Below are 57,671 nucleotides of genomic sequence, written 5' to 3'. Positions count from 1 at the left end.
TCGCCAGGTTTCGTCCATGGTGCGGAACGTACCGGATACATACACTTCATCGGGGATGATGTTTGTGGCTCCTTCAGCAATTACTCTTCCGAAAGAAAGCACCGATGGGATATCGGCCGGAGCGTTACGGCTCACTACTTGCTGCAGCGCAGTAATGATGTGTGCGGTTGTTAAAACGGTATCCGTCAGTTTGTGTGGCAAAGCTCCGTGTCCGCCTTTTCCCCTAACGGTGAAAAAGATTTCGTCGCCGGAAGCCATATACATCCCGGGTCGGAAACCAACATGGCCGGCTTCCATTTCCGGTAGCACATGTTGAGCCAGAATCAGTTCCGGTTTCGGATCGTTCAATGCTCCCGATTCCAATAACAGTTTTCCGCCTCCGGGGAATTGTTCTTCTCCCGGCTGGAAGATAAACAGGAACGTACCGCGAAGTTTGTGTTCCAGTTTCTTCAAGATTCGAATAACTCCCAATAAAGAGGCGGAGTGTGCATCGTGTCCGCAGGCATGCATCACGCCCCGGTTGAGGGAGCAGTAACTATCGTTTGAGTTTTCGACAATCGGAAGGGCATCGATGTCAGCGCGCAACGCAATCGTTCGTCCTCCCGGCAGTTTTCCGTCAAGCCGGGCAATGATGCCGGTTTTGACAATTCCCGTCCGATAGGAAACACCTATTTCGTCCAATTGCTTTTGGATAAAATCGGAGGTTTCAAACTCTTCGAATGACAACTCGGGGTATTGGTGTAAGTGGCGACGGATGGCGACCGTGTCGTTGAAATATTGTTGTGCCAGTTGTTGTATCTCTTTCTTCAATTCCATCATTTTCCAAAAAACATTTTAGCTCCGACAATTAACAGGAATAACGCAAAGATTCGTCGCATCAACTTCTCGGGAACGGCGATGGAAAACTGTGCTCCAACCCAGGCACCCAAAACGAAGATTAAGGTAATGATAATAGCATATTTCCAGTTGATGAAACCCTGTTTCTGGTAAGCCATGGCTGCCAGAATCCCGGTAGGCGGTAAGAGGATAGCCAAACTGGTTCCCTGCGCGGTGTGTTGTTCCATTCCGAAGAGATAGACCAAAGCCGGAATCAGGACAATACCGCCGCCCACACCGAGTGCTCCACTAACGATCCCGGCGGTAAATCCGACCAGAACCAGCAACAAAACCTGCGATAGTTCCATAGATCATAGTTTTTGTCGAAGATACGAAATTCCCAAAGTACAACGTTATTAGAACGTAAAGAGCCGGACGCTGCCTAATTCCTAAATAGAATTAAAGAATGTTAAAACTGGTGCTTTTACAGGCCATTATCTGAAGTTGGTCTCAATAAGCGAATCATAATTTTATTAGTTTTGTTCAGATAAAATGTTGTATTATGAAGAGAACTGTTTCTGTTTTAGTATTATTTCTGTTCATGGCGGGTTTGAATTCGGCGGTCGCACAAAACCGGGCCACCATAAAATTCGATAACCTGGAACATAACTTTGGTACATTCAAGGAAGAACAAGGGAATGTATCGTATGATTTCAAATTTAAAAATACGGGTAATGCGCCTTTGATTGTTTCCTATGTGCGTTCTTCGTGTGGTTGTACAACCCCGGAGTGGACCCGGAAACCTGTGTCACCCGGTGACGAGGGCCATATCAGGGTAACTTACAATCCGCGTAACCGTCCGGGAAATTTTACCAAGACGATTAGTATCTCCTCAAATGCAACGAATCCGATGGTGGTTCTGAAGATTCGCGGTAAGGTGATTCCCCGCGTGAAAACACCTGAAGAGCTTTACCCGCGCGAGGTAGGTTTGATCAGGATGCGTACCAATCATCTGGCTTTTGTGAAAATTAAAGATGATGAGGTCAGAACCGACAGCCTTCAATTCGTTAACCTGGGCGACAAGCCGGTGACGATTGGTGTGAAGCAGGCACCGTCATATCTGAAAGTGGACATTGTTCCGAAGACGGTAGAGCCGGGTAAGAAAGGCCATTTCGTGGTAACCTACGATGCCTCGAAAAAGAAAGAATACGGATTTGTGATCGACCGGGTGTATTTGACCGAAAACGGTGAATCGAACTATAATTACTCCATTGGTGTTAGCGCTACGATTGTGGAAGACTTTTCGAAACTCACTCCGCAACAGTTGGCCAATTCGCCTAAAGTTGGTTTTGACGAGCGCGTGTTTAATTTCGGCGAAATCAGTGAAGGACAGAAAGTGAATCACGTTTTCCAGATTAAGAATACCGGTAAGAGCGATTTGGTTATCCGTCGCATCCGGGCATCGTGCGGATGTACTGCCGTTACTCCGGCTACAACCGTTATTAAGCCGGGCCAAAGCACCGATTTGAAAGTGGTCTTTAATTCGCATGGCAAGCGTGGTCGTCAGAATAAATCGATTACGGTTATCACGAACGATCCCGATCAGCCAACCACGATTTTACGGATTACCGGAAATGTGAAGTCATAACCCGATTCAAAGATATTCATCAGGAGAACCTCCATTTTTATGGAGGTTTTTTTATGTCCGAATACGCTGATTATTCCGTGTAAACGGGGTAAAAAATTGTAATTTCGCAGGAAAGTGAACAATAAAATGAGCAAGGATAATCATCATAACGACCACCCTGAAAATGATCCGAACTACCTCGGATTGAACGTAAATAAAGGAATTGAGCAGCCCGATTCGGTGAATGAAGATTCTGTGAAGCGGTTTCTGAGCAAACGAAAACGCAAATTGCTTCCGGCGGACGAGTATGTGAAAGGAATTCTGGATGGAAACCGTACGCTGCTTAGTCAGGCGGTAACGCTGGTGGAAAGTAGCAATCCCGAACATCAGCAGCTGGCGCAGGACATTATTATTAAATGCCTGCCGTTTGCCGGGAACTCAACCCGGTTGGGAATTACCGGTGTGCCCGGAGCGGGAAAAAGTACATTTATCGAGGCGTTGGGCAAGCACATCACCGGAAATGGTGGAAAGCTGGCCGTTCTTGCCATTGACCCAAGTTCCGAGCGGACGAAAGGTTCAATTCTTGGTGACAAAACCCGGATGGAAAGCTTGTCTGGTGATCCCAACGCTTACATCCGTCCCAGTCCTTCGGCAGGTTCGCTGGGCGGCGTGGCCCGGAAGACAAGAGAAACTATTGTTCTATGCGAAGCCGCTGGATTTGATACCATTTTTATCGAAACCGTAGGAGTTGGACAATCCGAAACAGCAGTGCACTCGATGGTCGATTTCTTCCTGTTAATTCAAATAGCGGGAGCTGGCGACGAGTTGCAGGGAATCAAACGCGGCATCATCGAGATGTCCGATGCCATAGCCATCAACAAGGCTGATGGCAGTAACATCGAGAAAGCCAACATGGCCGCTTCGCAATTCCGCAATGCACTGCATCTTTTCCCGCCCACGGAATCGGGATGGATTCCGAAGGTGCTCACCTGTTCATCGCTGGTAGGCACAGGCATCACCGAAGTTTGGGATACGGTGAATGACTACGTTAATCGGACCCGGAAGAATGGATTTTTCAATTACCGTCGTCGGGAACAAGCAAAATACTGGATGTACGAATCGGTAAACGAAACGCTGAGAAACAATTTTTATGGTAATCCGGAGATAAAAAAGCAGTTGGATGGAATGGAAAAAGCAGTTCTGAGTGACGAGATCAGTTCGTTTGTGGCTGCCCGAAGGTTGCTCGATATCTACTTCAAAACGTTCGAAAGCAAAGATGAAAAGCCGGAATAACTTTGCCTGAACGGCTAATGACAACTCCTGAAACTCAGAAAAATATTGCGGTGTACGTTATGTAATCCAGGAATTTGAGATTCGTTTTACTGATTCAGATCTTTTGATAACTTTGTTTATCACATTGAAATATGTTCAATTATTGTTTTGTTAGAGTAAGAAAATATCTGATAGAAGGATAGTATAAGCAACTATGAAAAAACTAAATCGAATGAAAAAATTCCTGTTTTTGCTGCTTGCCTTGTCGGCTTTTGCAGCTTGTTCATCACCTGATGGATTTATTATTAAAGGAAATATCCAGGGCCAGAATACTGGTGAAGTGGCTTTGTTAAAATACGACGGAACCAAGTGGAATGTGGAAGACACAGCCAAGCTTGAGGACGGCAATTTTGTGCTGAAAGGCAAGACGGATTTACCTGAATTGCGCGTTATTCGTTTAGGTCAGAAGAAACTGGTTTCCCAGTTCTTTGCTGAAAACGGAAAGATTAATGTGAAAGCTTACGCCGATAGTTTGGACAAAACGGTGGTTACCGGTTCCGAGTCTAACGAAATTTTCACGCAGTTTACTGATGAAATGAAGCGTCTTTCCAGCGAGGCTAAAGATATTCAGCAACGATATGCCAAAGCCCGCATGAGTGGAGATGAAGACGGCATGAAGAAAGCCCAGATTGACATCGAGGCAATGGTTGACAACCAGAAAGTTTTTGCCAAGAATTTTATTCGTGAGCACAAAAACAGCACAGTTGCTCCTTTCGTTGCTTTGTGGCAGTTTGGACAGACTGCAACATACAATGATCTGGATACATTAATTGCATCCTTCGATCCTTCTATCAAGGAATCGATTTATGTAAAAGAGCTGCAGAAGATGGCCGATCAGCGTCGTGTAACCGGAATTGGTGCCGTGGCTCCCGATTTTACCATGAACGATCCGGACGGAAATCCATTTACATTGTCTTCACTTCGCGGAAAATATGTACTGCTCGATTTCTGGGCATCGTGGTGTGCTCCCTGTCGTCAGGAAAATCCGAACGTGGTAAAAGTGTACAACGAGTACAAGGATAAAGGCTTCACGGTTCTGGGAGTATCACTCGATCGTGATCATGACGCGTGGGTGAAAGCCATTAAGGATGATCACCTGACCTGGCACCAGGTTTCCGACCTGCAATACTGGAACAATAAAGTGGCCCGCGAATATGGCGTGACCAGTATTCCGCACTCACTGTTGTTGGATAAAGATGGAAAGATCATCGCTAAAAACCTTCGTGGTCCGGCGTTGGAGCAAAAGCTGAAAGAAGTATTTGGCGAATAAAATATTTGTACTACCAAAAAGCCGTTCCGCAAGGGGCGGCTTTTTTTGCTTACGGCTTCCCCGAACATAACGAACTTTTCTTTGTTGGAAGAAGTGAAAAATTTTTTTCCGGAAAACGATTGATAAAAAAATGAACTACGATCTTTTAGTTATAGGAAGTGGTCCGGGCGGATATGTTGCCGCTATCAGGGCCTCGCAGCTCGGTTTAAAAGTAGCTGTAGTTGAGAAAGAAAACGTGGGTGGAATCTGCCTGAACTGGGGATGTATTCCGACCAAATCGTTGCTGAAAAGCGCGCAGGTTTTCGAATATACCAAACACGCAGCCGATTACGGTGTAGCCATCGACGGCGATATCAAGGCCGATTTTACCAGCATGGTAAAACGAAGTCGTGACGTAGCCGGTGGCATGAGCAACGGCGTTCAGTTTCTTTTCAAGAAGAATAAAGTTGAAAAGATTGAAGGTTTTGGAAAGCTCGTTGCCAAAAACACCGTTGAAGTAACCGACAGCAAAGGGAAAAAAGAAAAGTATACAGCCAAGCACATTCTGTTGGCCACAGGTGCTCACTCGAAGCAGCTGCCCAACCTGCCGCAGGATGGTAAAAAAATTATCGGTTACCGCGAGGCTCTTTCACTCGATAAACAACCCGAAAGCATGGTGGTTGTCGGGTCCGGAGCCATCGGAAGCGAGTTTGCCTATTTCTATTCAGCTATCGGAACCAAAGTAACGTTGGTCGAATTCATGCCGACCCTGGTTCCGAACGAAGACGCCGATGTAGCTGCTCAGCTTGGACGCTCGTTCAAGAAAATGGGTATGAAAGTAATGGTGAATTCTTCGGTCGAAAAGGTTGACACTTCAGGCAAGAAATGCAAGGTAACCGTGAAAACCAAGAAAGGCGAAGAGCAGATTGAAGCCGACATCGTACTTTCAGCGGTTGGTATCGAGCCGAACCTCGAGGGCATTGGCCTGGAAGAGATGAAGATTGCTACCGAGAAAGGTAAAATCAAGGTAGACGATTATTACCGCACCAACGTGGAAGGTGTTTATGCCATCGGTGATATCGTTCACGGACCGGCACTGGCACACGTGGCTTCCGCCGAAGGTATTATCTGTGTTGAGAAGATTGCCGGTGAAAATCCGCAGCCGCTCGATTATGGAAATATTCCGGCCAACACGTACACCACCCCTGAGATTGCTTCAGTCGGTATGACCGAGAAAGCTGCGAAGGAAGCTGGTTACGAACTGAAAGTCGGTAAATTCCCGTTCACGGCATCCGGTAAAGCAAAATCGGCCGGTGCTGCCGACGGTTTTGTGAAACTGATTTTCGATGCCAAATACGGCGAATTGCTCGGCGCCCACCTGATTGGTGCCAATGTAACCGAAATGATTGCCGAGCTGGTAGTAGCCCGCAAGCTGGAAATTACCGGTCACGAGCTCATCAAATCGGTTCACCCGCACCCAACCATGAGCGAAGCAGTGATGGAAGCTGCTGCTGCCGCTTTCGACGAGGTGATCCACATTTAAACAGAGATTTAATTCTATCGGGATACGAACCCTCCGGTTACTGCCATACCGGAGGGTTTTTTTATGCTTGCCTGAACCTTGTCTCTTTCCCGTTAGGTGCAAAGGAGCGCCTCCACGCATTGTAACGGGTATTCTCCCGGAAACTGAGACGCTTCATTCGGATCGGATTTAATACTTCCGGAAACGGAGGGACTAAATCAGAATGTGATTTCGTACTTCCTCAAACCGGGGAAGCACATCGGCAATTAAATGCAGCTCCTCCCGAAACTGAGGCGCTTCACTTCAGCGTGATGAATACCCTCCGGGAACTGAGGCACCTCCTTTCGGTGTGAAAAGCGTCCTCCCGAAACTGGGGCGCTTCATTGCAGCGTGCACGAACATCTCCCCGAAACTGAGGGAAAAAATTCAAATCTGATTTAGTACCTCCCGAAACTGAGGCACTTCACTTCAGCGTGATGAATACCCTCCGGGAACTGAGGCACCTCTTTTCGGTGTGAAAAGCGTCCTCCCGAAACTGAGACGTTTCGTTTCAGTGCGATGGACGCCTTCCCGAAACTGAGGCACTTCATTTCAGTGTGATGAGTGTCCTGCCACAACTGAGGAGCTTCTTTTCAGGGTGACGAGTCTCCTATCGCAACTCAGGCACTTCATCTCAGTGAGGTGAACACCCTCCGGAAACTGAGGCACCTCTTTCAGTGTGACGAATGCCTTCCGGGAAACCGGGATACTTCAATTCAATGAGAATAGTACTTCGGCAAAACGGGAGTAACTCAAAATCCGGGCATTTGGGGGTTGAATGCGCCACATTAAGTTAAAAACTGACGAAAGTTTCCCGACAGGTTTCTTCATATAATTATATTTACCGTTCAACTTTAAACAAAACGATAAGTGAATATGATGAAAAAACTGACATTGCTGTTGTTGCTGGGAGTGTGGAGTGCCACAGCGGCCTGGGCTCAATCGGGGGCACTGACAGCAGACCAACTACAGAAAATCAGACAATCGTACAAGGAAGATTCGTACACCAAAGCGATGGAAAATGCGCTTTCGAACAACGATATCAACAAGCTGGCGCTGAACCGCGACAATGTGGACAAAGTTGACCAGCATTTCAAATACAAAGTAGATGATATTTCCGGCATCACCGACCAAAAAGGCTCGGGCCGTTGCTGGATGTTTACCTCGCTGAATATCTTCCGACCGGTGGCCATGCGGCATTTCAACGTCGATGAGTTTGAGTTCTCGGAGAATTACCTCTATTTCTACGATATTTTCGAGAAGGCTAATCTCTTTCTGAACAACGTGGTTGCCAGTGCTGACCTTCCGTTTACGAGCCGGAAGGTGAACTGGTATTTCAAATCGCCGGTAGACGACGGTGGCGTTTGGAACTCGTTTGTCAACCTGGTGAACAAGTACGGGATGGTTCCCAAGAGTGCCATGCCCGAAACTCATTCGAGTGAGAACACCCGGAAGATGGTGAAGTTTATCGTGACCAAGTTGCGTCAGGATGGATTGGAACTCCGCCAGATGGTAGCCGACAAAAAATCGAAGACTGATATAGAGAACCGCCGGGTAGAAATGCTGGAAGGCGTTTACCGGATGCTGGCCCTGAACCTGGGAAATCCGCCGGAACAGTTCCGTTGGAGATACAAGGATAAAGACGGTAATCTCTCGGAATACAAAAACTACACACCGCAGCAATTCCGCGATGAAGTTTTGGGTGATATCAAACTGTCGGAATACGTGATGCTGATGAACGACCCGACGCGCCCGTATTACAAACACTACGAAATCGAGAATTACCGCAATACCGAGGAAGGCATCAACTGGAACTATGTGAACCTCCCGAACGATGTCATCAAGCAGTTTGCCATCGAGTCGATTAAAAACAACGAACCGATGTATGCTTCCTGCGATGTTGGTGCTTTCTACGTAAAAGGTTCAGGCGTATTGTCTACCGAGAATTACGACTATGGAGCGGTTTACGGTGTGAAATTCGGCATGGATAAGAAGCAGCGTATCCTAACGGGAGAAAGCGGTTCGTCGCACGGAATGGCACTGATTGCCGTTGATGTGAATGACCAGGGAAAACCCACCAAGTGGCAGTTTGAAAACAGCTGGGGCCCGGATTCTGATTACCACGGTTACCTGACGTTTACCGACAACTGGTTCAATCAATACATGTTCCGGTTTGTCATCAACAAAAAATATCTCGATAGCAAAACATTGAAAGCCTGGAGCGAAAAAGCAGAAATGCTGCCGCCGTGGGACCCGATGTTCTGATAGGAAATAAAAAAATGAAGGGACGACTCATTGGGGCCGTCCCTTTTTTGTGCCTAAAAACACAGAGGTATGAATAAAAAATCTGGTTAGTTGCCGGGCCTGGTGTGATCCCTCTCAACTTTCTGTCTCCGGGTCCGACAGTTGCCCCATAAACAAAATAGCCCCGGTATCTTCTTCCGTAATGAAGAAAAGGAAAGGATGGTCGGCATGAAACTCCACAGCCGAAGGCCCAATGGAATTAAGACTAATTCCCACTGATGTGGAAGCAGCCGCCTCCGTTCCTTCCTCGTTTACTTCAATAAATGTCTTATGTTTCACTTTGCTGATGTATAATCTTCCGTCGCTGTTGATATTTGTGAAGTCTGCCTCGGATTGCGAAAAGGCTTTGGGCATTCCCAAGGAGGCCAGCACGTCTTTCAGTCCGGTTTCCCACGAAAAGGTGAATTTGGGCAGCCAAACATCCAGTTCCACCGGTTGGCTCATTCCTTTCAAATAAGTCTGCCATGAATCGGCGTCCAGCGATTGCAATATCTCGGTATTTGATACCCCTTCGTTGGGCAGCATTACGAGCATCCTGAATTTCCCCCGTCCGTAAGGAAAAGCCGCCATCCGAAATTTGTTGGTCGCCAGGTACGACAGCTTCAGATTTTTCCGCATCATCGGAACGTTGACCGTGTTGTTATCGGTCAGTGTGAATGGCTTATTCTGCGTAGTATTCGAATCGAATTTCTCTGCCCAGCTTCCTTTGAAATAAATGGCATTCAACAGGTACATCACATCATTCGGATCGATGTTGGTCACCATTTTCTGAATCCGGTCGTGCGTTTTCCGGCTGACCCAATCATTGATTTGATTCACGGCAGTGTTATCGAAGGGAAGTCGGGTAACTTCCGCGTCGTAATAATCGTTATTGACTTTGATGAACTTTTCCAGTACATCAAAATTTTTCCGAATCCAGATGGAATTGGCAATATCGAGGTCAACGCTGGTGTCGCAATTCCGCAAAGCGGGAATTAATTTCTGGTAGGCAGAGTTAATATCATCGGTCGTAAATCCGCTGGATGATAGTACCTGCTCCATTTCGGTGCGGGTGTCGCCGTTTGCTCCGTTGAGGGCCATGCTCAGAGCACTCGATATACTGAGCGGTGATATCATCAGGTTGGTGCCGGCTTCACTGTTTTCAATCAATGTGCCGAACAGGTTAAAGCCAAACTGATTATCTGAATTGACTATTTCAGTCGACTTCTCATCGAGTTTGATGTCGGTTCCGGGTGTATTATCATTCGCCCCGGAAGAACAACCGGTCATCGAAACCGGCAATAGAATCAGGGTAACTAGTTTTGTTAACTTCATGGCCTGGCATTTTGGAATTAGATGGGAGGAAAGCATAATTGGTTGCGTAGATAAAATTCTGACTAGTGACGCAACCATTTGCGACGGGCTTCGCGTCTAATCATTGAGTTTAGAAAAATACCGGTTAATCTAAATGAAATGAGAATGAATATTCATCCCCAAATACAGAGAGTTTATCAACATTTTTTAACAGAAATAGCTCGTGCATTGCGTTCTTATATTGGTGGAATTTATTTAGGTTGCAGTTTAATTTGATTCGGGCCTGATTTTTGATCGAGAATTCGAACTAAAGTATACTGCGTGACCGACCTGGATGATATCATAAAAAAATGCTCCGCTGGCGACCGAAAGTCGCAGTCCCTGTTATATCAACGCTTCGCAGGCAAGATGTACGGGGTCTGTCTGCGGTATTCCAAAGATGCCACCGAAGCGGAGGATAATCTTCAGGAGGGGTTTATCCGGGTCTTTACCAAGATTGACCAGTTTCAGTTTAAAGGTTCGTTTGAGGGGTGGATGAGACGAATCATGGTAAACACGTCACTTGAAAAATTCCGCAAGCAAAATAATCTGTATCCGGTAGAGGATATTACCTTATATGAGGGGAAACAACTGAGTGAAGATTTGTTGGCGCAGATTAATGCCAATGAATTGCTCAAGCTGGTGCAGGAACTGCCGGCCCGTTATCGTATGGTGTTCAACCTGTATGCGATTGAAGGATTTTCTCACAAGGAAATCGGGGAAATGATGGGGATTTCAGAAGGAACTTCCAAGTCGAACCTGTCGAGGGCACGGGTGATATTACAGAAGAAAGTATATGAAAAATTTGGTGTTGAAAGGAGCAAAGTCAACAATACAATATGTTAGCTGAAAAACACGATATTGACCAGCTTTTCCGGGACAGGCTGGAGGGATTTGAAGAAACTCCTCCTATGTATGTCTGGAAAAATATCGAAGATTCGCTGGACAAGCGGAAGAAAGCGTATAGGCTGGCTTTGATAAAGGGATTGTCGATTGCAGCTGCGGTGGTTTTGGCGTTTATCGCCGGATGGGTTGTAACCCAACCACACCAGGAGCAAGCGGCAAACGAAGTGGCTGTAGTGCCGCAAAAAACGGTTACGCCCCAACCGACCAACGTTGCCGGTGAAAAAACTACAACTGGTACAACCCAAACGGTAGTACCGGTCAAAATGTCTACACTTTCGGCTTCTGTGATGCCGGTGAAAATGATCGGAGGTCCCGGTAACGGAAGCAATCATACTGTACAGATAAACGAAGCGGCTGTTTTGGCTATGGCCGAAAGAAAGCAGGATGAGACCATGTCGGAAATCAACGCCCGCATACCGTCTGTTCCTTCTGGTAGTAACTCCGCATTGTCAGGTCGAAATGAAAGCTGGATTCAATTCCTGTCAAAGCATTTGGGGCTGGACAATGATAACGATTCGCAACTGGCAGTTTTAAAGCAGAAGTTGAATGATCAGAGCATCATTGCTGACAACATTCAGAAGTACCAGGACGAAAAAGAGAATAAACCGATCAATCGATGGAGATTGGCAGCAGAAGCATCTCCTCTTTTTTCAGGACAGTCGTCATCAGGAGGTCATGGCGATTTGTATGCAGCAGCCAATGCGTTTTCAAGTGTCTCTCAGTCCTCTACTTCCACAGAACCCACATTTTCAGGCGGAGTGATGTTTGGTTATAAACTCAACAAGCGGTTATCAGTCAGATCGGGTATCGTGTACTCAAAGATCAGGCATAACACCAGCCGGGTTCCCGTTTTTGGCGACAATAATCCGGAATTTGCGAACGTCAGAACTGACTACGGAGTTAATTCCAACTCGACAGCCTATGCAGCTAATACCGAAGTTGGGATGGTTAACTTCCGGAAACCGCCGTCGTCAATAAAGGACGGAGCATATTTAGCTGTGAGTTCGTCTAATGGTATGAGCACTAGTACTACTGCCTATGCCAGCAATGCCGATTTGAAGCAGAACCTGGAGTATATCGAGGTTCCGGTTTTGGTAGCCTACCATCTCATCGACCGCAAAGTGAATGTCGATTTAACCGGAGGAATGAGCACCAACATTTTGGTCGGCAACAAAGCTTCTCTTTACGAAAGCGGAGTGAAGACGCAAAGCGGTGAAACCAGTCAACTGCGCGATCTGGTTTATGCCGGAACCGTTGGCCTCGGGTTGGGATATGAGTTGAGTAAGCGGGTGACCGTGACACTGGAACCAAGGATAAAATATTATCTCAATTCCATTAGTACCAGCAGTGAAATCAATTACCGTCCGTACCAGTTGGGTATTTACACGGGATTGACCTATGCGTTTAATTAAAATTCTGCCTGCTTTTGGGGTTTGAATCGGTTTTCAAAAAGGTTATCTTTGAAACTCGAATTTAAAACCCTGGAAAATTGAAGGAGAGGAATTTATCACGCGAGAGGGGGAGTCTGAACAGCATTTCCATTTTTTTATCGGTAATTGCCATTGGAGTTATCATCGGAGGATTGTTTTTCAACAGTACCAGTGATGACAATACCAAATCGCCATATTCATTGAATGACAATACAGGAAAGGTTTATTTCAGTCCGCCTGAGTTACCCGATACGCTTAACTTTGCCGGCGAACCGGTTCCTTTACAGGATTTTGATGTGAAGGAAGCACTCGATCGGGAGATGTTGGTGAATACCTATTTTCATTCTCAAACATTACTTTTTATCAAGAAGGCACCACGCTATTTTCACGTGATTGAGCCCATTCTGAAGGAACAGGGCGTTCCCGATGACTTTAAATATCTGGCTTTGGCCGAAAGCAGTTTTTTCGACCGGGCAGTGAGTCCGGCGGGTGCTGTGGGCATTTGGCAGTTTATGAAACCGACCGCCCGCGATTATGGTTTGGAGGTGAATAATGAGGTGGACGAACGGTACAATCTGGTGAAAGCCACGCAGGCCGCTTGCAAATACCTGAAGCACAATTACGAGAAATATGGTAGTTGGACCATGGTGGCAGCGGCTTACAATGCTGGCCGTACCGGTGTGGCGCGGCAAATTGTTCGTCAGAAGAACCACAATTATTACGATTTGTTATTAGGTGAAGAAACCGGGCGGTATGTTTATCGCATACTGGCGTTGAAATTGATTCTGAGCGATCCGGAGAACTATGGATTTAAAGTCCCGAAGGACGAAATCTATCCGATCATTCCGACCTATAACATAACAATCGACGGGCCGGTAGATGATTTTGCCGATTTTGCCCGGGAGCATGGTGTGAATTATAAAATATTGAAATATTTCAATCCCTGGTTGAGGGAAACAACTTTGTCCAATCCGTCAGGAAAGACTTACGTCATCAGGTTACCTGAAGAAGGTTACCGCACTTTTCATTGGGACAAGGAAGTGAATAAGGCAGAGCAGGATTCTATTTCCGACCAGGACGAATAAGTAGATTGAATGAACAAAGAAGATAAAATTGTTGTGAGAGGCGCACGTGTGCACAACCTCCGCAACATTGATGTTGAGATACCACGCAACAAACTGACGGTGATTTCCGGCCTATCGGGAAGTGGAAAATCGTCACTGGCATTCGATACCATTTACGCAGAAGGACAACGACGCTACATCGAGACTTTCTCGGCGTATGCCCGTTCATTTCTGGGCAACATGGAACGCCCCGATGTGGACGAAATCAGTGGCTTAAGCCCGGTGATTTCCATCGAACAGAAAACAACGAATAAAAATCCGCGGTCTACAGTAGGAACGGTCACTGAAATTTATGACTTTCTCCGGTTGCTGTATGCCCGTGCCGGTATCGCTTATTCCTACAACACCGGCGAGAAAATGGTGAAGTACACCGACGAGCAGATCATCAATTTGATTCTGGAGCGTTTCGACGGCAAACCAACCATTATTCTGGCTCCGGTAGTAAAAGGGCGTAAGGGGCACTACCGTGAATTGTTCGAGCAAATTCGCCGCAAGGGATTTCTGTACGCCCGAGTCGATGGTGAGGTGCGCGAAATGACGCATGGTCTGAAAGTCGATCGTTACAAGAATCACCACATTGAAATTGTCATCGACAAGCTGGTGGTGGATTCGGCTGACAGAAAGCGCTTGCGCGATTCGGTGGAAACAGCCATGAAACACGGAAGCGGAATCATCATGATTCAGGAAAAAGGAAGTGATGAAGCCAAGTATTATTCCCGTCACCTGATGTGTCCGACGACCGGAATTTCGTACAACGAACCGGCGCCGCACAGCTTCTCATTTAACTCGCCGCAGGGAGCTTGTCCGAAGTGCAACGGACTGGGAGAAGTGACCGAAATCGATATTGACAAGATTATTCCCGATCCGTCAATAAGTATTGCCAAAGGCGGAATTGCTCCGTTGGGCTCCTATAAAAACTCGCTGATATTTTGGCAAATCGAAGCGTTGGCTGAGAAATACGGAGTGACGTTAAAAACTCCCTTGAGTAAGTACCCGGAAGAAGCTATCGATGCCATTCTTTTTGGCACAAGTGAACGGATTCAGTTAAAAAATACGCCGTTGGGAAGCTCCGTCAATTACATGATGAGCTACGAAGGAGTGGTGAAATATATCGTCAATCAGAAAAGCGACAATCCGTCGAAAAAGGCGCAAAAGTGGGCGGACCAGTTCCATAAAACCAATGTTTGTCCGGTTTGTAACGGACAACGGTTGAATAAAGAAGCGCTCCACTTCAAGATTGACGAAAAAAATATTGCCGAACTATCGAAGATGGACATTGGCGAACTCTCGATGTTCCTCGAAAATATCGAGTCGCGGTTAACCGAACGACAGCGACTGATTGGCTCGGAAGTATTGAAAGAAATTCGGGATCGCTTACGATTCCTCTTGGACGTTGGGTTGGAATACCTTTCGCTCGATCGTTCGGCGCGGAGTCTTTCCGGTGGAGAATCGCAGCGCATCCGGTTGGCTACGCAAATTGGTTCACAGCTGGTGAATGTACTGTATATCCTCGATGAGCCGAGCATCGGCTTGCACCATCGCGATAACCTGCGTCTTATTAATTCATTGCAGCAACTTCGGGATACCGGAAATTCGGTGGTCGTGGTAGAGCACGACCGCGACATGATTATGGAGTCTGATTACCTGGTAGACATGGGCCCGTTTGCCGGTCGGCATGGTGGTGAAGTCGTTGCTGCCGGAAATCCGAAAGAGCTGTTAAAGCTGGATACGCTGACATCAGCTTACCTGACCGGAGTGAAAAAGATCGCCATCCCGGAAAAGAGGAGAGAAGGAAACGGTGAGGTGCTTCGCATCAAAGGAGCGAGCGGTAACAACCTGAAAAAGGTTGATGTCGAATTCCCGTTAGGAAAATTCATCTGCGTTACAGGCGTTTCCGGAAGTGGAAAATCAACGCTCATTAACGAAACTCTGCAGCCGATTCTGAGTCAGCATTTCTATAAATCGGTGAAAGATCCGCTTCCTTACGAAAAAATTGAAGGTCTTGAACATATCGATAAAGTAGTCCAGGTCGACCAGTCACCGCTGGGACGGACGCCACGTTCCAATCCGGCAACCTACACCGGCGTATTTTCCGATATCCGTAATCTCTTTGCGATGTTGCCGGAATCGAAAGTTCGTGGCTATAAACCCGGCCGTTTCTCGTTTAACGTGAAAGGCGGGCGCTGCGAAGAGTGCCAGGGAGCTGGTATGAAGGTTATCGAGATGAATTTCCTGCCGGATGTGTACGTGCATTGTGATAAATGTAACGGGCGGCGCTACAATCGCGAAACGCTGGAAGTGCGGCACAAGGGAAAATCTATCAGCGATGTGCTGGATATGACCATCAATCAGGGTGTTGAATTCTTCGAGAATATCCCGTCGATTTTAATCAAGTTGAAAAGTCTTCAGGAAGTCGGCCTTGGTTACATTACGTTGGGGCAGTCATCAACGACTTTATCGGGAGGTGAATCGCAGCGGGTGAAACTGGCATCAGAGCTCAGCAAACGCGATACCGGCAAAACAATTTATATCCTGGATGAGCCCACTACCGGTCTTCATTTTGAAGATATCAGGGTATTGCTCGATGTCTTAAACAAGCTGGTCGACCGGGGAAATACGGTGATCGTTATCGAGCACAACATGGATGTAATTAAGGTGGCCGATCATATCATTGATATTGGGCCGGAAGGCGGACGAACTGGTGGAAAAGTCGTTTGTGCCGGGACACCGGAGCAAGTCGTTAAACACAAGAATTCTTACACCGCTCGTTTCCTGAAGGAAGAGCTGAAAAGAAAATAAGCACAGGCAGGATGACCTCCAAAAAGTGCATGGAACATTTTGAATGCAATTGAACAAAATGCGTTAACTTGATGCACCCATTCATTAGAAAACAGCCTTTTTTATGGTAAGAGATATTGAATTGCAATGCGAAAACAGTGGAAAGCTATGCAACTTCCCACTGGGAACCACACTCGGCGAAATAGCCGGTAGTATGGAAGTCTCATTACCGTCTCCTATTTTGGGAGCTTACGTGAACCACCGTGTAAAACCACTCGATTTTGAGTTGGTCAAGCCGAAGAAGATAGAATTCTTCGATTACAGCAACACTGATGGGCAGCGAATGTATCTTCGGTCGCTATCGTTTGTTTTGTACGTGGCAATGCGGAATATCTGGCCTGAGGCGCAATTGAAAATCGACCACGCTATTTCGAAAGGCTATTACTGTGAAATAGAGAATTTAGGAAGGCCGCTGACCGACCAGGATGTGTGGACACTTCGGGAGGAAATGCATGAGTTGATCGACAAAGATTTACCGATATCCCGAAAAAGGGTACTGACCGAAGAGGCTGTCAAAATCTTTGAGCAAGAAGGTTTGCACCGCAAAGCGGAACTCTTCAAAGAGTACGGCCGTATCTATGCGCCACTTTTGTGCCTGGCCGAAAGGCGTGACTTTTTCTATGGTCACGTATTGCCTTCTACAGGTTATTTGAAGCATTTTGGGTTAGAGAAATATTATGAAGGACTTTTGTTGCGGGTTCCCAATCCGGATTCCCCGGGTGAGTTGGAACCGGTAATCCGCCAGGAAAAACTTTTCGAAATATTTCGCGAGCACAAGGAGTGGGCCGGAATTCTTAGGATAGAAGATATTGCCGGTTTGAATGAGAAAGTTCGGCAAAAACGAGCCGGCGAAATCATCAAGATATCGGAGGCGCTTCATGAAAAGAAAATTGTAGAGATTGCGAACCAGATTTATGCCCGCCGCAATAAGGTGAATCTGGTACTGATTGCCGGGCCGTCGAGTTCGGGTAAGACAACCTTCAGCAAGCGCTTAGGAATTCAACTGGCTGTTGTTGGAATGCGCCCGATTTCTATCTCCCTGGATGACTTCTTTGTGGACAGGGAACACACTCCCAGAGACGAGTCAGGCGATTATGATTTCGAAGCGTTGGAAGCCATCGATATTGCGTATTTCAATGAGTTTCTAACCAAATTGATGAACGGCGAAACCGTTGAACGTCCGGTGTTCGATTTCCATAGCGGGGAGCGGGTATTCAAAGGGGAGATGCTGAAACTGGAGGAGAACAGCATTCTCATCATCGAAGGCATCCATGGCTTGAATCCGGGGCTGGTTCCCGGAATCGACAGCGGGCGAACCTTTAAAATTTTCATCTCGGCGCTGACCCAGATATCGATTGATGAGCACACCTATATTCCCACGACGGACAACCGGTTGTTGAGGCGCATTATTCGCGACAGTAAATACCGCGGCTACGATGCCCGGACGACTATTCAACGCTGGCCGAGTGTTCGAAGGGGAGAGGATACACATATTTTTCCTTACCAGGAAAATGCCGATGTGATGTTTAATTCGGCCCTGATTTATGAATTGGGTGTTTTGAAACGGTATGCAGAACATCTGCTCGAGCTTGTACCAGAGAACGCACCAGAATATGCCGAAGCCGTTCGGTTGCTGGTATTCATTTCCTACTTTTATCCAATCTCATCGCAGGAAATACCACCTACTTCGGTATTGCGCGAATTTCTGGGAGGAAGTAGTTTCAATTATTGAAAATCAGAAATTGCAGATAAAACAAAAGCTCGCCGGTTGGCGGGCTTTTTTATGTTATGCGGTTGAAAATTGCCCTTTTTGCCAGGATGGTTTGGAATAACCCGCGTCCAAAGACAAAAAGAATCATCGCCAGCCACAGGGCGTCGTTTCTCATGGAATCTTTGAACAACAGGAAGCCAGGAACGAACAGCAGAAAGGTTGCTGCCAACATACTATTGCGCATTCCTTTCGAAGCGGTAGCCCCAATGTAAATGCCGTCCCAGATAAAGGCGGCAAATCCGCTGATGGGAACCAATGCTGTCCACCAGATAAAAGGTCTGGCTGCTTCTCTGAGCGAAGCCTGGTCGGTCAACAGGGCAACAATCTGGTTGCCGGCAAAGAGGTAGATAAGAGAGAACACAATCGCCAAGGAAGTACCCCAAAGAAACAGCAGCTGAGTCACCTTTTTGAGTTTGGCTTTACTTCCGGCTCCAAAGTATTTCCCTGCCAGAGCTTCACCGGCATAAGCAAATCCATCCATGAAAAAGGAGAAGAACATGAAAAACTGAAGTAACAGCGAATTGACAGCCAGAACCGTGTTGTTCATTCCGGCCGATTTCGAGGTGAAGAAGGTGAAAACACCGATGATGCAAAGCGTCCGGATGAAAATATCGCTGTTCACCAGCATGAAAATCCGTAATGCTTTTATATCGAGAACCTGCTTCTTCGAAAGGCGCGATAGCGGGGCACCGAATTTTTTCCGGGCAAACCAAAGCGAAAGAAACAGGCCCATGTATTGCGAAAGAACGGTTCCAAGGGCTACTCCGTCGGACTTCATTCCGAAAGCAAACACAAACAAGACACTGAAGATGATGTTGGCTACATTAATAATAATAGCTACCGTCATGGGTACTTTGGCATTCTGCATCCCGATGAACCAGCCGTTCAGGCTATAGAGGCCAATGGTAGCGGGTGCAGCCCAGATTCGGATATAAAAATACTGACTGGCCAATTGCTTGACTTCTTCGCTTCCTCCCAGGATACGGAAGCTAACCCATTCGATTGGGACTTGAAGAATGATTAGCATAACGCCGAAAAACAACGCCAGAGCAAAAGATCGTCCCAGGATCAGTTCACTCTCTTTCCAGTCTTTCCGCCCGGTTGCCTGAGCCGTGAATCCGCTGGTTCCCATTCTCAGGAAGGCAAACATCCAGTACAAAAAGTTGAAAATAACGCCGCCAAGCGAGATGGCGCCGATATAAACCGCCGATCCGAGGTGTCCCATCAGGGTCATATCAACCAGTCCCAACAGAGGAACGGTGATGTTGCTAACAATGTTGGGGAGGGCGAGGTGAAGAATTTTACGGTTCAAGGTGTTGCGGTTTTAATGCTTAATGGTTCATATTCAGCCCTCAAAAATAATTTGAAGAAAAAGGACAAAAAAGTTTTTATTTTAATTTGGAACAAATCCAAATAAAGATTACTTTTGAAAAACATTGAACTACTAAAAACCATAAGTGATATGAGTTTTATTCAACCAGAACTTAAATACGATTATACGGCTCTTGAGCCATACATTGATGCCCGCACCATGGAAATTCACTACACGAAGCACCATGCAGGGTATACCAGTAAGTTGAATAACGCCATTGAAGGTACCGAATTGGACGGTAAAACCATTGAAGAAGTTTTATCGGTAGTATCAAAATTTCCGGCGGCTGTGCGTAACAACGCAGGTGGGTTCTACAACCACAACCTGTATTGGGATGTAATGCAACCGGGTGGAAGTTCAGAGCCTAAAGGTGAATTGGCAGAAGCAATTAACGCTGCTTTCGGTTCACTCGAAGCATTCAAGGATGTATTTTCAAAATCAGCAGCCGGACGTTTCGGTTCGGGCTGGGCATGGCTACTGAAGGATGGAAACGAACTAAAGGTGGAATCCACACCGAATCAGGACAATCCGCTCATGGATGTTTCTGATGTGAAAGGAACTCCCATTTTAGGTATAGATGTATGGGAACACGCTTATTATCTGAAGTATCAGAACAAGCGTCCCGAATACATCGAAGCTTTTTGGAAAGTTATCAACTGGGACGAGGTTGATAGACGTTTTAAAGGTTAATTGATTTTTTGGTTTGAGAAGCCGGAGGTGATGCTCCGGCTTTTTTTTGCTTTTAGGGGTAGTTTACCATGAAAAGAGCGAACAAATTTCGATCTTCGTTCGTTCTTGCAGTAAAAATCATCATTAACCTTTAAAATAAATTTATCATGGCATTCGAATTACCCAAATTGCCGTACGCACTCGATGCGCTTGAACCACACATTAGTAAGAAAACCCTTGAATTTCATTACGGAAAACATCACCAGGGGTATGTAAACAAACTGAACGGATTAGTTCCCGGAAGCCCTTTTGAAAATGCCGATCTCGAAGAGATTATTAAGAAGAGCGAGGGCGGTATTTTTAACAACGGAGCACAGGTTTGGAATCATACTTTCTACTTTTTCCAGCTTTCGGGCTCACCCAAAACAGCACCGGAAGGAGCACTGAAATCGGCTATCGAGCGTGATTTTGGTTCATTGGAAGACTTCAAGGAAAAATTTAGCAACGCTGCCGCTACACTTTTCGGATCGGGTTGGGCCTGGTTAGTAAAAAATGCTGATGGCAAGCTGGAAATTGTCCAGACTGCCAATGCTGGCAACCCGCTGCGCGATGGCAAAACACCGTTGTTAACTTGCGATGTGTGGGAACATGCTTACTATCTTGATAAGCAAAACCTTCGTCCCGCGTACATCGAAGAATTTTGGAAAGTTCTGGATTGGGACGTTGTAGAATCGCGTTTCTAATCAGAAGAAATTAATGATCATAAAAAAGCCGGCGCTACGATAAGTAGACCGGCTTTTTCTGATTAAAGTCGTTGATTATTATAAATCGGTATGGCACGATGAATCGGTACTGACACCGCAGCTTCCGCCACCACAACCGCAACCGGTACCTGTTCTCAGGTCGGCCAGAGTCGGGTCGGTGACTTCCTTTTTTGTTTTGAGAAAACGCAATCCCAAAGCAAAAAATACGAAGCTGATCATGCCCAAAACAAGTAAAAACAATTTCAACATAGCATTAACGTTTTGTGCTTCAAAAGTAATAATAAAAGAGATAAAAAGGTCTTAAATGAAGTCAAAAATAATCACCCGATTCCTCCGGTGTGATTATTTCAAAGCTATATACCGTTTACTTCGCGAGCTTCAGGTTTTTAAGCTTCTGTTCCTTCTTTACTTTTGCCTGCTCTATCCGGTCGAATGTTTTAGCACAAACAATACCACGCTTTTTCATTTCGCGGTTATGTCCGACATGCGTGTCCGGAAATTTCCCATTCTTTTTAAGAACAATTTGTAAGGCTAACCCGAAGAAAGCCAGGGAAACAAGAGCAACGGCCAGTAAAATTACCTTTACTAAAACCATAACATCTCTTTTCTCTGGTGCAAAGATAGTTCAAATATGATTTGAGTAATCTATATTTCTGAAAATATGAAGAAGTGTAGAATAATCGGAGGATGCTGCGCTTTCGATGCCCTTTGCCTGCAACAGTTGCCGGGCGGCTTTCAGCAACAATTCCGGTTTGTAATCCTCTTCGTGCACAAAGTTCAGATACTTCAGTATCCAGAAGGCGTTAAACCGATGAAAAAAACGTCTGGCAAAAATGCTATCACCGGAGCAGTTGGACTGCAATTCAAGTATCACATCGGTAGCTCCGGACTGCATCAAAAACCGTCGAAGCGGAGCTGGAAGACTATCGATTGTTCCAGCAAGTTGCTGCTGATCCAGGTGGTAGAGTTCATTTACTTTTCGGAAGAAAGGCTGCAGCTCTTCAAAAGCCCGAAAGGAATAAGTCGTTTCCATGGAATCTTCCCCGGAAAGGAATTGAGCCAATTTTGGTCCGGTTCCAAACGGTACCCGGTCGGAGGTTCGGATTCCTGGAAAAACCAGCGCTTCACTGATTTCCCCGAACGTTCCCAGCTGAACGACTTTGTGCAGGAAGTAAAAGTCTTCTCCTGCTTTTTTGCGGTTCATGCCGCCTTGTTTTACGCAGGCTCCGGCCCGTACAGCGAACGCTGAACCTACCGTATAAATGGCATTTGGATAACCGGTTAGTTGCATGGCATGCCGGTAGTAACGCATGTACAATTCGTACCGGGTAATTCCGTCTCGGAGGCCGGAATCCAGACCGGGTTCTTGCAGGTCGTGTTCGAATCCGACAGTGAAGAGCTGGCATTTGGAACAACTCTGAAAAGCTTCTTCAATCGCCGTAAAATAGTTGGGCGATACGCGACAATCTGCATCCAGCGAAACGATGATTCCATTTTCATTCCCCGCAAGGTTAAATCGATGAATAGCTTCATCCATGCCAATTTTGCGTGCCCAACCTGCTCCGGCCCATTTTTTCCTGAGTTCCGGGATGTGAATAAGTTTGAAGCTAATCTTCCCGGAAGGAGTTCTCTGTTTCCAGGATTGAAATTGAGCGATAGTTTGTTGGTTAATTTCAAGGGCATCAGAAGGAGCCGCTTCGGGTGAGTTAACCACCACAATGACTTCGGTTGGGAGAGAGGGCGGTGTCGCCGACAACAACGATTCCAGGGTTTTGAACAATTCCGGTTCGCGGTAGCAAGGAATTACCACGCAACACGAGAGTTGGTCTTCCGGCTTTTCGGTAATGAACGGCGGAAAACCGGCATTTTTTTTCAGATAGGAATCGAAGCTATGCATAATGCTAAAAAAAGCCCTGATTTTGCAGGGCTTTCAAGTTATATCGTATAATCGGGTCTTACTTTTTCGAACTGTGGTAACGCTTGTTCAGCGCAGTAATCACTTCGCGGGTGATGTTGTGCTGATCGGAACCTTCCAGAAGATTGGCATTGCTGAAAATCAAATCGTATTTCTTATCAGCATTGTAAATTTTCACATAGTTGGAAATACTATCAATTATTTGCTGATTGATTTCCTGTTGCATGGATTGTAATTTGCTGGAAAGATCGTTGTCCAGTTTTTGAATATCCTGCTGCATACCTATAAGGCGGTTGCGTTCCTGCATGGCGCGTTCCTGAGTGAGGAAACCACCGCGCTTCAGTTTTTCCTGGAAAGCGTTGGCCTGTTTCTCAAAGTTGATTCGTTTTTGGCCATACTCATTTGTGTAGGCATCCTGCTTACTCTTGAAGTTATCGTTTAATTCTTTTGCCAAATCGTAGTTGACCAACACAGAGTCGAGTTTTACAAATGCCACCTTAACTGGTTCATTTCCCGTTTGTGTTTCAGTGGTTGCCTGGTCTGACTGGCCTTTTTTATTTCCTGTAAAGTATAATACATAGAGGCCAATAACAGCCAGTGCCAAAATAACATGAATGAGTGTAGAGTTATTTTTCATATGAATCGTAAAATGATTGTTTGTATGGAATTAGGAATGACAAATATAACCGAATTGCTGAATGCACAAAGGATGCGCCTTAAATTTTGTTGGCTGCGAAAACCAATTTCTGATAATTCATGAAATAAATTAGCCCTTACTCTTGATAAACGTCATAAATCGGGCCTTTTGCGTTTACTACTTTTACCTCTTGATGAAAAAGAGTAAAAATTTCTAACTAGTACTATTACGACTATGTTCAATAAAATGATAGCAGGAATCCTGCCTTACATGCCTAAAAAGTTGGTCTGGATTTTCTCCAAACGTTACATTGCTGGTGAAAATATTGAAGATGCACTTCGGGAATCGAGAAAACTGAATGCTGAACAGACCATGGTGACTGTTGATATTTTGGGTGAGTATATCAAAGAATTATCAGAAGCCACTGAGAACAAGAAACAGTATATCGAGCTTATCAAGCGGTTTACCGACGAGAAGATTGATGGTAATTTCTCGGTAAAACCGTCGATGTTCGGCTTGTTGCTCGACAAGGAGAGTTGTTACCAGAATATCCGTGAAATTGTTGCCGCAGCGGATGAGTGTGATTCCTTTATCCGGGTAGACATGGAAGATTCCACCTGCACAGACGCTGAAGTTGAGATTTTCCGTCGGTTGAAAGCTGAATTTCCTACCCGTGTAGGATTGGTTGTTCAGTCGTATATGCGTCGCACGCTGAGTGATGTTCGCGACCTGATGGATATGCATTCCGAAGAAGCTCCGCTGAATTTCCGGTTGTGCAAAGGTATTTATGTCGAGCCGGTTGAAGTTGCCTACAAGAAATACCAGGAAGTTCGCGATCACTATTTAGAGGATTTGGAGTACATGTTGCAAAACGGGATTTATGTTGGTATTGCTACGCATGACAAATATCTCGTTGATAAAGCATTCGAATTACTCGAGAAATACAATACACCTAAGGACAAATACGAATTCCAGATGTTGTATGGAGTAACGCCTGATTTGCGCAGCCGCATCATGAGTGCCGGTCATCGCATGAGGGTTTACGTACCTTATGGAGTGGAGTGGTTTGGTTATTCAACCCGCCGTTTGAAAGAAAATCCGAACATGGCATGGTTGATCATCAAGGCTCTGTTTGTCCGCGGTTGACAAAATAGGTTCCCAAAAACAAGAAAGACCGTTCAATTCACTGAGCGGTCTTTTTTTGTGTATCGATAATATGACGAATGATTAATTCGGATTCACCTCTTTTTGTTTTTCCTTCTTTATCTCATCATATTTTTTCCACTTTTTGGCAAGATATGCCTGGTACCGTCCAATAACTACGTCTTGTTCGTTGTTCGAAATGACCTGTTTTTTCAGTTTTCCCTTGTGAAGAATCGGTTTTCCGTAAAGAAAGTTCGACGGAGTAATGGTTCCGGTTGAGATGCCCACACTGTTTGCCGGACTTACTTTCAATCCTTTATATTCCGCCTGCATCTGGTATTTTCGCATGGTATTCCGGGTATTCATGTCAGCATCATACGTTTTTGGCGATCGGGTCAATCCCTGAACCGTTCCCAAGTCAACATTCTGTTGAGCATTCATCAGATTTTTCTCATCCACCGGCAATTGCTTCATTTCACTCATCAGGTTGTAGTTTCTTGGGAAAATAATAACCTCTTTAATCTGCACGGTATCGGGTGACATGAAAACTCCCATCAGGTATTCCGAAGCGGATAAGGTATCCGGAACAACCATGTTTACCTCTTTGTATCCTACATACCTGGCGGTGATAGTGTCGCCCGGCGAGCCCCAGAACGAAAACTTCCCATCGTCGTCGGTGATCGAACTATTTTGATGGTTCACCATGAATACCGTTTCCGGAAGAGGCTTCATCTCTTTCCTGTCAAATACAATGCCGGTAACAAACACCGGTTTTTTCCCATCGGTCTCATTTTCCTGCGCTTTTGCAGTCAGGTGAATGCCTGCTGATATCAAAATCGTCAGAATGATTGCTTTCGTTTTCATGATTGAAGGTTTTTAGTAGGACATGATGGTTAAAGTAGGGACGTCTTTATGTGAAAACGACTGAAACCGACCGTTTGTTTACATATAATTATACTGGTGCTGAGGTTTTAACATTTCTTATCTATTCAGGTAAATAAAGGCGGTTGAGCCAATTTTACCACATTCCGTTTTCGATATATGCTGTAAAAAATGTTTTGATCTGTGCTTTCGAAAGAAAATTTGATCTAATTTAGCAGAACACAACAGAACAGAATGGATGTTGTGAAATTTCAACCTATGAATGAATTTTCGTTTACACCGAATCCTGATTCGACTGTGCTGAAATTTCAGCAGTTAGTTGATGCTGTGATTGATGCCATTAACCGCAAAGCTTTACAGGAAGGAGATGCCCTGCCGTCGGTGAATCAGTTGATTAAGGAGTCGTCGATGTCGCGGGATACGGTATTTAAAGCATATGCTGAGCTCAAAAAGCGGGGGATTGTCGAAGCCATTCCTAATAAGGGATATTTCGTGGCCAGCAATCAACAGCGTGTGTTTCTGTTTCTCGATACATTCAAGGCTTATAAGGAGGTTTTGTATTCATCTTTCAAAGAGTCGCTTCCGGAAGATATCGTGGTCGATGTGAATTTTCATCACTACAACATCAATGTTTTTGAGAGTATTATCCAAAACAGTGTAGGTAAGTACAATACCTACATTGTCATGAATTTCGACCATCCTGATGTATCCCGCATTATTAAGAAAATACCAGCTGACAGGCTGCTGGTTATCGACTGGAAGATAAATGCCGGATCGGAACACTCTCGTGTTTACCAGGATTTTGGCGATTCAGTCACTCAGTGTCTGGAAGAAGGCCAACATCTTCTGCAGAAGTACGAAGAAATTGTGTGTGTATATCCGGAATATACGTATCACCCTTACGATTCAGTGGAGGCGATTGAGCGATTTTGTAGGGAGAAAGGTCTACGATTTTCGGTTGTAAAAGAGGTTAAGAAATTGGAGATGACCGTCGGAAGGGCCTATCTGGTATTTGAGGATATTGACCTGGGGAGCTTGTTAAAGCAGGTGCGCAGCAAGAAGTTCCAGTTGGGAAGAGATATTGGAATCTTGTCCTATAACGATACCCCGATGAAAGAGTTTGTGATGGGAGGCATTACGGTTATTTCAACCGATTTTGTAAAGATGGGAGAAGCGGCTGCGGGTTTTGTAACCGGCGATGAAAAGCTCGATAGGGTGATTCCAACCCACCTGGTCATTCGGGAATCATTGTAGGTAAACATAACAGAACAGAATAGTAATGACAAACCAAGAAAACAATCATAACAAATGTATCTACTGGGATTTGATGTAGGAAGCTCGTCTGTAAAAGCTTCCATTTTAAACGGAGAAACCGGCGAAATCGTCAGTTCGGCTTTTTATCCGAAAAAGGAAATGGCTATTACCGCTAAGCAGGCGGGATGGGCCGAACAAGAGCCATCGGGTTGGTGGGAGAATCTGAAACTGGCAACACAGGAAGCGATGCAAGTTGGTAATGTGTCTGCCAACGCCATTGGTGCTATCGGGATTTCCTACCAGATGCACGGCCTGGTATTGGTAGATAAGCATCAGGAAGTATTACGGCCTTCTATTATTTGGTGCGACAGCCGGGCTTCGGAAATTGGGCAGAATGCGTTTGAGAAGCTCGGTGAAGAGCGTTGCTTGGCCGATTTGCTGAACTCCCCCGGAAACTTTACGGCTGCCAAGCTAAAGTGGGTGAAGGAGAACGAACCGGAACTGTTCGGTCGCATCGATAAGTTTATGCTGCCCGGTGATTACATTGGTATGAAAATGACCGGGGAAGTAAGAACAACGATTTCCGGCCTGTCGGAAGGAATTTTCTGGAACTTCCGTGAAAACGGGCTTTCGGAAATGCTGATGAAGGAATTTGGTTTTCAGGATAATCTGGCAGCTGAATTGGTTCCCACATTCGGTATTCAGGGATTGGTGACCGATAAAGCCGCAAAAGAGTTGGGCATCAAGGCCGGTATTCCCGTAGCATATCGTGCCGGCGATCAGCCTAACAATGCGCTTTCGCTAAATGTGTTGCAGCCTGGGGAAATCGCTACGACAGCCGGAACATCGGGGGTTGTGTACGGCGTGAGCGATACGGTGAAATATGATCCGCTTTCGCGTGTGAATAGCTTTGCACACGTGAACCATTCGGAAACAGCTAACCGCCTGGGAGTACTCCTTTGCATCAACGGTACCGGTATCCTTAATTCTTGGTTGAACCGCCATGTGGGGAATGAAACCTTATCGTATCCTGAAATGAATGATTTGGCGGCGCAGGTTCCGGTTGGTTCCGACGGTGTTTCTGTTCTTCCTTTTGGAAACGGAGCTGAACGCGTGCTGGAAAACAAAGAAATCGGAGCACAAATCAGCGGACTGAATTTCAATATCCACGATCGCAGGCACCTGTTCCGTGCAGCGCAGGAAGGCATCGTATTCTCTTTCCGATACGGAATGGACATCATGAAAGAGATGGGCATTGATGCGAAAGTCATTCGGGCCGGTAAAGCCAACATGTTCCTCAGTCCGGTCTTCCGTGAAACACTGGCCAATATCTCCGGTGCTACCATCGAGTTGTACAATACCGATGGCTCAGTTGGGGCTGCGCGTGGAGCGGGCATCGGGGCCGGTTACTATTCCGGTTTTGAAGAAGCTTTCAGCGGGTTGAAAAGGTTGGAAGTAGTTGAGCCGGACCAGAGCAAAGTCGAAGCAACGGAAGCGGCCTATCAAAAATGGTTAGATACACTGAATCGATTTATTTAAAGCAATTCAATTATATAACGTTTACAGACCTTTAATCAAATAATCATGGAAATTTTAAAAGGAAAGAAAGCTTATTTTCCCGAAATCGGGCAGGTTAAATTTGAAGGACCGGATTCACGTAATCCGCTGGCATTTAAATGGTATGATGAGAATCGTGTCGTAGCCGGAAAAACACTGAAAGAGCACTTGCGTTTTGCTGTTGCTTACTGGCACACGTTCTGCGGCGAAGGTGGTGATCCATTCGGTCCCGGAACGAAAGTTTTCCCATGGGCAACCGCGCAGAACCCAATGGATGTGGCCCGCGAAAAACTGGATGCAGCATTTGAGTTTATTACCAAAATAAATGCCCCGTTTTACTGCTTTCACGATACCGACCTGGTAGGGGACGGTTCTGTTTTCGAAATTGAAAAACGACTGGCGCAGCTGCTTCCGGAAATGAAAGCCAAGCAGGAAGCTTCTGGTGTTAAGCTGCTTTGGGGTACTGCCAACGTATTCAGCAACCCACGTTACATGAATGGTGCAGCCACAAACCCGGATTTCAATGTATTGACAAATGTGGCAACACAGATTAAGAATGCAATTGATGCGACCATCGAATTGGGTGGAACCAACTATGTATTCTGGGGCGGACGCGAAGGTTATATGAGTCTCCACAATACGGATACCCGCCGCGAACTGGATCATTTAGGACAATTTCTCACGATGGCTCGTGATTATGCCCGCAAGAATGGCTTTGAAGGTACCTTCCTGATTGAGCCCAAGCCGATGGAACCGACCAAGCATCAGTACGACTACGATTCGCAAACGGTTATCGGATTCCTGCGTCAGCACAATCTTGATAAAGACTTCAAACTTAATATCGAGGTAAACCATGCTACGCTGGCTGGTCATTCATTTACACACGAGTTAAGAATGGCTGCCGATGCCAACATGCTGGGATCTATCGATGCTAACAAAGGTGATTACCAGAACGGCTGGGATACCGATGAATTTCCAACCAACATTTACGAGGTAACCGAAGCCATGATGGAAATTATTCAGGCAGGTGGATTTACCAACGGTGGTATCAACTTCGATGCAAAACTGCGTCGTAATTCTACCGACCTGGAAGACATCTTCATTGCTCACGTTTCCGGTATGGACACTTTTGCCCGTGGTCTGATTATCGCGGATAAAATTCTGAACGAAAGCGATTATCTGGAGCGTCGTAAACAACGTTATGCTTCATTCGATAGCGGTAAAGGAGCCGAATTCGAGGCTGGTAAACTAACCCTCGAACAGTTGCGTGAAGTCGCCAGTGAAGTGGGCGAACCCGAGCAAATCAGCGGCAAGCAAGAGCTATTTGAGCAGATGATCAACTGGTACATTTAATCAGCATATAATTTGGACTGTTCCTGTTTTCCAAAGTATTGAGATTCTCTTCTTCCTTTCCCGGACAGGAGGAGAGGAATGAAGAGGTCTCATTGGAAACAGGTTTTCAGGTTTAATACTGCCAACACTTTCGGTGTAAACAGAAATGTCGGGTTGAAGCAGAGTTGTGGCACCAACCGCCGGAATCTCTGTAGACTGAGACATTAGAGAGAATCTAAACCAATAATTATTCAACGTATGAAAAGTAATAAAGGAAGTGCGACATATATTTTTGCACTCACCCTGGTTGCCACACTTGGAGGGCTGTTATTTGGATATGACACGGCTGTTATTTCCGGGGCAACCGGAGCACTCAAGAGCTTTTTTATCACTCCTTTATATTCAGATCCGGCTCTTGCCGCACAAGTGATTCTGGAATACAAATTTATCGTTTCGCTATGTCTGGTTATCGTTGCGGTGCTACTGGGCAGTTTCCTGGTGAAGCTTTACGGAAGCAAAAAGGGAGGAATTTACATGGCTGTATTAGCCATTGTTGCTATCCTGATTTGGTATTTCCGTTTTTGGGCACAACCCAACGAGCTGACGGAGGGAATGGCAAACGCTATTAACGGCTTTACGATTTCCAGTGCGCTGGTGGGCTGTATCATAGGTGGATCGCTGGGAGGCTACATCAGTCAAACGCTTGGCCGTCGCAACGGAATGATGCTGGCAGCTTTCCTGTTTACTTTGTCTGCTATCGGCTCTGCGATTCCTGATAAGATGAACTTCCTGGGTTTTGAACTGGTGAGTTCGTTTATCTTCTATCGCGTCGTGGGCGGTATCGGCGTTGGTCTGGCATCGATGATTGTGCCGATGTACATTGCCGAGATTGCTCCGGCTGGCATTCGCGGAAAGTTAGTATCATGGAACCAGTTTGCTATCATTTTCGGAATGTTGGTAGTTTATTTTGTGAATTACGCCATTGCCAGTCAGGGAAACGATACCTGGCTCGATACCATCGGGTGGCGATGGATGTTTGCTTCTGAAACCATCCCGGCAGGATTATTCTTCTTCCTTTTGTTTATCGTTCCGGAATCGCCACGCTACCTGGTGATGGCGGACAAGGATGCTCAGGCGGAAAAGGTATTGAATCGACTGGTGGGAGTGAGTCAGTCAAAGTCTGTTTTGCAAGATATTAAGAAGACACTGGTTGAACGAAAAGCACCCTGGCTCTCTTTTGGAGGCTTGGTGATTATCATCGGTGTGTTTATCTCCATTTTCCAGCAGTTCGTCGGCATCAACGTGGTTCTTTACTATGCACCGGAGATTTTCCGGAACATGGGCTCGGGAACCGATACATCGCTGTTGCAAACCATTATTGTTGGGGCCGTTAATTTGACTTTTACGGTAGTAGCAATTTTAACGGTTGACAAACTGGGACGTAAACCGTTGATGATTATCGGTGCCGTTGGAATGGCCTTCTCGATGCTCGCATTAGGTTTGATGTTTTATATCGGTAACGTGGGAATTGCAGCGCTGATATTCATGTTGCTCTACACCGCATCATTTGCCGTTTCGTGGGGACCAGTTGCCTGGGTAATGTTGGCAGAGATTTTTCCCAACTCCATTCGTGGTGCGATGTCCATAGCAGTAGCGGCACAATGGGTGGCAAACCTCATTGTATCGTGGACTTTTCCGATTATGAATGATTCGACTGCACTAACCAATACGTTCCACCACGGATTCGCCTATTGGATTTACGGAATCATGGGAATTTTGGCCGCAGTGTTTATGTGGAAAGTCGTTCCGGAAACCAAAGGAAGAACACTGGAGGAAATGGAAGGACTGTGGGGAAGGAAACATCATTCTCAATCCAGCGGTGAGTAAGATATCCTGACTAGAAAAATAAACCCCGGATTACGTAGGTGCAGCAATCCGGGGTTTTTAATGCGGTGTCTAATCCGCGATTGTTACTGTAGTTAAGTAGGCATTAAAAGGTAAAACCGATTTCGAAATAGAGTTGATTCATCTCTAATTCGATTGTCTGCTGACCCGGAACTTCCATAGGGTTCGGACCAGAAACTTTATTATTCAATGCGTAATTGAAGGCGAAATTCAGAGCATTACCTTTCTCGTTGATTTTCTTGGAAAATCCAAGTGCAATATGACTTTCGTTAACAGCCGGGGCCAGGATGTTGAACATGACTTCGCTGGCAGGAATCGGTTGTTTTCCGTATGAATAACCTGCACGCAAAGTCCAGGTGTCAATACCTGTGTAATTGAAACCAACTTTGTAGATGGTCATATCTTTCCAGCCAAAGCCGGCACCGTTGTCTGATCCCAGTGGATTCATTCCAGTAGCGGTCATCATCGGGTTGGAAACTGATTTTGAGCTGGTGTAATTGATTTGTTTTACATCAGCCAATACAGTAAAATCACTGCAAAGATGGTAGGCAACACCTACGCTCCAGTTCGAGGGAATTTCAAATTTTCCCTGCTCAGCAAACAGGCCAGCATAATCTTTGAATGCTCCCATATAGATTTTTGACTGGTACTTGGCGCCCAACCAGAAACCGTTGAACAACTCACCCATATAACCAACTTTGAAACCAACGCCGGCCGAATAGTCTGTTCCGTTTCCACTCAGTTTAGCAGCATCTGTTGAGAAGGGGGCGAAAGAAGCCAAACCTTTAGCTTCAAATGATTGCGCTCCCAGCAAAGCCGAAATACCCAAACTGTGTTTTTCACCCAGTTTGAATGAATAAGCCAGATCCACATACATCTGCATCAGGTTGACGCCTGTGTGATCAGAGTTCTGGTCGTAGAATGTCTGCGTCGGATAGTTGGTGTTCATACCACCGTTTCCGTAAATCGACAGCGTTAAAGCGTTGTTTTCATTCAGCTTCCAGTTTTTACCGATGTTCGGCATAATAAAAAGCTTCGAATCACTTTTTACGGTACCCGGAGTAAGACCAAAAGTACCCTGATAGCCTGAAGGACTACCAGTGATGGTATATTGACGGTTCGGATTAAACAAACCAATACCAAAACTCAATTCACTTGAGTTAAATACGTTCCCAGCAGGGTTACCTCCAATTAATGATGTTTCGTAAAATGCTGTTCCAGCGCCGGCAAAGCCGCTACTGATGGTTCCATATCCAGGGCTAAAATAACCATCCGTGGCAAATGCCGCTCCGCTTCCCAACAAAAAAACAAGTCCTAATAAAAGACTTTTTGATAGGCGATTTTTCATATTTAAATGATTTTGTGGTTCAGAGTGCTGAAAAATACAAACTTATACTTACATCAAGATGTATAAATACTAAAACATCCAAATGTTTAGAAGCATATATAGACAAAGCTATATATACTGAAATTTCGTTCGGTTTGATAAGCTTTTGTATCCCTTTATAAATCAGGCTTGCTTAAAATGTGTATTTCAGAAATATAAAGACTTGGGTGTCCGAATTTGATATTCAAAGATTGGAATCAATCTAAAATAAAGTTGGGTGTATAATTCTCTTTTATTTTTCGTGAAAATAGCCTATTGACAAGAGGCCGGGGGTGCTTGATAATTTCTGCTTACGTAATATTTAGCACATTAATTCTCTAAGGAAAAGAGTACATTCGTTTTTCAGTAATTTGAAGTTGCATGCCATTACTAAATCAGAATTTATAATGATTTTATTAGAAGGACCTTACGTTTCAGATTTTCTCAAACAAACCATTAAAGAGTGCCGGATACCCGTAATTCGTAATTCTTTTTCAGCAGGAGTTTTCGCTGAGGAAGAACAACCTACCATTTCAGTAGAAGAGGCCGTTCAACGGATGAAGCGAAATCCGGAGCAACTGATTTATACCAATTCCGAAAATTCAATTCACTGGATCGAAGAACATCTTTCATTTACCAGTTTGCCCGGCAAGATAAATCTTTTCAAAAATAAAGTTCGATTTCGCGAATTACTTCGTCCCCTGTTTCCCGATTACTTTTTCCAAAGCATTCCTTTCGGGGAATTGGCTACAACTGATGTGTCGGGCTTTTCTTTTCCATTCATCATTAAACCCGCGGTGGGCTTCTTTAGCATGGGAGTTTATAAAGTCGATAAAACGGATGAGTGGCCCGGCATTGTTGAAAAGATAACTGAAGAGGTAAAGCTTGTACAGCATCTTTATCCAAAGGAGGTATTCGATTCGACAGATTTTATCGCGGAGGCAAGTATCGAGGGAACAGAGTACGCCATCGATTGCTATTATAATGCCCAAGGAGAACCGGTTATTTTGAACATTATGAAGCACCTTTTTTCATCGGATAAGGACATGAGTGACCGGGTTTACATCACTTCCAAAGAGGTTACCTCGTCTAATCTCAAACCAATGAAGCGTTTCCTGAAAGAGATGGGAACGATTGCCGGTGTTCAGAATTTTGCAGCGCACGTCGAAGTTCGGGTTGATGAAGTGGGCTGTATCGTTCCGATTGAGGTAAACCCGATGCGCTTTGGTGGGTGGTGTACCACGCCGGACCTGGCCTGGCATGCACACGGTTTTAATATTTACGATTATTTCCTTTCAAAGAAAGAGCCGGATTGGGATAGACTGCTGGCGGAGAAAGATGGCGAGGTTTTCAGCGTCGTAGTCCTCGATAACAGTACCGGCAAAGAAGGCGCAGATATTCGGTCTTTCGATTATGAGAAGTTGTTGACAAACTTTGGAAATCCATTGGAAGTAAGAAAAGTTGATTACCGGAATTATCCATTGTTCGGCTTTGTATTTGCGCAAACCAAGAGTGAGCAGATGGATGAGCTTTTCCGGATTCTAACATCCGATTTGACGGAGTACATCCGGATTTGAGAACTGGATCGGGGAGACGGAAGAAGGAAATGTTTTACATGCATATTTGATTTGGGAAGAAAACCGGAAAGCCGTTTTGTTGTTTGGGATAGAGTGTGATGCTATGATTCCCACCATTTCATAGGCATCGATTACATGAGATCTGTAATGATTTACGACTACCAATGTCTAATAACCCAAATAATAAAGATATGAGAATATTCACGTTTATTGGCACTGTGCTGTTTCTTTGCATCACAGTGTTGCAATCAAGTGCGCAGGTAAATGCGCGAATGTTTCGGTTTCCCGATGTCTCGGCAAAAAACATCGTTTTCTCCTATGCAGGCGACTTATGGGTCGTTGCTAAAGAAGGTGGAGTTGCTCACCGGTTGAGTTCTCCCAAAGGAGAAGAGTTGTTTGCCAAATTCTCGCCCGATGGCAGCAAAATAGCTTATTCGGCAAGTTATGACGACAACAAAGATGTTTACGTGATTCCGACAATGGGAGGAGTCCCGAAACGGTTGACTTTCGACAGTGGCACCGACAGAACGGTTGGGTGGACGCCCGACGGGAAAAGTGTCCTGTTTGCATCTTCCCGTGAAAGCGAAAGACAACGCTTTAACCAGCTATACACGATTGCAGCCACCGGTGGCGAAGCAACGAAATTGCCGTTGCCTTACGGCGATTTTGCTTCCTATTCTCCCGATGGAACGAAGCTCGCATTGAACTACAAGTCGCGTGTTTTTCGTACCTGGAAGCGGTATCGCGGTGGCTGGGCTCCGGATATCTATATTTTCGATTTGAAAGACTTCAGTTCGAAAAACATTACCCGCGATGATGCCAGTGACGAATTTCCGATGTGGCACGGCAACAAGGTTTATTACCTGTCGGACCGCGGCGAAGCAGAACGATACAACATCTGGGTGTATGATATTGCTACCGATAAATCGACTCAGTTGACTCACTTCACCGATTACGATGTCCATTTTCCGTCTCTCGGGCCTGACGATATCGTTTTTGAAGCAGACGGGAAGCTTTACCTGATGGATCTGAAAGATGACCAATACCACGAAGTGAATGTCAAGGTCGTGACGGATGAATTGGAAGTAATGCCGAAGCAGGAGAAAGTGAAAGACCTGATGCAATCGGCAGATATTGCACCGGATGGAAAACGGGCGTTGGTGATGGCACGCGGCGATTTGTTTTCTGTTCCTGCCGAGCATGGCGTGGTTTCCGATTTAACACAATCTTCCGGTTCGGCAGAGCGCTTTGGTGCCTGGTCACCCGATGGAAAGACCATTGCTTACTGGAGCGACGTTTCGGGCGAATACAATTTGATGCTGAAGAACGTGGACACCGGTGAGGCGAAGAAGGTAACAGACTTTACTTCCGGATATCGCTATCACTTGTACTGGTCACCTGATAGCAAGAAAATTGCTTTCATCGATCAGGCAATGAATATTTCTTATTTCGATATCCCATCCAATAAGGTAGTTTCAGTTGACAAAGGACTTTGGATGTACCAGGGAGCACTGCAAAGTTTCTCGTGCAGTTGGTCGCCCGATAGTCGTTGGCTGACTTACGACAGAGGACTTGACAATCGCAACGATGCTATCTTCATCTACGATACCCAGAATAAAACTAAACATCAGGTAACGAGTGGTTATTATGACGACCACAACCCGGTCTTTGGTGCCGATGGAAAATACCTGTTCCTGTTGACTGGGCGTTCTTTCAAACCGCAATACAGCGATTTGGATAATACGTTTATCTACCCGAAAACAACAGAAATTGCCGCTATTCCGCTGCGGAAAGATGTTCCTTCGGCCGTAGCTCCACGCAACGATGTGGTCGATTTATCGAAAAAGGAAGACGGTGATGATGAAGAAAAGGATAAGAAGGAAGATGCCGGGAAAGAGGTCAAATCGGTCAGTATCGATTTCGATAATTTCGAAGAACGACTGGCAATTCTTCCTCCGGATGCCAACGATTACAGAAGTTTGAGTGCTGAAAAAGGAAAAATCTTTTATCAGACAGAAGTTGATGCAGGCAAGGAGACAGAGCATCCGGTGAAATACTACGATCTGAAAAAACGGGAAGAAAAAACGGTTGTCAGCAATGCCAGTGGTTACCGTTTATCGGCCAACGGCAAAAAAATGTTGGTACGAAAAGGGGACAACCTGTACATCATCAAACCGGAGTCCGAACAGAAGCTTGAAAAAGCCTTACCATTGGATGAAATGGTGATGACCGTAAATCCTCGCGCTGAATGGCGACAAATATTTAATGATGTATGGCGTTTCGAACGCGATTTCTTCTACGACAAGAACATGCACGGAGTTGACTGGAACGCCCAGAAAGTGAAGTACGGCAAATTACTTGATGATGCCGTTACCCGTTGGGATGTGAATTATGTGCTGGGCGAATTAATTGGCGAGTTGAGTTCATCGCATACTTACCGTGGTGGTGGCGATCTGGCTAATGCTAAGAAGACCAATACCGGTTACCTGGGTGTTAACTGGGAAGCAGATGGTAAGTATTACCGGATCAAAAATATCATTAATGGAGCTCCATGGGATTCGGAAGTTCGTTCTCCGCTGTTGGCTTCGGATTTGAACGTCCATGCGGGCGATTATATCCTGAGCGTGAATGGACGTCCTATTACCACCGACAAAGAGCCTTATGAAGCCTTCCAGGGGCTGGCTGATAAAACTGTCGAGTTGATGGTCAACAGTAAACCGGATATGCAAACGGCTCGTAAAGTTGTTGTGAAGACATTAAGCAGTGAGAGCCGGTTGCGCAACCTTGCCTGGATAGAAGCCAAACGCGAAAAAGTGGATAAAGCCACCGATGGAAAAGTCGGATACATTTATGTTCGCAGTACCGGAATTGATGGTCAGAATGATCTGGTTCGTCAATATATGGCTCAGTGGAATAAAGAGGGGCTGATTATCGACGAGCGCTTCAACAGTGGCGGACAAATTCCGGATCGCTTCATCGAATTACTTAACAGGAAGAATCTGGCTTACTGGGCTGTTCGCGACGGAAAAGACTGGTCATGGCCACCCAAAGGCAATTTCGGACCGAAGGCTATGTTGATTAACGGCTGGAGTGGTTCCGGTGGCGATGCATTCCCCGACTTCTTCCGCAAGGCAGGACTCGGTCCGCTCATCGGTACCCGTACCTGGGGTGGTTTGATTGGAATTACCGGTGCCCCTGAATTGATTGACGGAGGTTATGTAACTATACCAACCTTCCGGATGTACAACCCGGATGGTTCCTGGTTCAAGGAAGGTCATGGTGTAGACCCGGACATTGTTGTGAAAGAAAACCTGACCGAAGAAGCGAAGGGAGACGATCCGCAGCTCGACCGGGCCATTGAATGGGTAAATAACAAATTGAAAGATTACAAAGGGAAACCAGAGCACGCTCCCTACGAGAAAAGATAACTGAAAGAGTTATTTCAAAAGAGAAAGGCGCCGGTTTGTATGGCGCCTTTTTTATGCTTTAATCAAAAACCGGAGTTTTTACTGGAGTCCCATCAAATGTTTGATGACTACCAGAACAATGATGAGTCCGGCAATAACAGCCACCATTAAAATGATGTCTTTGCTGAAATGTTTTTTGCCGTTTTCTGCACTGTTTTCCTTTTGTACTTCTTGTTTTTCCATCTCTTTATTTTTTTCAATTAACGATACATCAATATTCTTCCCGGAAAGGTCATCTCCGGGACTTTTTCTCCATTCGTATGATGTGATCACGCTAATTTCGAAGGCACTTCACCATGATGTATATCGGCCTTTTCCGGGTGATGAAAGGCTGGCGGAGTGCATTCGGGAAAGTTTGAAAGTTAAAAGTCGATTTGGTGTTCCCGGCAAGGCGGACCATTACCGGCAGTGATTGACTTTCCGTTCCGGGAAAATCAGTAACACCGCTTTCAAAAATAATGGATGGTGAGAGGATGTGAGAGATTGTTCCGGAATGCGAACTTGTTTCCGGACGAACCGTGTGATTTTCATTACCCCAACTGGTGTCAATGCCCAATACAGTGAGTAAAATGCCTACGGTCAATAACGCAATAAGGTTGCGATACATCTTTCTCTTCGATACAAAATACGGCGTAATTTAAACAAAGAATCCATAATTCGCTCTCATTTCCGGGGATAATAAATTGAAATTTGAGGGCAAAGGACAGATTGTCAGCTTTCTGAATGTAGAGTAGATGAGTGTTTTTTGTACATGAAAAAGTCAATAAGTGAGATTCTTGCCAACTTCAATGAGTTAAATTTATATTTTCGTGACGCAAACAAACTGTTGTGCTTTGGTTGATTTGTCCATAATTATAGTCAATTACCGGGGGTGGAAACATTTGGAGAATTGCTTGGAAGCCCTAAAAAACTTTAGTGGAGAGGAATTCTCTTTCGAGGTGAATGTGGTCGATAACTGCTCGAATGATGGCAAGTTGGAGGCTTTTCAACAACGATTTCCGGAGTTCCGTTTTCATCTGAATAGTGGTAACAATGGTTTTTCAAGCGGATGCAACCTGGGAGCCAACGTTTCAACCGGTGAGTATTTCCTCTTTCTGAATCCCGACACAGTTGCGTCAGAAGAAGCAGTAAAGGAATTGCTGGCAACTATTCGGCGTGAAGCTCCAATAACCATTCTTTCCTGCGGACAGAAAAACAGCGACGGTCGCGAAGAACGCCCTTTTGGATTTTTTCCCACGTTATTCACGCTAAGCGGAATATTGCGTGCGGTCTACCGGAAAGTGAAAAAAACCGAGTTGGCAGCGCGTTTTTCGTCTGAAAAGAAGATTATTTATCCGGATTGGGTTTCCGGTTCGGTGGTGATGATTTCGAAGCAGCAGTTCGAAGAGTTGGGCGGCTGGAATGACGATTACTGGTTGTACTATGAAGATGTCGACTTGTGCAAACGAGCAACCGATGCCGGGGGGAAAGTGGCTTTGCATAACCACGTTTCAATTATTCACAACCACGGAGGAGCCACGCGCATCAATCCGAGGGTTACGGCGCTAACCAAATCGGAAGTCATTATTTCCAGGCACGTTTATCTCTCGCGGCACTACCGCGGTTTATCTGCTGCCGGTCTGCATTTCGTGGTCATGACAGGTGTCCTTCTGGGAAAATTAGTACCCGCCATTTTCGGACTTCCGTTTTTCTTCGTTCGGCGGTTAAACCAGTACACCCATTTGTATCGCCGCTTGCTGGCCTACTATTTCCTGGCACCTTTCCGGGGAACTTGGCTCAGTCCGCGCTCCGTGAACTACAAGAAATAAAAAGAGGGGAAACATGTGTTCTCCCTCCATTCGTTTTTATTCGTTGTCTACAACCGGCAACCAGCCTTTACGGGTTATTAAACCGTGCCACAGGTTGTCCGGAATCACCAATTCTTCCTGGTCGTGAACCGAAAGCGTTGTTCGTATTTTGTCTGCCGAACCATTCTGAGCTTTCTGTACCCATTCCGGTTCCATTAGTAATTCACGTCCCAACGCTACCAGCGGTACGTTCCCTTCTTCTACGACTTTCAGTACATCATCCGGGGTGTGAAGAGAACCTACTCCGATAACCGGAATTTTGTTGCCAACGCGTTCCTGTATTAACGTGGTGCGCGAGCATTCATCTGATTCATCACGCATGGAACCACCCCAGAAATTGAGTGTCGAAATATGCAGGTAGTCCAACGGCTTTTCAGCCAAGGCATCAACTAGTTGAAATGTGTCTTCGATGGTAATTCCCGGTTCTTCCACCTCTTCGGGCGAAAGCCTGTAACCAACCGCAAAAGGAGATGTAGCGTATTGCTTGACATTTTTCAAAACATCGTCGACTACTGCCAGCGGAAATTTCATCCGTTTTTCCAGTGTACCGCCCCATTCGTCGGTCCGTCGATTAGAGTGCGGTGAAAAGAACTGCTGAATCAAATACGTGTTGGCTCCATGAATTTCCACCCCGTCGAAGCCAGCGAGAATCGCCAGTCGCGTGGCATTCCCATAAGCTTTGATGGCGGCCAGAATTTCTTCTTCGGTCATGGCCCGCGGAACGACAGCTCCTTCGCGTTCGGCCGCAACAGCGCTCGCACTCACGGGTTGACCGTCCGGCACTTCACCGGGAGGACACATTCTTCCTCCGTGATGGATTTGCAGAATTGCTTTGGCACCTTCCTTCTGGATGGTCTGGGTAATCCGTTTCAGGCTGGGAAGCATGTCATCAGAATGTACCCCGATTTGGCCTGAAAATGCCTTGCCTTGGGGCTGGACGTAGGCGCAGGCAGTAGCGACTACGCCAACACCGCCTGAGCGTTTTTTGTAGTATTCAATTTCGGCGTCCGAAACGGTGCCGTCGGAGTTGCCGGACCAGGTTGTCATGGGGGCCATCATGATTCGGTTTTTCAAATCAATTCCGGAAACCGGTAAACGGAACGGTTCCCAAAGGGAAGCATATTTAGGATTCATATTCTTATTTCCTGGGGGTTTTATTTTGTTTCGACAATTAATTTTCCGGTATTCACTCCGTCGAATAGTCCGATGAAAGCTTCCGGCAATTTCTCAAATCCTTTGACAACGGTTTCGCGATGTTTCAGTTTCCCTTCTTTCACCCATTCGGTGAGTTTGGTTATTCCTTCCGGGAAACGGTCAAGGTAGTTGCTGATGATAAATCCTTGCATCAACGCGCTTTTCTTGAGAATGGTGGGTTGTATGCGAGGGCCGGTCGGAACACTGGTAGCATTGTAGAGTGAAATCTGTCCACAGACTGGGATACGTGCAAATTTGTTGATGTTCGCCATCACTGCATCTGAAATTTCGCCACCCACATTGTCGAAGTATACGTCAACTCCGTCGGGACACGCATCGGCAATTGCTTTTTCCATCTCCTTCTCTTCATGGTAATTGATAACCTCATCAAAATGGAGTTCGTCCTTCAGGTAACGAAGTTTTTCATCACTTCCGGCGATTCCGACCACACGGCTACCCTTAATTTGAGCAATCTGTCCCACGGCAGTTCCAACTGCTCCGGCCGCACCTGACACTACAACAGTTTCACCTTTTTTCGGTTTGCCAATATCGAGTAATCCAAAATAAGCGGTCATTCCTGTCATACCGAGTATTCCCAGGTAGTAGCTTAGCGGTGCCGCATTTTTGTCAATTTTGTTAACGTTTCCGGCTGGGACAACCTGCAACTCCTGCCAGGCCAGCGGGCGTCCAACAACGACGTCTCCTTTGGAGAACCCAGCATGACGACTTTCTACAACTTCAGCTACGGCACCGCCGTTAATCGGTTCTCCTACCTTGAACGGTTCGACATACGACTTGGCGTCGCTCATTCGGCCACGCATGTATGGATCGACTGAAATGTAGAGTGATTTCACCAAAAGTTCTCCTTCGGCTGGAGTTGGTATTTCGATTTCTTTCAATTCAAAATTATCTCCGGTTGGCCGTCCAACAGGCCTTGACTTTAATATAATCTGTCTGTTCTGCATTATCTTCTGGTTTTTGTTTGTTCAGTGTTTGAACAGACAGTGCTTCCTTACGGTTCATTGCTTTTTTTATTCGGCATGAACAATGAATACTACGGGAGAAATGTAACAAGTTAGATGCTAACGAAATTGTGGTTGGGGAAGGTTAGAAAGCCCGGAACATAATAGAAACAGTCTTTCGCGATTTGACGGGATAACCTGCCAGGAACCCCGGCTGCCATCGTGGCATGTGGCTGACCATACGAATTGCTTCCTGTGAAAGAAGCTGACTGGGAGATTTTTCAACCTCCGGGTCGATAATTCGTCCGTTTTCGTCGACCACAAACGCAACGACAACTTCGCCGACGATCCCCTTTTTCAAAGCTTCTTCGGGGTAGTTGATATGTTGGTTGATGTACAGACGTAGTGCTGTTTCACCTTTCGGGAATTGGGGTTCCCGGTCTACTTTGCTATAAATTTTGTTGTCGAGGTATTTATTCACATTTACCTCTTTGCCTGTTCGGGTATATGAATGAAGCTCGGAGATGAACCCCGGTGGATCGTAAACGCAATAGAATTCTTTTTCTCCGTTAGAATGGTAGACTATTTTGATTCCGGCCCGAACCCCCATTTGAAATGTCTCCGTCGAGTAGAGGTTGCCATTGGGGTACCATTGTTTGAAAATACCGTCTTCTACCACTTTTTTCTTATTCAGCTTGTGAGAGAGATTGTCGAGAGAAACCTTTTCTCCGGCCCCGTAAAAACGCACCTGACGTAATAGTTGGCCGTCGATTTTGGCAATCTCCAGGAAAAAATGAGTCGGAGAAAGTGTATCGATTTCCAGGGTAACGTTCACCGCTCTTCCGTTTTGCCAGTCTTTTACCAAAATTGGGGCGGACAATTCAACCGGTCGTGGTAACGAGCTGGCTAAAATAGTATGGGCAGAAAAAAGCAGGACAACAAGGTAAAAATACTTCATAGGTATTTCGTTTCACTGGTGAATGGTGAACTCCGGGGAGGGGAATGTTATTATTAATTAAAAATAAGGCGAAACAGATAAGAAGTCAAGTGGTACCCACTATTTAGAACAGGGAATTCTGACTAAATGGAAAAGTAATTTCGGTTATATTTATCAAAGGTCTTCTATTATGTCGGGAACAAGAAACTTTCCGGAGTTAAGATTTTGAGATTTTGTTATTTTTACCTTGATTTCAGAACTAATCTAAACCAAACAATTAACCAATCATGCTTTCCATTCGTGTCTCTTTCACGTTAGCTGTTATGTTTTTGCTTGTGGTTGTAGTCAGCCGATTGTCGGCACAGGATGTTGACCATTGGGAATCGGTTGTTTACGACGATGATACATGGCACTATTTCATTGGCACTTCCGAACCGCCGCTTAGCTGGGCCGATTTGAACTTCGATGATTCGAGGTGGGAGCAAGGTCCCGGAGGTATTGGTTACGGCGATAACGATGACGGGACGGTGATTCCTTCCTGCACCTCGGTATACATGCGCACTGAATTTAATATTGTCGATTCGGCGGCAGTTGGACGAGCCGTTTTGCATGTTGATTTTGACGATGGATTTGTAGCTTACCTGAATGGACATGAGATTGCCCGTGCCAATATAGGTACGCCAGGAGTTCGTCCTCCGCATGATCAATTTGCTGATTCGTACGACTACGAAGCACAGATTCCGCAGGGAGGTGTTCCGCCTTCATTTCTGATTCATCGCGACAGCTTAAAGCAATATCTTCTTAACGGGAAAAATATTCTGGCTTTGCAGGTACATAACGCCAATGCTACTTCAAGCGATTTATCCTCTTCTACTTGGTTGAGTTTGGACATTACCGACACAAGTAATGATTATCGTCCGGTTCCATCCTGGTTTACCGAACCCGCAGAAGAGTTTTCCTATCTTCCTTTGATCATGATAAGCACAGAAGGACAAACAATTCCAGATGAGCCCAAAATCATGGCGAAGATGCAGGTTATCAACAACGGGGAAGGAGCAAAGAATTCCATTTACGATGAGCCAACGGACTACGACGGAGATATTGGTATTGAGATTCGCGGACAATCATCCCAGATGTTTCCGAAAAAATCATATTCCGTCGAAGTCCGTAATGAGGCTGGTGAAGATTCTACAGTGACTTTACTGGGAATGCCGGAGGAGAGTGATTGGGTTTTGTATGCTCCCTACAGCGACAAAACGATGTTACGGAATGCACTGACCTACTATTTTGGTGCAAAGTTGGGGCAATGGCAACCGCGTTTTCGCTTTTGCGAAGTTTATCTGAATGGCAATTACAACGGCGTTTATCTGTTGATCGAAAAAATAAAGCGTGATAAAAACCGGGTCGACATCAATAAACTGAAAGAAGAAGAAATTTCGGGCGACGATTTGACCGGTGGATATATTGTCCGTGTAGACAAACTAGATGGACTTACCGCGAATGATTACTTCTATTCGTATCCGCAAACGACGTTTATGAATGCCCGGCGGTATGCCTTTTCCTATTACTACCCAAAGGCAGAAGATATTGTTACCGAGCAGAGAGGTTACATCCAGGATTTCATCACCGGGTTCGAAAACATGCTCAATGGCGACCAGTTTGCAGACCCGGTGAACGGCTATCCGAAATACATCGACATTACTTCGTTCATCGATATTCAGATCATGTCGGAGTTGGGTAACAACGTGGATGCGTACCGTTATAGCGCCTATTTTTACAAGAAGAAGGATTCGAACGGCGGGAAGCTTTTTGCCGGCCCATTGTGGGATTTTAATCTGGCATACGGTAATGTGGATTATGCACCGGATTTTCTGGCAACCGATCAATGGGTGTACACTCACTTCGGACCCGATGAGCCTAATTGCATGCATTGGTGGTTCCGGTTAATGCAGGATGAGCCTTACCGAAAAGCTTTATTTGACCGCTGGACAGAATTGCGGAACAGTTTCTTTAACAACGACTCGCTAAGCAATTATATCAACGAGCAGGTAACGATGCTGGGAGATGCTATCGATCGTAACTTTAAACGTTGGCCGATCATTGGGCAGTATGTTTGGCCGAATGCTTTTGTCGGTTCGTCCTATGTTTCCGAGGTTAATTACCTGAAGGATTGGTTGCAGGATCGTCTCGATTGGATGGATACACAATGGCTGTTGGAAACTGGGATAGAAGAACGACCTTCACTGGCGGGGACAGGAATTCATGCCTATCCCAATCCATTTGCCGAGCAGATTAACCTTTCGGTTGAAACGATTGGCAGAAGACCGATGCAGATTGAACTGTGGTCTTCGCAAGGGCAGATGGTGTACCGGGCGGAAAGAACACCGGGAGCTGAAAAACAGGACCATTTCAGTATATCTCTTCCGAAGCTTTCCAGGGGAATTTATTTTCTGAAAGTGTGGCAGCAGAATCAGCGGCCCATGGTAACGAAAGTGCTGAAAAACTGATGGCATAAAAAATCCCGCAGCGACCTTGACGCTGCGGGACTTCTTTTCGGATGAACTCCGATAGTTATTTTATGATGAGGTTTTTAAAACCTTTGGAATACCAAACCATATTCATGTTGTTGTCGCCGGCGTAGATGAAATACGCCTCCAGATTCGGATCGTTTTCCACAATCTTTTTGGCTTTTTCAACACCCATTACCATGAAAGCGGTGGCATAAGCATCGGCGGTCATGCAGTTATTAGCGAGTACACTCGAGCTAAGCAGACTGTGCTGAACCGGGTAACCCGTATGCGGGTCGATGGTGTGCGCGTACCGTTTGCCATCTTTCACATAGAAATTGCGATAATTTCCCGAAGTGGCCAGTGCTTTGTCTTTGAGGTGAATGACATCCTCCAGGTCGTTGTCGTCGTACAATCCCTTGTTGTTGGGCTTATTAATCCCGATGCGCCAGGTTTCTCCTTTGGCATTTACGCCATGTGCCCGTACTTCTCCGCCGATTTCCACCATGTAATTTTTGCAACCATGCGAGGCCAGAAAATCACAAACCATATCAACAGCTTCACCTTTTGAGATAGCGCTGGCATCGAGCATCGTATTCGGGTTTTCCTTAACAATTTTATCGCCGACCAGCTTCACCTTTTGGTAGCCGACCGTCTGCATCAAACTGTCGATTAGTTGCTTCGAGATACTGTCTTTCTTGGTAAACCCAAATCCCCATGCATTGACCAGTGGAGCAACAGTCATATCAAAAGCACCATTGGTTTTTTTCGAAACCTCTTCAGCTTTCAGGAAACATTTCCGGAAATAAGGATCTACTTTCACCGTCGAGTCATTCTTGTTGATACGTGAAATGGTGGAAGTGGGAATGAAGGTGGAAAGCGAGTTTCCGAATTCGTTCATTTTTAATTCTATTGAGTCCTTAAAATCTTTTCCGTCAGGACTCGAATAGATGAAGTGATAAAGCGTGGTGTAAACGGTGCCTTCGTTGTATACATATTTCTGTGTTTTCGGGGCACATCCTGCCATAAACAGCAGTCCCACAAACAGTGCAAGCAGAGTTATTTTTTTCATCTTGTAGAAATTTTCCGCCACAAAAGTAGTTAAAGAATTGTTTTACAAACAGACTTTTCTGTTTCCCGGTAAATCAATTAAGAAATATTAAGACCTTGCAGGTATGTGTCCAGCTTGCCGATCACCATTTCCGGAAGGAAATCGCGATAAAGGACCGATGATTCTTGTTTCAGCAGTTTATAGGGTTTTCCCTGTATTAATTCCGGCTTGAAGTCGTTCAGGTGGACAGAAAGATTCTTTTTCCCGTCGTCGAAAATTCCCCAGCTTTCGCGGGCGATGAAAGGAGAGAAGATGGTGAACGTTGGAATTTCGAGCGCTTTTGCCAGGTTGGTATGGCCGCAGTCGTTCCCGATATAGGCATCGGCATGTGTAACGATCTTGGCCAGTTCACGCAGGCTTTTCCCGGTTAAACCGGAAAAGACAAGTTCGGGATTGCCCAGCTTTTCGGCGAAAGCCCGGGCAGCATCCTTTTGATTTGGGAAGTAATTGAGGATGATTTGCGCAGAATAATTCTCCATCAAATGTTGGATGACCTCCAGCATGTAATCTTCGGGATAAGTTTTGTTCTCCACGCTTCCGTAGATGCCGGCCACAATTATCTCCTTCTCCAAATCCACTCCGGCCTCCCGGAGCAGTTGTTTGCCTTCAGCTTTCTCTTCATCAGTTAGGTAAAGGCGCGGATACGGGTCGTACTCGATGCCTTCTTTTTTCAGCGGTTCCAACAGTGCCAAACGTTCTTCGATGACAGGACCAGCAATGGAAGCGGGGCGGCTGTGCTTATCGACCAGAATATTGTAGTAGAGTCCACGTCCGAATTTCTTGTACGAAATCCGCTTTTTCGCTCCCGACAAACGAGTGGTCACCCAGCTGTCCATCTTGGTATAGGCATCGATGACAATATCGTATTTAGCTTTTCTGATTTTACAGGCGAACTTCAGCAAGTTGCCAACTTTCCGGTCCGAATCATTAAAAATAATGATGTTATCGATATTGGGATTGTTTTCCGCCATCTCGCGGGTAAAAGCATAAACCATGTAATCGATTTGCGCTTCGGGATACATCCTTCGAAGTTGATTGCAAATAACTGTTCCCAGGAGAACATCACCGATTCGCTTTTGCTGAATGACAAGGATTTTCAGTTTCATTGATGATTGTTGTTTGAGACAAAATTGCCTGCCGTTTCTTTCGCACTATTGGCAAAATCGAAAACAAGCAGGGTATAAAAAAGAGCAAAAAAGGTACGTATGGTGTGGGTTTGTAAATTGTCGTCTCCCAGGTTCGCAATGCCGATGGTTAGCAGGAAAAAGACTGTGAGAACCGATAATTTTCTAACCCGAAACAGCGGATAAATCAGCAGAAACATCAGGATAGCGAATCCCACGATTCCGAATGTCACCAGGTAGTTCAGGTATTGATTGTGGGCGTGGCTGAAATTAGCCGGGCGTAGTTTCGGATTTTGCCGGGAAAGCATTTCGTTGAAAGCGGCTTTTTCGTTGCCGGTACCAACTCCAAAAACCGGATGCTCTGCAATAATAGACAAAGCGGCGCGGGTATAAGCCCAGCGTTGCACCAGCGATTTATTGTTCGGATTTCCGTTGGAGCGGTAGGCGTCGAGCTCCCAGATGGTTTGATAAATCCGTGCCGAAAGGTTCATTCGTTCGGGAACATAGCGGCAGTTGGCAAAGCCTTCCCGGATGGCTAGAATGTCATCATTAGTCAGTTGTGCAACTCCGGCCGAATCTTTTGTCAGTCCCATGGAAGTAAGGTAACGAATCAACGTACTTTTCACCGGAAAACCATTGGCATCTCTATCTGAAAATTTCAGCGCACTACGTTTGTTCCATTCTCTTCGGAGTTCCGGCAGACAAATTTGGAGGTAGATGAAATGGCCGTTTTCCCGTAAGGTTTTATTAAAATCGTTTTGATACGGATTCCCGTTCGCGGTGAATTTGGCCACCTGAGCTGGTTGTGGCATGGACGTGTGAAATTGTCTGTATAGTTCCCGTCCGGTTAACGCCAGCGGAATAATGATGAGAACGACGGCTCCGCCCCAAACGTATTTTCGCAACCTTTTGGGAATTTCCCGGTAGGTGAAAAAAGAAAGGGCAATGAATGTTGCTAAAAGGGTCAGTAATCCGAGCAATGAATGCAGCCAGAAATCGAAAATCAATAAAAACAGGACACCGGCAAGTCGTGAAATCTGACGCATATTCCAACTGTCTTCCCGGTAACGGAAAATTTCCAGTAGCAGAAAGGACAAGGAAAAGTTAACCAACAGCGAATGGCCGATATGCGGATTAAGCGTTGTATCCCGTATGTCTGTAATTCCTATGCTTTCGCTGAATTGCCACCGTACTAAAGCTACCAGCGAACTGATGATGACGCCCAAAGCCAGCGCATACAGAATGCGGTCAATTTGTTTTCGGCTTAAAGGAAGATAGGCAACGGCTATCGGAATGAGAAGCCAGAAAGCATTGCGTCGGATTTCGTCGATGGCATTGGCTGGATGATGAGCTCCCAGCGCCCAGAGCAGGTAAAGAATGAAAATGCCGGCCGGAAAAAGTGGCAGCGGGGTTTTGCGAAAGCTTTGGTATTTTTCTTTAGGCGAAATGATGAGCCAGGAGAATGCAAAAATGAGTACCGTGATAATGCTGACCAATGCTTCGGAAAACGGCAGGACAAATGCCAACGACATCAGCATTCCTTCCATGATGAGAAGTTTTGATGGTCGGATGTCGTGGTTTTGTTGCATGGTTTGCTGTTAAGCCAAAGAGTGCCGGGATGATTTATCAGATAGAAGCAAACATAGCAAAAATAGACATATGGCACACAAAAAATGCCCGCCCCCTGTGTCGGGAACGGGCATGAATGTGGAATAATATATATTGGGTGCTTATTTGACTTCCTCGAAATCTACATCCGTTACTTCGTCATCGTCACCACCTTTTTGCTGACCACCGGCTTGTCCGCCTTGCGGGTTACCCTGAGCGTTGGCTTCAGCATTGGTTGCATTGTACATTTCCTGTGAAGCAGCCTGGAAAACCTGGTTCAACTCGGCAGTAGCCGTATCGATAGCTGCCAAATCCTGGTTTTTGTGTGCTTCTTTCAGTTTGTTCAATGCTTCTTCAATCGGAGCCTTTTTGTCAGCCGGCAATTTGTCACCGAACTCTTTCATCTGCTTTTCAGTCTGGAAAATCAGACTATCAGCCTGGTTCAGCTTATCGATTTTCTCGCGGGCCTGCTTGTCGGCTTCAGCATTTGCTTCAGCTTCCTGCTTCATCCGCTTGATTTCGTCATCGCTCAAACCAGATGAGGCCTCGATACGAATCGACTGCTCTTTACCGGTAGCTTTGTCTTTTGCCATTACGTGCAAAATACCGTTGGCATCGATATCAAAAGTTACTTCAATTTGAGGTATACCGCGTGGTGCTGGTGGCAGTCCGTCGAGGTGGAAACGACCAATAGATTTGTTTCCGCCCGCCATCGGACGTTCACCCTGCAATACGTGAATTTCAACTGACGGTTGATTGTCGGCTGCCGTAGTAAACGTTTCCGTCTTCTTGGTAGGGATGGTAGTGTTGGCCTCAATCAATTTGGTCATTACACCGCCCATGGTTTCGATACCGAGTGACAGCGGAGTTACGTCGAGCAACAGCACGTCTTTCACTTCTCCGGTCAGCACACCACCCTGGATAGCAGCACCAATGGCAACAACCTCATCGGGGTTCACACCTTTCGAAGGAGCTTTGCCAAACAGTTCTTTCACTTTTTCCTGTACAGCAGGAATACGGGTTGAACCACCTACCAAAATAACTTCGTCAATGTCAGCGGCCGAAACGCCTGCATTTTTCATCGCACGACGGCAAGGCTCGAGCGTTGCTGTAATCAGCGAATCAGCCAGGTTTTCAAACTGTGCGCGCGACAGGGTTTTCACCAAGTGTTTCGGAATACCGTTCACTGGCATGATGTACGGCAGGTTGATTTCGGTAGAAGTTGAGCTGGACAACTCGATTTTGGCTTTCTCAGCAGCTTCTTTCAAACGCTGAAGAGCCATGGGGTCCTGACGCAAGTCAACACCTTCTTCTTCTTTAAAGCTGTCAGCTAACCAGTCGATAATTACCTGGTCGAAATCGTCACCACCCAGGTGAGTATCACCGTCGGTCGATTTTACTTCAAACACGCCGTCGCCCAGTTCGAGTACCGAAATATCGAAAGTACCACCACCAAGGTCGAATACGGCGATTTTCATGTCTTTGTCGCGCTTGTCAAGACCATATGCCAGTGAAGCGGCAGTCGGCTCGTTGATGATACGACGAACTTTCAAACCGGAAATTTCACCAGCCTCTTTGGTTGCCTGACGCTGTGAGTCGTTAAAATATGCTGGTACGGTAATAACCGCTTCTGTCACTTCCTGGCCCAGGTAATCCTCAGCAGTTTTCTTCATTTTCTGAAGAACCATAGCCGAAATTTCCTGAGGAGAATACATCCGGTCGTCGATTTTTACACGCGGAGTATTGTTGTCTCCTTTGATTACTTCGTAAGAAACACGCTTGACTTCTTTTTGAACCTGGTCGAATGTTTCTCCCATGAAGCGTTTGATGGAGAATACAGTTTTATGAGGATTGGTAATAGCCTGACGTTTGGCCGGATCACCAACTTTACGTTCACCATTTTCAACAAAAGCTACAATGGATGGTGTGGTCCTTTTCCCTTCGCTGTTCGGGATAACGACCGGCTCATTTCCTTCCATTACCGAGACGCAGGAGTTTGTTGTTCCTAAGTCAATTCCAATAATTTTTCCCATTGCTGATAAAGTATTTTAATTTATACGTTCGTTGATTTCTTTTTCAATTTCGCCCAGTATTAATCAATCGTTGTGCCAATCCGTTTTCAGCCCTTTTTCGTGAAAAATTGACACCGCCAGCAGGATTTACTGAAGGAAGGCTGTCATCTTTCGTGACAAAACGACAGAGAAGGACTGGTGTCAGAGCGGGAAGTTTTCCAGTTAATCCGGAAGAGACAGGTATTTCGATGAACTGAAATGCAATGAGTTAATTTGTTCATCTAAACATTATCGTTAAATTTCTGCCTGCAAACTAAATCCAACTCTTATGAATGCTGAACACAATCCTAACCGGATTAACGAGCGTCTGGTGTCGCTGGATACTTTACGCGGATTTGATATGTTGTGGATTACCGGCGGCGGAACACTGGTCGTCTTTCTGGCGAAAGCCACCGAATGGGGCTGGCTGAATGTGATTGCCGAACAAATGGAACATGTCCCCTGGGCCGGTTTCCATTTTTACGATCTCATCTTTCCTCTGTTCATGTTTATTTCAGGTGTGGCGATTCCTTATGCCATCACCGGCAAGCTGGAAAAAGGAACTCCCAAAAGAGAATTAGTGAACAAGATAACAAAGCGCATGCTGACACTTGTCATTTTCGGATTGCTTTATAACGGCGCCTTCGAAAATGGGTTTAGCGATTTGCGGTATGCCAGTGTATTGGGGCAGATTGGTCTGGCCTACTTCTTCGCCGCACTCATTGTCATGAACACCAAACAAGTTCGTACCCGGCTGTTCTGGCTTGGCGGTATTTTGCTGGGCATCGCTTTGCTTCAGCTGGCGGTTCCGGTGCCCGGATTTGGTGCCGGTGAAATGACCAAAGTCGGGAGCATCAATTCATGGATTGATCAGCATTTCCTTCCGGGAAAACTATATGGTGGCACGTTCGACCCCGAAGGGCTTTTGTGTATTGTTTCGGCAACGGCCGTAACTCTCATGGGTTCATTAGCCGGAACCATACTGCGCGATGGCAAAGCAGCCAGTACCCGAAAAACTGGTTTTCTTGTTATTAGCGGCGTTGCATTGGTAGTTGTAGCTTTGTTGCTTTCCACTTTTTATCCCATCATCAAAGCGATGTGGACGGTGCCGTTCGACCTGCTGACCGCCGGCGTTAGTTTTCTGTTGTTATCGGTGTTCTATTACATCATCGATGTGAAGAAGTGGCGGGGATGGATTTTCTTTTTCCAGGTGATAGGCCTGAACTCCATAACCATTTACCTGTTTGTCCGGATTTTCAGTAACGGCATACTCGGTGTCTCGAAATTCTTCCTGGGCTGGTTAGCCAATCCGGCCGGCGATTTTGGCATGGTTATTCTTACCATTGGCGGCATTGCTTTCGAATGGGCGTTCTTGTATTTCCTGTATAAGCGGAAAATATTCCTGAAGGTATAAATTCGTTGGTGTTAATAATAATGCGAAAAAGGGGAGCTTCTGTTAAAAAGCGTCCCCTTTTTCTTTCCATCAATAAAAAATTATTTAACCATGTTACAAAAGAATATTATTCATCCGACGAGGCGTCCGCAGGAGGCGTCTGGTCGCTGTCGTTGCGGGTTTTACGCCCCTTTACCGTAGCGTTCATTCGCGCGGTTACTTCGTTTATTTTCAGGGCCATCGATTTGTATTGCTCGTCTTCGTTCATTTTGTATAAAAACTCGATGGCGCCGAACAAATCGTTAATAGCAGCAATCACCGCCTTACGGGCATCGATGGTTTTAATGGGATTGCGGCCCGCCTGCTCGTTGTCGCGGTCGCTGACGGCTTGCTTAAAAGCCTCGTGCTCTTCTTTCATTTCGGCAAGCCAGGGACCGGCCGAGATGGCGGCAAGGGCATCAGCATTTTCAGTCATCTTCTCCAGGTCATCAATCAGGTTATCCATTTTGGAAGACTCGATGGCGTAGCCCTGGGTTTGCAGGCCCCATCCGTATTTGTGAATGGTTCGGATAAGCGGTGCGGCTGCGGCATTGAACGCTTCGTTTCGCCGGAAGCTACAGGCTTCGATGTATGTGCGCAACGCGATAAACGCCCGGTCGCGGTAGTTGTCAGCAGCTTCTACCGCTTCAGTCAGGATGCTACCGCGCTCTTTCACCAGCGAAGCTCCCAGCTGGTCGAATGCCGTTTTCAGCTCTCCGCTGAATTTGCCCAGGCTAAGTGTTTCAACATCAAATCCCGAAAGCACCTTGGTGATGCTTTCGGTGTAAGTAAATACTTCGTCATTCCAGTAATCATAAATTTTAGGACTGTCAAGCATGGTTTTGAGGTTTAAATTAGTAATTAACAAAATGAATTTACTGATAATGTTGTTGAAAGTCAAGTGTATGAATGAAAAAGTGGAAAAATAGCTTAAGTTGTTCGAATTATTGAATATCCCGGAGCGCCTGTCATGACGGACCCACAACGGGAGCATACCCCCCGGGCATTTTTTGATAACCGCTGCGGATTTAGGTAATCAAACAGTGCACCTTTTGGTTTCCCTGCGAATTTAAGGTAGTCATCCGAATCACTTTTTGATTCGCCTGCGGGAATTAGGTAGTCATCCAAATCACTTTTTGATATGCCTGTGGGAATTAGGTAGTCATCCGAATCACTTTTTGATTCGCCTGTGGGAATTAGGCAGTCATCCGAATCACTTTTTGATTCGCCCGAGGAAATTAGGTAGTCAATCGAAACACTTTTTGATTTGCCTGTGGAAATTAGGTAGTCATCCAAATCACTTTTTGATATGCCTGTGGGAATTAGGTAGTCATCCGAATCACTTTTTGATTTGCCCGTGGGATTTAGGTGGTCATCCGAAACACTTTTTGATTTGCCTGCGGGAATTAGGTAGTCAATCGAAACACTTTTTGATTTGCCTGTGGAAATTAGGCAATCATCCGAAACGTTTTTTAATCCCTTCTGCCGGTTCAGGTTATCAGCCGGTGATGGGTTGGCTGTCACAGGCCTGTTGCGGGATTACCTTGTGCCGTTAGCAGCAGTATTTCCCGATTTATGGAGGTAACAAGGTGACGGAGCCAAAGCTTTTTGGTAATTTTGTAAGCTACAAATCAATCTTGAGTGATCATGTCAGTACATAAAGAAGTAAAACGGGTAACGACCCACGTTTTATCGGAAATGAAGCTGCGGGGTGAGAAGATTTCGATGCTTACCGCGTACGATTACAGTATGGCCAGATTGGTGGATGAAGCCGGAATCGATGTGATACTGGTAGGAGACTCGGCCTCGAATGTGATGGCCGGAAACGAAACGACGCTGCCCATTACGCTCGACCAGATGATTTATCATGGTAAATCGGTGGTGAAGGCAGTGAACCGGGCTTTGGTCGTGGTCGATTTGCCTTTCGGAACGTATCAGGGAGATTCGAAGGAGGCGCTGATTTCTTCCATTCGCATCATGAAGGAAACGCATGCCGATGCGGTGAAAATGGAAGGCGGCAAAGAAGTAATTCAATCGGTGGAACGTATTCTCTCGGCAGGTATTCCCGTGATGGGACATTTGGGATTAATGCCGCAATCGATACACAAATATGGAACCTATACGGTGCGTGCCAAGCAGGATGCGGAAGCAGAAAAACTGATTGAAGACGCTCGTCTGCTGGAAGAAGCAGGTTGTTTTGCCATGGTGCTCGAAAAAATACCGGCAGCTTTGGGCGAACGCGTAGCGAAAGAGCTGAAAATCCCGGTCATTGGAATTGGAGCCGGCGGTGGCGTGGACGGACAGGTGCTCGTTATTCACGATATGCTGGGCATTACCCAGGAGTTCTCTCCCCGCTTTTTGCGACGTTACCACAATTTGGCAACTGAAATCAAAGGGGCGGTGGGTAACTACATCAATGATGTGAAATCGCGGGATTTCCCGAACGACAAAGAACAATATTGATTAATTAGAACAGAGGTCAGCCCATTGACCTTTGTTTTCTTTGCCTGTTTCAGAATATTCAGATATGGAGGTTTTATACGAGGATAATCACATTATTGCCGTTAATAAACGCTGTGGAGACATCGTTCAGGGCGACAAAACCGGCGATGCAACGTTGGGGGACGAGGTGAAGGCTTATCTGAAGAAGAAATACCGAAAGCCTGGCGCCGTTTTCCTTGGTGTGACGCACCGTCTCGATCGTCCGACCAGCGGAATTGTTCTGTTTGCCCGTACTTCCAAGGCTTTAGCTCGCCTGAATAAAATGTTCAGTGAAAAAGGGGAGATACAAAAAACGTATTGGGCTGTGGTAGATAATCGGCCCGCCAACGATGAGGATACATTGGAGCATTGGTTGGTTCGTTATCCGGAAAAGAACAAATCGGTGGCTTACAGTGGTCGCCGGGCTAACGGTAAAGCAGCCTCACTAACCTATCGCTATTTGGCTTCTTCGGACCGGTACCATTTGCTGGAAATAGAACTACACACGGGGCGTCACCACCAAATTAGGGCACAATTAGCGGCTGTTGGTTTGCACATCAAAGGTGATTTGAAATATGGTTTTCCCCGGTCGAATAAAGACGCAGGCATTCATCTACACGCCCGGAGCATTGAGTTCATCCATCCGGTGAGCCAGGAAAACATTTCGATAACAGCGCCTACTCCCCGTGACGCTGTTTGGGATCATTTTGCTCAAATGAAGTTGTAGCGATTAATCCAACGCTTCTTTTTTAAACCGCAACGGCAAAAGATTATCGATGCCGTCGAGTACTTCAATTTTGTCTTCTCCGTCAAGGATAATCCGTATCGGTTTTTCAAACCGGTCTTCGAACTCTGCCATTACCTGCCGGCAACTTCCGCAAGGTTTCACGGTGTTATCAACCAAAAGCTCCTGCTTCAGCGCTGATACCGCTATCATGGTAACAGGAACATTCGGATATTGAGCACTGGCATAGAACAGGGCAGTCCGTTCAGCACACAAACCTGATGGATAGGCTGCATTCTCCTGGTTATTTCCGGTTACGGTTTGTCCGTTTCCCAATAAAACAGCAGCACCCACTTTAAAACCGGAATAGGGGGAATAGGCGTCTTTGGCTGCTTCGCGCGCTTTTTGCAAAAGTTCTTTTTCGGCAACCGGTAATTCGTCAATACCGGAATATTCGGTGAGTGCAATTTTGAAAACTATCTCTTTCACGAAAAAATAATTATGCTGGTAACCTGAACCGGAAGACTCCACCTGTATTCGCTGCAAAAGCGGGAGCTCCGTAATTGGTATACCATGTTTGGTTCAAATTTACAATTTCTGCGCGAATGCTGTCATTCTCCTGCTGAGGAACCTCTTTTTTTTTATTTTTGGGATAAAATCGAAAATATGAGACCCCAGATACGCTCCCTCTTCATAGTTTTTATCATGTTATTGGCCGGCTTTACAGCCCGGGGTGACGAAGCGCACCGGATGACCCGGCAGCAGTATATCAACCGTTTTGCCAAGGTTGCTATCGCGGAAATGAACCAGTTTCATATCCCGGCGAGTATTACCATGGCGCAGGGATGTCTGGAATCCGGAGATGGCAACTCGTCATTGGCGCGTGATGCGAACAATCACTTTGGCATAAAATGCAACAACGGATGGACGGGGAAAAGCGTACGGCACGATGACGATTCGCGCAGGGAGTGTTTTCGGAAATACAAGTCGGCCTGGGAATCTTATCGCGATCACTCGCTTTTTCTGCGAAATAATGTGCGTTATGCCTCGTTATTCAAGCTCAAAATTACCGATTACAAAGGTTGGGCCAGAGGTCTGAAGAAGGCTGGCTACGCTACAGACCCGCGTTACCCGGAACGGTTGATTCACATTATCGAAAAGTATCAGCTTTACGATTTGGATAAAAACTACGACGGGAAAGATGCGGTAGTGAGCACTGGAAATGATCGTTCTGATAGAAATACACAAACTTCCCGCAGCGATGATAACCGTATCGACCATTTCTCTATTGATTTGTCGGATGACAGTCAATCGGCGGTCGAACGAAATGGAACGAAGTCGATTCGTGCACGCAAAGGTGATACGTACGAAGAGTTGGCTGCCGAATACGGCTTGAAAGAATGGGAAATCTACAAATACAATGATACCGAAAAAGGACACGAGCCAGCCGAATCATCGATTGTTTATCTTGAAATGAAACCCGGTCGGGCGGCCAGGGGGAATGATTACCACATTGCCCGCGACAGTGAAACCATGTGGCAGATAGCGCAGCAATACGGCATT

At 45.8% G+C, this 57,671-nt stretch carries 47 protein-coding genes (2 of these 47 running past the window's edge); 25 read left to right on the top strand and 22 right to left on the bottom strand.

The window, feature by feature from the left end; genetic code table 11:
- On the bottom strand, positions 1-819 hold the 5' portion of the coding sequence (locus tag GJU87_RS15645) for a M20 family metallopeptidase (protein WP_153640345.1). The gene continues 384 nt to the left of window position 1, outside the view; only the first 819 of its 1,203 coding nucleotides appear in the window; it begins with the start codon at positions 817-819; its stop codon lies beyond the left edge, outside the window.
- Entirely contained in the window at positions 816-1,184 is a 369-nt protein-coding gene (locus GJU87_RS15640) for a sulfite exporter TauE/SafE family protein (RefSeq protein ID WP_106540461.1), read from the bottom strand. Before GJU87_RS15640 ends, GJU87_RS15645 begins: the two co-directional genes overlap by 4 nt.
- Positions 1,185-1,378: 194 nt before the next feature.
- Between GJU87_RS15640 and GJU87_RS15635 the strand changes: the two genes are divergently transcribed.
- The 5 genes from GJU87_RS15635 (at position 1,379) to GJU87_RS15615 (ending at position 8,850) form a co-directional block, all read left to right on the top strand.
- Positions 1,379-2,464: a DUF1573 domain-containing protein gene (locus tag GJU87_RS15635; protein ID WP_153640344.1), complete on the top strand. Its 1,086-nt coding sequence runs from the start codon at positions 1,379-1,381 to the stop codon at positions 2,462-2,464.
- 126 nt (positions 2,465-2,590) lie between these two features.
- Complete coding sequence (meaB, locus tag GJU87_RS15630; RefSeq protein WP_153640343.1) at positions 2,591-3,736, top strand: methylmalonyl Co-A mutase-associated GTPase MeaB; 1,146 nt, start codon at positions 2,591-2,593, stop codon at positions 3,734-3,736.
- Positions 3,737-3,947: 211 nt separating this feature from the next.
- On the top strand, positions 3,948-5,045 hold the full coding sequence (locus GJU87_RS15625; protein ID WP_194831553.1) for a TlpA disulfide reductase family protein: 1,098 nt from the start codon (positions 3,948-3,950) through the stop codon (positions 5,043-5,045).
- A 130-nt stretch (positions 5,046-5,175) separates the two neighbouring features.
- A complete protein-coding gene (gene lpdA / locus GJU87_RS15620) occupies positions 5,176-6,567 on the top strand; it encodes a dihydrolipoyl dehydrogenase (RefSeq protein WP_153640341.1) in 1,392 nt (463 codons plus the stop codon).
- Positions 6,568-7,461: 894 nt separating this feature from the next.
- A complete protein-coding gene (locus tag GJU87_RS15615; RefSeq protein WP_228492019.1) occupies positions 7,462-8,850 on the top strand; it encodes an aminopeptidase C in 1,389 nt (462 codons plus the stop codon).
- Positions 8,851-8,964: 114 nt separating this feature from the next.
- Here GJU87_RS15615 and GJU87_RS15610 read toward each other — a convergent pair whose 3' ends face one another.
- Positions 8,965-10,203, bottom strand: coding sequence for a serpin family protein (locus tag GJU87_RS15610; RefSeq protein ID WP_194831552.1), 1,239 nt, complete (start codon positions 10,201-10,203; stop codon positions 8,965-8,967).
- A gap of 300 nt (positions 10,204-10,503) precedes the next feature.
- Between GJU87_RS15610 and GJU87_RS15605 the strand changes: the two genes are divergently transcribed.
- The 5 genes from GJU87_RS15605 (at position 10,504) to GJU87_RS15585 (ending at position 18,251) form a co-directional block, all read left to right on the top strand.
- On the top strand, positions 10,504-11,067 hold the full coding sequence (locus tag GJU87_RS15605) for an RNA polymerase sigma factor (RefSeq protein ID WP_153640339.1): 564 nt from the start codon (positions 10,504-10,506) through the stop codon (positions 11,065-11,067).
- Positions 11,061-12,539, top strand: a complete 1,479-nt coding sequence (locus GJU87_RS15600; protein ID WP_153640338.1) for an outer membrane beta-barrel protein — start codon at positions 11,061-11,063, stop codon at positions 12,537-12,539. Before GJU87_RS15605 ends, GJU87_RS15600 begins: the two co-directional genes overlap by 7 nt.
- A gap of 77 nt (positions 12,540-12,616) precedes the next feature.
- Positions 12,617-13,642 (top strand): lytic transglycosylase domain-containing protein, encoded by a 1,026-nt coding sequence (locus GJU87_RS15595; protein ID WP_228492018.1) that lies wholly within the window; start codon positions 12,617-12,619, stop codon positions 13,640-13,642.
- Between the two features lie 9 nt (positions 13,643-13,651).
- Positions 13,652-16,480, top strand: a complete 2,829-nt coding sequence (uvrA, locus tag GJU87_RS15590; RefSeq protein WP_153640337.1) for an excinuclease ABC subunit UvrA — start codon at positions 13,652-13,654, stop codon at positions 16,478-16,480.
- A 103-nt stretch (positions 16,481-16,583) separates the two neighbouring features.
- Positions 16,584-18,251 carry a nucleoside kinase gene (locus tag GJU87_RS15585; RefSeq protein WP_153640336.1) on the top strand — a complete coding sequence of 556 codons (1,668 nt, stop codon included), beginning with the start codon at positions 16,584-16,586 and terminating at the stop codon, positions 18,249-18,251.
- Positions 18,252-18,300: 49 nt separating this feature from the next.
- Here the strand turns inward: GJU87_RS15585 and GJU87_RS15580 are convergent, their stop codons facing one another.
- Positions 18,301-19,602, bottom strand: coding sequence for an MATE family efflux transporter (locus GJU87_RS15580; protein WP_153640335.1), 1,302 nt, complete (start codon positions 19,600-19,602; stop codon positions 18,301-18,303).
- Between the two features lie 150 nt (positions 19,603-19,752).
- Here GJU87_RS15580 and GJU87_RS15575 point away from each other — a divergent pair, with 150 nt between their 5' ends.
- Positions 19,753-20,352: a superoxide dismutase gene (locus GJU87_RS15575; protein WP_153640334.1), complete on the top strand. Its 600-nt coding sequence runs from the start codon at positions 19,753-19,755 to the stop codon at positions 20,350-20,352.
- Between the two features lie 146 nt (positions 20,353-20,498).
- Positions 20,499-21,074, top strand: a complete 576-nt coding sequence (locus GJU87_RS15570) for a superoxide dismutase (RefSeq protein WP_153640333.1) — start codon at positions 20,499-20,501, stop codon at positions 21,072-21,074.
- Between the two features lie 78 nt (positions 21,075-21,152).
- Here the strand turns inward: GJU87_RS15570 and GJU87_RS15565 are convergent, their stop codons facing one another.
- The 4 genes from GJU87_RS15565 to GJU87_RS15550 all read right to left on the bottom strand — a co-directional run bounded on the left by GJU87_RS15565 (position 21,153) and on the right by GJU87_RS15550 (position 23,647).
- A complete protein-coding gene (locus tag GJU87_RS15565; RefSeq protein WP_106540447.1) occupies positions 21,153-21,344 on the bottom strand; it encodes a hypothetical protein in 192 nt (63 codons plus the stop codon).
- A gap of 115 nt (positions 21,345-21,459) precedes the next feature.
- Positions 21,460-21,690 (bottom strand): hypothetical protein, encoded by a 231-nt coding sequence (locus GJU87_RS15560; RefSeq protein WP_153640332.1) that lies wholly within the window; start codon positions 21,688-21,690, stop codon positions 21,460-21,462.
- Between the two features lie 30 nt (positions 21,691-21,720).
- Positions 21,721-22,992 carry a glycosyltransferase family 2 protein gene (locus GJU87_RS15555; RefSeq protein WP_153640331.1) on the bottom strand — a complete coding sequence of 424 codons (1,272 nt, stop codon included), beginning with the start codon at positions 22,990-22,992 and terminating at the stop codon, positions 21,721-21,723.
- Between the two features lie 58 nt (positions 22,993-23,050).
- Entirely contained in the window at positions 23,051-23,647 is a 597-nt protein-coding gene (locus tag GJU87_RS15550; RefSeq protein WP_106540444.1) for an OmpH family outer membrane protein, read from the bottom strand.
- 270 nt (positions 23,648-23,917) lie between these two features.
- On the opposite strand from GJU87_RS15550, the gene GJU87_RS15545 reads away from it, so the two are divergent.
- Positions 23,918-24,793 carry a proline dehydrogenase family protein gene (locus GJU87_RS15545; protein ID WP_228492017.1) on the top strand — a complete coding sequence of 292 codons (876 nt, stop codon included), beginning with the start codon at positions 23,918-23,920 and terminating at the stop codon, positions 24,791-24,793.
- Positions 24,794-24,874: 81 nt separating this feature from the next.
- Here GJU87_RS15545 and GJU87_RS15540 read toward each other — a convergent pair whose 3' ends face one another.
- The gene (locus tag GJU87_RS15540) at positions 24,875-25,654 is read right to left on the bottom strand and encodes a carboxypeptidase-like regulatory domain-containing protein (RefSeq protein WP_153640330.1); all 780 of its coding nucleotides are present in this window, start codon (positions 25,652-25,654) and stop codon (positions 24,875-24,877) included.
- A gap of 276 nt (positions 25,655-25,930) precedes the next feature.
- On the opposite strand from GJU87_RS15540, the gene GJU87_RS15535 reads away from it, so the two are divergent.
- From GJU87_RS15535 to xylE, 4 genes are all read left to right on the top strand, one after another.
- Positions 25,931-26,926, top strand: coding sequence for a GntR family transcriptional regulator (locus tag GJU87_RS15535; RefSeq protein ID WP_153640329.1), 996 nt, complete (start codon positions 25,931-25,933; stop codon positions 26,924-26,926).
- A 54-nt stretch (positions 26,927-26,980) separates the two neighbouring features.
- The gene (locus GJU87_RS15530; protein ID WP_153640328.1) at positions 26,981-28,465 is read left to right on the top strand and encodes a xylulokinase; all 1,485 of its coding nucleotides are present in this window, start codon (positions 26,981-26,983) and stop codon (positions 28,463-28,465) included.
- 45 nt (positions 28,466-28,510) lie between these two features.
- On the top strand, positions 28,511-29,836 hold the full coding sequence (gene xylA / locus GJU87_RS15525) for a xylose isomerase (protein ID WP_153640327.1): 1,326 nt from the start codon (positions 28,511-28,513) through the stop codon (positions 29,834-29,836).
- Between the two features lie 237 nt (positions 29,837-30,073).
- Complete coding sequence (gene xylE, locus GJU87_RS15520; RefSeq protein ID WP_153640326.1) at positions 30,074-31,702, top strand: D-xylose transporter XylE; 1,629 nt, start codon at positions 30,074-30,076, stop codon at positions 31,700-31,702.
- A 103-nt stretch (positions 31,703-31,805) separates the two neighbouring features.
- Here xylE and GJU87_RS15515 read toward each other — a convergent pair whose 3' ends face one another.
- A complete protein-coding gene (locus GJU87_RS15515) occupies positions 31,806-33,068 on the bottom strand; it encodes an OmpP1/FadL family transporter (RefSeq protein WP_153640325.1) in 1,263 nt (420 codons plus the stop codon).
- Between the two features lie 425 nt (positions 33,069-33,493).
- Here GJU87_RS15515 and GJU87_RS15510 point away from each other — a divergent pair, with 425 nt between their 5' ends.
- Together GJU87_RS15510 and GJU87_RS15505 are read left to right on the top strand one after the other, a co-directional pair.
- Positions 33,494-34,663, top strand: coding sequence for an ATP-grasp domain-containing protein (locus GJU87_RS15510; protein ID WP_153640324.1), 1,170 nt, complete (start codon positions 33,494-33,496; stop codon positions 34,661-34,663).
- Between the two features lie 191 nt (positions 34,664-34,854).
- Positions 34,855-38,091, top strand: coding sequence for a S41 family peptidase (locus tag GJU87_RS15505; protein ID WP_153640323.1), 3,237 nt, complete (start codon positions 34,855-34,857; stop codon positions 38,089-38,091).
- Between the two features lie 78 nt (positions 38,092-38,169).
- Here GJU87_RS15505 and GJU87_RS15500 read toward each other — a convergent pair whose 3' ends face one another.
- A complete protein-coding gene (locus GJU87_RS15500; protein WP_153640322.1) occupies positions 38,170-38,313 on the bottom strand; it encodes a hypothetical protein in 144 nt (47 codons plus the stop codon).
- 91 nt (positions 38,314-38,404) lie between these two features.
- Entirely contained in the window at positions 38,405-38,737 is a 333-nt protein-coding gene (locus GJU87_RS15495; protein ID WP_153640321.1) for a hypothetical protein, read from the bottom strand.
- 202 nt (positions 38,738-38,939) lie between these two features.
- Between GJU87_RS15495 and GJU87_RS15490 the strand changes: the two genes are divergently transcribed.
- Positions 38,940-39,938, top strand: coding sequence for a glycosyltransferase (locus GJU87_RS15490; protein ID WP_194831551.1), 999 nt, complete (start codon positions 38,940-38,942; stop codon positions 39,936-39,938).
- 36 nt (positions 39,939-39,974) lie between these two features.
- Here GJU87_RS15490 and GJU87_RS15485 read toward each other — a convergent pair whose 3' ends face one another.
- The 3 genes from GJU87_RS15485 to GJU87_RS15475 all read right to left on the bottom strand — a co-directional run bounded on the left by GJU87_RS15485 (position 39,975) and on the right by GJU87_RS15475 (position 43,091).
- Positions 39,975-41,111 carry an NADH-dependent flavin oxidoreductase gene (locus tag GJU87_RS15485; RefSeq protein ID WP_153640319.1) on the bottom strand — a complete coding sequence of 379 codons (1,137 nt, stop codon included), beginning with the start codon at positions 41,109-41,111 and terminating at the stop codon, positions 39,975-39,977.
- Between the two features lie 20 nt (positions 41,112-41,131).
- Entirely contained in the window at positions 41,132-42,136 is a 1,005-nt protein-coding gene (locus tag GJU87_RS15480) for an NADP-dependent oxidoreductase (protein WP_153640318.1), read from the bottom strand.
- Between the two features lie 142 nt (positions 42,137-42,278).
- Positions 42,279-43,091: a TonB family protein gene (locus GJU87_RS15475; protein ID WP_153640317.1), complete on the bottom strand. Its 813-nt coding sequence runs from the start codon at positions 43,089-43,091 to the stop codon at positions 42,279-42,281.
- Positions 43,092-43,357: 266 nt separating this feature from the next.
- On the opposite strand from GJU87_RS15475, the gene GJU87_RS15470 reads away from it, so the two are divergent.
- Complete coding sequence (locus GJU87_RS15470; protein WP_153640316.1) at positions 43,358-45,577, top strand: CotH kinase family protein; 2,220 nt, start codon at positions 43,358-43,360, stop codon at positions 45,575-45,577.
- Between the two features lie 64 nt (positions 45,578-45,641).
- Here the strand turns inward: GJU87_RS15470 and GJU87_RS15465 are convergent, their stop codons facing one another.
- The 4 genes from GJU87_RS15465 to dnaK form a co-directional block, all read right to left on the bottom strand.
- Positions 45,642-46,649, bottom strand: a complete 1,008-nt coding sequence (locus GJU87_RS15465) for an FAD:protein FMN transferase (RefSeq protein ID WP_153640315.1) — start codon at positions 46,647-46,649, stop codon at positions 45,642-45,644.
- A 77-nt stretch (positions 46,650-46,726) separates the two neighbouring features.
- Positions 46,727-47,794 (bottom strand): glycosyltransferase family 9 protein, encoded by a 1,068-nt coding sequence (locus tag GJU87_RS15460; protein WP_153640314.1) that lies wholly within the window; start codon positions 47,792-47,794, stop codon positions 46,727-46,729.
- On the bottom strand, positions 47,791-49,359 hold the full coding sequence (locus GJU87_RS15455) for an O-antigen ligase (RefSeq protein ID WP_194831550.1): 1,569 nt from the start codon (positions 49,357-49,359) through the stop codon (positions 47,791-47,793). Before GJU87_RS15455 ends, GJU87_RS15460 begins: the two co-directional genes overlap by 4 nt.
- Before the next feature lie 183 nt (positions 49,360-49,542).
- On the bottom strand, positions 49,543-51,453 hold the full coding sequence (dnaK, locus tag GJU87_RS15450) for a molecular chaperone DnaK (RefSeq protein WP_153640312.1): 1,911 nt from the start codon (positions 51,451-51,453) through the stop codon (positions 49,543-49,545).
- Positions 51,454-51,760: 307 nt separating this feature from the next.
- On the opposite strand from dnaK, the gene GJU87_RS15445 reads away from it, so the two are divergent.
- On the top strand, positions 51,761-52,885 hold the full coding sequence (locus GJU87_RS15445; RefSeq protein WP_153640311.1) for an acyltransferase family protein: 1,125 nt from the start codon (positions 51,761-51,763) through the stop codon (positions 52,883-52,885).
- 106 nt (positions 52,886-52,991) lie between these two features.
- Here GJU87_RS15445 and GJU87_RS15440 read toward each other — a convergent pair whose 3' ends face one another.
- Both GJU87_RS15440 and GJU87_RS15435 read right to left on the bottom strand, forming a co-directional pair.
- Positions 52,992-53,741: a DUF6261 family protein gene (locus GJU87_RS15440; RefSeq protein ID WP_153640310.1), complete on the bottom strand. Its 750-nt coding sequence runs from the start codon at positions 53,739-53,741 to the stop codon at positions 52,992-52,994.
- A 92-nt stretch (positions 53,742-53,833) separates the two neighbouring features.
- Positions 53,834-54,427 (bottom strand): hypothetical protein, encoded by a 594-nt coding sequence (locus GJU87_RS15435; RefSeq protein WP_153640309.1) that lies wholly within the window; start codon positions 54,425-54,427, stop codon positions 53,834-53,836.
- 123 nt (positions 54,428-54,550) lie between these two features.
- On the opposite strand from GJU87_RS15435, the gene panB reads away from it, so the two are divergent.
- Positions 54,551-55,366, top strand: coding sequence for a 3-methyl-2-oxobutanoate hydroxymethyltransferase (panB, locus tag GJU87_RS15430; protein WP_153640308.1), 816 nt, complete (start codon positions 54,551-54,553; stop codon positions 55,364-55,366).
- 64 nt (positions 55,367-55,430) lie between these two features.
- A complete protein-coding gene (locus GJU87_RS15425) occupies positions 55,431-56,111 on the top strand; it encodes an RluA family pseudouridine synthase (protein ID WP_153640307.1) in 681 nt (226 codons plus the stop codon).
- 3 nt (positions 56,112-56,114) lie between these two features.
- On the opposite strand, the gene cdd is transcribed toward GJU87_RS15425, so the two are convergent.
- The gene (cdd, locus tag GJU87_RS15420) at positions 56,115-56,597 is read right to left on the bottom strand and encodes a cytidine deaminase (protein ID WP_228492016.1); all 483 of its coding nucleotides are present in this window, start codon (positions 56,595-56,597) and stop codon (positions 56,115-56,117) included.
- A 177-nt stretch (positions 56,598-56,774) separates the two neighbouring features.
- Between cdd and GJU87_RS15415 the strand changes: the two genes are divergently transcribed.
- A protein-coding gene (locus GJU87_RS15415) for a glucosaminidase domain-containing protein (RefSeq protein ID WP_228492015.1) crosses the window boundary here: on the top strand, positions 56,775-57,671 show its 5' portion. 102 nt of this gene lie beyond the right edge of the window; the window shows 897 of its 999 coding nt (coding positions 1-897); it begins with the start codon at positions 56,775-56,777; its stop codon lies off the right edge, out of view.

The organism is Prolixibacter sp. NT017, from assembly GCF_009617875.1.
Classification (GTDB): Bacteria; Bacteroidota; Bacteroidia; order Bacteroidales; family Prolixibacteraceae; genus Prolixibacter.
Note: the sequence above shows the minus strand (reverse complement) of the source record. Positions and strands in the feature narration are given on the sequence as shown.

What these genes read in the sequence shown, in the direction of transcription:
- GJU87_RS15640 (WP_106540461.1), bottom strand. Translation starts at nt 1,184, where the DNA reads ATGGAACTATCGCAGGTTTTGTTGCTGGTTCTGGTCGGATTTACCGCC.
- GJU87_RS15635 (WP_153640344.1), top strand. Translation starts at nt 1,379, where the DNA reads ATGAAGAGAACTGTTTCTGTTTTAGTATTATTTCTGTTCATGGCGGGT.
- meaB (WP_153640343.1), top strand. Translation starts at nt 2,591, where the DNA reads ATGAGCAAGGATAATCATCATAACGACCACCCTGAAAATGATCCGAAC.
- GJU87_RS15625 (WP_194831553.1), top strand. Translation starts at nt 3,948, where the DNA reads ATGAAAAAATTCCTGTTTTTGCTGCTTGCCTTGTCGGCTTTTGCAGCT.
- lpdA (WP_153640341.1), top strand. Translation starts at nt 5,176, where the DNA reads ATGAACTACGATCTTTTAGTTATAGGAAGTGGTCCGGGCGGATATGTT.
- GJU87_RS15615 (WP_228492019.1), top strand. Translation starts at nt 7,462, where the DNA reads ATGATGAAAAAACTGACATTGCTGTTGTTGCTGGGAGTGTGGAGTGCC.
- GJU87_RS15610 (WP_194831552.1), bottom strand. Translation starts at nt 10,203, where the DNA reads ATGAAGTTAACAAAACTAGTTACCCTGATTCTATTGCCGGTTTCGATG.
- GJU87_RS15600 (WP_153640338.1), top strand. Translation starts at nt 11,061, where the DNA reads ATGTTAGCTGAAAAACACGATATTGACCAGCTTTTCCGGGACAGGCTG.
- uvrA (WP_153640337.1), top strand. Translation starts at nt 13,652, where the DNA reads ATGAACAAAGAAGATAAAATTGTTGTGAGAGGCGCACGTGTGCACAAC.
- GJU87_RS15585 (WP_153640336.1), top strand. Translation starts at nt 16,584, where the DNA reads ATGGTAAGAGATATTGAATTGCAATGCGAAAACAGTGGAAAGCTATGC.
- GJU87_RS15575 (WP_153640334.1), top strand. Translation starts at nt 19,753, where the DNA reads ATGAGTTTTATTCAACCAGAACTTAAATACGATTATACGGCTCTTGAG.
- GJU87_RS15570 (WP_153640333.1), top strand. Translation starts at nt 20,499, where the DNA reads ATGGCATTCGAATTACCCAAATTGCCGTACGCACTCGATGCGCTTGAA.
- GJU87_RS15565 (WP_106540447.1), bottom strand. Translation starts at nt 21,344, where the DNA reads ATGTTGAAATTGTTTTTACTTGTTTTGGGCATGATCAGCTTCGTATTT.
- GJU87_RS15560 (WP_153640332.1), bottom strand. Translation starts at nt 21,690, where the DNA reads ATGGTTTTAGTAAAGGTAATTTTACTGGCCGTTGCTCTTGTTTCCCTG.
- GJU87_RS15555 (WP_153640331.1), bottom strand. Translation starts at nt 22,992, where the DNA reads ATGCATAGCTTCGATTCCTATCTGAAAAAAAATGCCGGTTTTCCGCCG.
- GJU87_RS15550 (WP_106540444.1), bottom strand. Translation starts at nt 23,647, where the DNA reads ATGAAAAATAACTCTACACTCATTCATGTTATTTTGGCACTGGCTGTT.
- GJU87_RS15545 (WP_228492017.1), top strand. Translation starts at nt 23,918, where the DNA reads ATGCCTAAAAAGTTGGTCTGGATTTTCTCCAAACGTTACATTGCTGGT.
- GJU87_RS15540 (WP_153640330.1), bottom strand. Translation starts at nt 25,654, where the DNA reads ATGAAAACGAAAGCAATCATTCTGACGATTTTGATATCAGCAGGCATT.
- GJU87_RS15535 (WP_153640329.1), top strand. Translation starts at nt 25,931, where the DNA reads ATGAATGAATTTTCGTTTACACCGAATCCTGATTCGACTGTGCTGAAA.
- GJU87_RS15530 (WP_153640328.1), top strand. Translation starts at nt 26,981, where the DNA reads ATGTATCTACTGGGATTTGATGTAGGAAGCTCGTCTGTAAAAGCTTCC.
- xylA (WP_153640327.1), top strand. Translation starts at nt 28,511, where the DNA reads ATGGAAATTTTAAAAGGAAAGAAAGCTTATTTTCCCGAAATCGGGCAG.
- xylE (WP_153640326.1), top strand. Translation starts at nt 30,074, where the DNA reads ATGAAAAGTAATAAAGGAAGTGCGACATATATTTTTGCACTCACCCTG.
- GJU87_RS15515 (WP_153640325.1), bottom strand. Translation starts at nt 33,068, where the DNA reads ATGAAAAATCGCCTATCAAAAAGTCTTTTATTAGGACTTGTTTTTTTG.
- GJU87_RS15510 (WP_153640324.1), top strand. Translation starts at nt 33,494, where the DNA reads ATGATTTTATTAGAAGGACCTTACGTTTCAGATTTTCTCAAACAAACC.
- GJU87_RS15505 (WP_153640323.1), top strand. Translation starts at nt 34,855, where the DNA reads ATGAGAATATTCACGTTTATTGGCACTGTGCTGTTTCTTTGCATCACA.
- GJU87_RS15500 (WP_153640322.1), bottom strand. Translation starts at nt 38,313, where the DNA reads ATGGAAAAACAAGAAGTACAAAAGGAAAACAGTGCAGAAAACGGCAAA.
- GJU87_RS15495 (WP_153640321.1), bottom strand. Translation starts at nt 38,737, where the DNA reads ATGTATCGCAACCTTATTGCGTTATTGACCGTAGGCATTTTACTCACT.
- GJU87_RS15485 (WP_153640319.1), bottom strand. Translation starts at nt 41,111, where the DNA reads ATGAATCCTAAATATGCTTCCCTTTGGGAACCGTTCCGTTTACCGGTT.
- GJU87_RS15480 (WP_153640318.1), bottom strand. Translation starts at nt 42,136, where the DNA reads ATGCAGAACAGACAGATTATATTAAAGTCAAGGCCTGTTGGACGGCCA.
- GJU87_RS15475 (WP_153640317.1), bottom strand. Translation starts at nt 43,091, where the DNA reads ATGAAGTATTTTTACCTTGTTGTCCTGCTTTTTTCTGCCCATACTATT.
- GJU87_RS15470 (WP_153640316.1), top strand. Translation starts at nt 43,358, where the DNA reads ATGCTTTCCATTCGTGTCTCTTTCACGTTAGCTGTTATGTTTTTGCTT.
- GJU87_RS15465 (WP_153640315.1), bottom strand. Translation starts at nt 46,649, where the DNA reads ATGAAAAAAATAACTCTGCTTGCACTGTTTGTGGGACTGCTGTTTATG.
- GJU87_RS15460 (WP_153640314.1), bottom strand. Translation starts at nt 47,794, where the DNA reads ATGAAACTGAAAATCCTTGTCATTCAGCAAAAGCGAATCGGTGATGTT.
- GJU87_RS15455 (WP_194831550.1), bottom strand. Translation starts at nt 49,359, where the DNA reads ATGGAAGGAATGCTGATGTCGTTGGCATTTGTCCTGCCGTTTTCCGAA.
- dnaK (WP_153640312.1), bottom strand. Translation starts at nt 51,453, where the DNA reads ATGGGAAAAATTATTGGAATTGACTTAGGAACAACAAACTCCTGCGTC.
- GJU87_RS15445 (WP_153640311.1), top strand. Translation starts at nt 51,761, where the DNA reads ATGAATGCTGAACACAATCCTAACCGGATTAACGAGCGTCTGGTGTCG.
- GJU87_RS15440 (WP_153640310.1), bottom strand. Translation starts at nt 53,741, where the DNA reads ATGCTTGACAGTCCTAAAATTTATGATTACTGGAATGACGAAGTATTT.
- panB (WP_153640308.1), top strand. Translation starts at nt 54,551, where the DNA reads ATGTCAGTACATAAAGAAGTAAAACGGGTAACGACCCACGTTTTATCG.
- GJU87_RS15425 (WP_153640307.1), top strand. Translation starts at nt 55,431, where the DNA reads ATGGAGGTTTTATACGAGGATAATCACATTATTGCCGTTAATAAACGC.